Genomic DNA, 57,071 nt, shown 5'->3' with positions numbered 1-57,071 from the left:
CCGGAGCTGGATGTCTCCAGCATCAATACCGCCTACAGCACGCAGTTTGTTGTGCCCTACAAGATCACCGTGCCCGCCAGCAGCGAACGCATCACCCTGTCGCTGGGCTCGGTGAACCAGCCGGTGAGCCTGATCACGCGCAGCACGCCAGCAGTGGAAGAAGCGGCCTATCTGGTTGCCACCTTGGCAGCGCCGCCCGGCGTGTGGCCTGCGGGCCCGGTGGCGCTGTTCCGCGACACGGCCTTCGTCGGCAATGGCCAGCTGGATTTTGGCAATGCCACAGCGCTGGCGCGCGGCCTGTCGTTTGGCCGCGATGACAGGATCAGCGTGCGCGAGTTGCCCTCCGAGCAGGACACAGGCAGTGGCGGCTTTCTGGCCAGCAAGACAGCACGCAAGGTGCTGCACCGCTACGCCATCACCAACCGGCATGACCGCGCCGTGCAATTGCAGGTGCTGGAGGCCGCACCGGTATCGCGCAACGACAAGATCACGGTCGCCTCCACCTACCGGCCCGAGCCGCGCAGCCCGCGCTGGCAAGACCAGGCCGGCATGGTGGAATGGTGGCAGCCGCTGGCTGCCGGCGACACGGCAGAGTTCAGCGCACAGCATGACATTCGCTATCCGCAGGACGTGTCCATCCAGGAAGATCGATAACCGCCAGCGCGTGCAGGCTTATCATTGGCGCCATGAGCGATACGCCAATTTCCACGCCGCATGCCACCCTGGCTGAATCTGCAAGCCCGATGCCGGCCCCGCGCAAAGCCGGCTGGGCGTTCATGCTGCAGAATCCGCTGCATTGGATTGCCATGGGCTTTGGCTCCGGCCTCAGCCCCAAGGCACCGGGCACGGTGGGCACCTTGTGGGCCTGGGTGGCTTATCTGGTGCTGCAGCTGTGGCTGACACCGCAGGCCATCGGCATTCTGATTGCGGTCTCCATTCCACTGGGCTGGTGGGCCTGCACGGCCACGGCCAGGAACATGGGCATTGCCGATCCGGGCAGCATCGTCTGGGACGAGGTGGTCGCCTTCTGGATCATCCTGTGGCTGGTGATGCCAGTGGGCTTCTGGGGCCAGCTCATCGCATTTGCGCTGTTTCGCTACTTTGATGCAGCCAAGCCCCAACCCGTGCGCTGGGCCGACCGCTGCTTCAAGGGGTTTGGCTGGGGCGGCGGCTGGGGCATCATGTGGGACGATCTGGTGGCCGCGTTCTGTACGCTGCTGGTCATTGCACTGTGGAGGCATTTTGTATGAGTACCGCTGCCTTGCTATCCAAAGATGCGCTGCCAACACATGAATACGTTGCGCAGCTCGCCCATGCCCTGATGCACAAGGGCTGGCTGATGGCAACTGCCGAGAGCTGTACCGGGGGCCTGATCGCCGGCGCCTGCACCGAGCGGCCCGGCTCCAGCCAATGGCTCGATTGCGGCTTTGTCACCTACTCCAACCGCGCCAAATCAGCCATGCTGGATGTGCCCGCGGCCCTGATTGCCGCCCACGGTGCGGTCAGCGAGCCCGTGGCCCGCGCCATGGCCCAGGGTGCAGTCGCGCAATCGCAGGCCCAGGTGAGCGTGGCCGTGACCGGAGTTGCCGGGCCCGATGGTGGATCAGCCGCCAAACCCGTGGGTACGGTGTGGTTTGGCTGGCAGGTGGACGGCAGGCTGCACAGCGAAGCCATGCATTTTGAAGGCGATCGCCACAGCATCCGCCAGCAGACCGTGCAGCACGCATTGCGCCGCCTGCTCGCACTGGTGGAAGCAGCGGACGCACACGCCGGGTAAGTCTTGTCCCACACCACGGTTACGCTTTGACCGATGGAATCGGCCCCGCTGCGGCGCGACACTAAACCATGACCGCATGTATGCAACAATGCCATCCGGCATGATCGCACGCAGCGCTTACGAGGAGTTCCGCATGAAAAAACTTGCAATCACCATCGCATCTGTTGTTCTGGCCGTATCGGGGCTGAGCGCATGCTCCAGCAACCCTACCAATGCACAAATCGGTACCGGCGTAGGCGCCGTGGCTGGTGGTGTACTGGGTGACGCGGTATTTGGCTCCACCCTGGGCACCATTGGCGGCGCCGCAGCAGGTGCCTATTTCGGCAACCAGGTGGGTGACAACATGGATGGCAAACGCCGCCGCTAAACACACCATGCACAGACAACAAAGCCGGGCTTGCCCGGCTTTGTTGTCTTTACCGCGCTGCCCGCCCCGGAGCCGCGCATCAGTTTTGTGACAAGGACAGAAAAATTCCGATCAGGATGATCGCGCACAGCACCGCAAACGCAATCTTCACCCAGCTGTAGGGCTGCTCGCCCGCAATCTGCCCGGTGTAGCCATTGGCCACGATCTGGTAGCTTTTGGCGCCATAGGTATAGCTGACGAGCCACACCGGCACCAGCACATGCTTGAAGGTGCGTCCCTGGTAGGCGCGCTGCACCTGCAGATTGCGATAGGTGTCGCCCGGCACCTGCTGCGCGCACAGCGACTGCACCTGCTGGTCCATATCGCCTTCGTTCACATCGGCAGCCCGGCGCAGATCCACCTGGTAGCGCTCCACCGTCCAGCCGCGCACAAACTCGGGCGAATAGGGTTTCAGATCGGTGGTCGTGGGAAAGGGCTCTACCTTGTGCAGCAGTGCGGGGTGTACGCCCACGGTGCCAGCCACCAATTCGTCATCGAAGAAATGCTGCAGGCTGCCCGCCGCAGGCTCCCAGCGCACATGCTGCACCTGGCGGGTGCTGATGTTGCCATTGCTGTCGCGGTACTGCTCGGTCGTGTAGTAGTAGTAACCGGCGTCTGCACGCCACTCGGCCTGCACATGGGCGTCGAACGTCCAGTACGGCAGGTAGATGCCTTTGAGCGTATCGGTCAGCGCCGCGCTCTTGAGCTTGTTCGGCGCAAACCAGCGGCTGCCATACCACTTGCGGATCAAATCGCGCACCTGGCCGTCGCTGATCTTGAATGGCAGCAGGCTTTGCGGCGTGATGGCGTCGTTGCGCTCTTCATGCGCCTGGATCGCGGGAGAGCCGCAGAAGTCACAGCGCGCAGCCACCCGGCCATCGACGAAAACCGAGATCGCCCGGCAGTTCTGGCACTGGTATTCGCGCCGCGCCTCTCCCCAGCCTCGGCCTGTGGCGGGGTTGGCCAGCGCCGCAGCCAGGTCTTGCTCGACAATGTCGCCGCCCAGCTGCTTTTGCTGCTCCTCGCTCCAGGGCACCACGGTGCCGCAGTAGGGGCACTTGAGCGATTGCGCCTTGGCATTCCACTCCAGATTGCCACCGCACTCGGGGCAGACATGCTTGGCCACCATCGTGGTCGAGGGCGGCGCAAATGGATCGGGGGCGGGGGGAGATGAATTCACAGTCAAATTCAACTTCAGCGCATAGCTACCATGTGCTGTCAGCTATCAAAACCATTGCAAATACAACACAGCATTCACCAGCAAGCACTGGTGAATGCTGAACCTGGGTATGCAATTACCCTCGCAGGAATTCGTTCAGCGATTCCTGCGAAATACGCCAGGCGCTGCCGATCTTGCGGCCCTTGAGCGCGCCCGATTCCAGCTCGGCCACGACATCCTGCACCGCCACCCCCAGCGCCTGCGCGGCCTGCTCGGGCGTCAGCACCTGCACGCCGCCACCGGCAGCGGGGGCCTGCGCTGCCTGGGCAGCCTGCGCTGCAGCGGGCGAGAAGGGATCGGTGGCAACGCCGCCTGCGGGCTGTTGCATGCCCTTCATCATTTCCTGCGCCATGCCAAAGCCCATGGCCATGGTAGCGGGAATGGTGGCAGCCGCGGCGCCTTCACCACCATTGGCCATGGCCTGGCCCATCTGGTACTTCACATAGTCGTTCAGGTTGCCGATGGCGCTCATCGACGAGCGCTTGTCGATGGCCTCTTCCACTTCGGGCGGCACCGACACGTTCTCCAGCAGGAAGCTGGTGATCTCCAGGCCGTACTTTTCGGTGACCGCGGGGTTGATCAGCTGCAGCAGCGCATCGCCCAGCTCGGAATAACGCTGCGCCACATCGAGCACCGGCACCTGGGCCTTGGCCAGGGCTTCGCTGAAGATGCTGACGATGCGCGAGCGCATGGTGTCGGCAAACTCGTCGATACGGAAGTTCTGGTCGGTACCTGCCACTTCCTTGAGGAACTTCGCCGGATTCACGATGCGGAAATCATAGGTGCCGAAGGCGCGCATGCGCACCACGCCGAAATCCTTGTCACGCATCATCACAGGGTTGGAGGTACCCCATTTGTTGCCGGTGAAAAGGCGGGTGTTGATGTAGTAGACATCGCACTTGAAGGGCGAGTTGAAGCCGTACTTCCAGCCGCGCAGCGTAGAGAGGATCGGGATGTTCTGCGTCGTCAGCTGATGGCGGCCGGGGCCGAACAGATCGGCAAACTGGCCTTCGGAGACAAACTGCACCTGCTGCGACTCGCGCACGATCAGCTGCGCGCCGTTCTTGATTTCCTTGTCCTCATCAGGCCAGCGGTACGACAAGGTGTCGCGCGAATCATCGGTCCACTCGATGATCTCGATCAGTTGCTTGGTGATGATGTTCATGAGGTTCATGGATGATCCTTGCTCTGTGAAAAGGAGAAAACCGGCCCATTTTAGAACGTGTTTGGCATCCCGGGCCAACCGGTGGCCCCACCGGGGGCTGCTCGCCCGCCACGCACCCGGCAGGGTTGCAGGGGCCGCACGGCAACGGGGGTCGGACCGATCCTACCGAGGTGCCGAGGCACGGCCTACAGGCTGCCACATTTGTTAACTTCTATCATCGATTGGCAGAGAAAGCACGGGGCCCTCCCCCCACAACCCATAACACATGTGCCGGCTTTCCCGCTCTTGCCTGCACATCGCTCTGCACCGGAAGGAGAGAGCATGTCTACATCGATCCCCACTTTGAGTCGCCGCCACTGGCTGTCCATGATTGGAAAGGCTGCTGGCGGCGGTGTCATGTACCAGGCCATGTCGTCGCTGGGCTACGCGCAGGAATCCAATTATCGTGGCCCGCTGGAGCTGTCCAAGGCCAAGCGTGGCGGGTCGGTGGTCATCCTCGGCGCAGGCCTGGCGGGCATGACGGCCGCCTATGAGCTGCGCGCTGCTGGCTACCGCGTGCAGGTGCTGGAGTTTCAGGAGCGATCGGGTGGCCGCTGCTGGACAGTGCGTGGCGGCGACAGCTTTACCGAACTTGGCGGCGCCAAACAGACCTGCAGTTTTGCCAAAGGCAACTACATCAACCCGGGCCCCTGGCGCGTGCCCTACCACCACTATGCCGTGCTGGATTACTGCAAGAAGTTTGGCGTCAGGCTCGAACCCTTCATGCAGGTGAACTACAACGCCCTGGTGCACAACAGCAAGGCCTTTGGCGGCAAGCCGCAGAAGTTCCGCGAGGTGCAGGCCGATGCCTATGGCTATGTGGCCGAGCTGCTGGCCAAGGCCACCAACCAGGGTGCGCTGGACCAGGCGGTGACCACGGAGGACAAGGAAAAACTGCTGGAGAGCCTGCGCGGCTGGGGGGCGCTCGACAAGGATTTCCGCTACGTGGCAAGCCATTCAGTGAGCAACCACCGGGGCTTCCAGATCGAGCCCGCCGGCGGGCTGATGCCGGTAGCGCAGTATTCGACGCCCATCGAGATGAGCAGCCTGCTCCAATCGGGCCTGTGGAACAAGATCAACGACGGCCATCTGATGGAGTTCCAGACGGCGATCTTCGAGCCCGTGGGCGGCATGGATGCCATTGCCAAGGGTTTCGAGAAGGAAGTGGGCAGCCTCGTGCGCCACAACTGCAAGGTCACCCGCATCGAGCAGAACGACAAGGGCGTGACCGTCACCTTCAGCGACACCAGGAAGGGAGGTGCCGCGCAGCAGGTCAAGGCCGACTGGTGCGTGTGCACGATTCCTGCGTCCATCCTGGCGCAGATCGATATCCAGGTGGGAGACGCGATGAAGCAGGCCATCCAGTCGCTGCCCTACGGCGCCTCGTTCAAGGTGGGGCTGGAGTTCAAGCGCCGCTTCTGGGAAGAGGACGAGCGCATCTATGGCGGCATCAGCTACACCGACCTGCCCATTGGCCAGATCTCCTACCCGTCCACCAACTTCTTCAGCAAGGGCCCTGCCGTGTTGCTGGGCGGCTACCAGTATGAAAACGCCCATGCCTATGCATACACCGCCATGTCACCCGCCCAGCGCATTCAGGCGGCTGTGGAGCAAGGCGCCCAGCTGCATGCGCAGTACCCCAAGGAATTCCTGAGCGGCTTTACGGTGGGCTGGCACCGTGTTCCCTGGATCAACGGCTGCTTTGGCCTATGGACCGATGCCCTGCGCGAGCAGCATTACAGGAATCTGTGCGAGATCGATGGCCGCATCGTGCTGGCGGGCGAGCACTGCTCGTACATCCCGGCCTGGCAGGAGGGGGCGATTCTCTCGTCGCTCGACGCCGTCAAGCGCCTGCACGACAAGGCCCAGGCAACGGCCTGAGCCGCTGATCCCCCCGAAACAGCACCGATGACACCCACGAGGATTTCACCATGAAAACCCTTGCATTCCTTCTTGCCGCAGGCGCTGCAGCCTGCGGCCTTGCCTACGCCCAGAGCAACCACGCCCCCACAGCCGAAGAGGTGAAGGCGCAATCGTCTGCAAACGGCCCGTTTGGCGGTTTCTCCGACAACAAGATCACGTTTTCGCAGCAGGGCGGCGAGAAGATCTACCAATCGCTGTGCCAGGGCTGCCACATGGTCAACGGCCAGGGTGCACAGGGCGCAGGCTTCTACCCTGCGCTGGCCAAGAACCCCAAGCTGGCGGCGGGCGCCTATCCGGTGATCGTCGTATCGCGCGGCCTGCATGGCATGCCCTCGTTTGCCAACCGGCTGACCGACGAGCAGATTGCCGACGTGGTCAACTATGTCCGCACGCATTTTGGCAATGACTACAAGGACGCCGTCAAGCCGGAAGATGTGAAGCCGATGCGCCCCGACGCCGCATCCTTCAATGATTCGTGGGGTTGATCCCCTCTGTTGCAACCATCCTCAACCCCAAGGAGACCATGACCCATGCCACCTTCCCAACACACGCCCTTGCGCACCTGGATGGCCTTGGCCGCCGCTGCGGCAGCCATCAGCACCCTGGCGGGCTGCGCCAGCTCTTCAATGGGCGACGGCCGCTCGCAGTCCGTGGTGCGCCACGGCATTCCGGGCTCCAACTTCCCCATCTCGAATGCCGTGGAAATACCGCCGGGCGCAACAACGGTGTACCTGTCTGGTCAGGTTCCGCCCGTGGTCGACGCCTCCAAGCCCGCCAATGACCCTGCGGCCTATGGCGGCGACACGCGCGCCCAGACCATTGGCGTGCTGACCACCATCGACAAGCAGCTCAAGGCCATGGGCCTGACCATGAAGGATGTGGTGAAGATGCAGGTCTTCCTGGTGGCCGACCCGGCCAAGGGCAACAAGATGGACTTTACCGGCTTCATGCAGGGCTATACCCAGTTCTTTGGCACGGCCGAGCAGCCCAATCTGCCCTCGCGCTCCGCCTTCCAGATTGCCGCGCTGGCCAACCCGGCCTGGTACGTGGAGATTGAGGTGACAGCGGTACGCATGCCCAAATAGGCACGGGATCACGGCAAGCGCCAGGCAAGCGTTGGCGCATACAAAAAGAGGCATTGCGTGCGCAATGCCTCTTTTTTCATAGCAATACGCGCTTAATCATCAAGCGCCGCAGCACTTTTTATACTTTTTTCCGCTGCCGCAGCTGCAGGGATCGTTGCGGCCGGGCACATCGCCTTTGATGACGGTGGCCTGGCGCGGGCCCATGCTTTTCCAGATCTGGCGCAGGTCATACACCGCCCAGATGGCTTCGCCAAAGGTTTCCACCCGCTCCTGGCTGGTGCTGGCGGGGCCGTTTTCGTCATACATGCAGACGGTGGGCGTGCCGGTGTCGTCCTCGGTCAGCGCCACCACGGAGTCAAGCGCGTCATTGAGCCAGCGCGCAGCGTCCTTGTCGCGTGGCGCAGCCCATTCCTCCGCCCAGTTTTCCACCACGAACATGAAGCCCAGCGCCCAGACCTGGCCGAACGACGGAATGTCCTGGCCTTCCATCTCCTTGCGCTCTTCCTCGGGCAAGCTGGCAACGGCGCCGCGCATGTCCATGGCATCGGGCTGGAAGGTGTCGTCCTCTTCCAGGCTCTTCACATCGGTGTCGAGCTGGGCCACCACTTCGGCCCAGCGAATGCTCCACAACGCCAGAAAACGGTCCTGCTGGGCGCGGTCGGCAAAGGCAGGCAGCACCGGCAGGCTGCCGTCAGCATTGCGCTCCAGCATTTCGCCATCGCCCACCAGCATGGGCAAAAACTCTTCCTCGGGCACGGCGCGGCGGGTGCAGACCAGGGCCGTGAGCACGCCATCGACAAATTCCCACTGCGGAATCTCTTCGGCGCGCTCGCGCATGTCGTCGAGCATCTGGTCGATCTCGGCCAGTTGGTCGTCGTTCAGTCCGGCGGGAATCTGGGGCTTGGTCATGGTGGTTCTCTCTAATACGGGTACCGCCCGAGCGCACTGCCCCTATGATGGGGCCTGGATTCGTAACAACAGCGCAATGGCAGATGGCCGCCGGGCAAGGAAGGGCCTGCAGTGTAGCGCCGCTACCGGCACTTTGCTGCGGCCCGGTTTTTGCCAGGCAACCCGACGGCTCTGCGCACGACACGCCCCATGAACCAGCTCAACAAGATTTTCCCCGTTCGTTACACCGTCATGGTGCTGTGCATGTTTTTGCTGCTGCTGGGCGTTGCTGCCCTGGTGGTGGACGGCAACCCCTGGTGGTGGCTGGCGGTAGCGGCCGGCGCCGCGCTGACCTTGCTCGGTGTCCATGACCTGCAGCAGACGCGCCATGCCATTTTGCGCAACTACCCGGTCATCGGCCATATGCGCTTTTTCCTGGAGTTCATCCGCCCGGAGATGCGCCAGTATTTCATCGAAAGCGACACCGAGGCCCTGCCGTTTTCGCGCGCGCAGCGCTCGCTGGTGTACCAGCGCGCCAAGGGCGACCCCGACAACCGCCCCTTTGGCACGCTGATGGATGTGGGCGCACGCGGCTATGAGTGGGTCAACCACTCGATGGCGCCCACCCGGCTCGATGGCCACGACTTCCGCGTCTGGATCGGCGGCTCGCCCGATGCGCCGTCGCCATCGGTGTCGCCCTGCACCCAGCCCTACCATGCGAGCGTGTTCAATATCTCGGCCATGAGCTTTGGCGCGCTGTCGGCCAATGCGATTCTGGCGCTGAACAAGGGCGCCAAGGTGGGCGGCTTTGCCCATGACACGGGCGAAGGCTCGATCAGCCAGCACCACCGCGTACACGGCGGCGACCTGATCTGGGAGGTGGCATCGGGTTACTTTGGCTGCCGCAACGACGATGGCACGTTCAGCGAAGAAAAATTCATCGCCAACGCCACGCAGCCGCAGGTCAAGATGATCGAGCTCAAGCTGAGCCAGGGCGCCAAGCCCGGCCACGGCGGCGTGCTGCCCGGCGCCAAGGTCACGCCGGAGATCGCCGCAGCGCGCGGCGTTCCCGTGGGCGTGGACTGCATCTCGCCCGCCAAGCACAGCGCCTTCAGCACGCCCGAGGAGATGATGCACTTCATCGCCCGGCTGCGCACCCTCTCGGGCGGCAAGCCCACCGGCTTCAAGTTCTGCCTGGGCCATCCCTGGGAATGGTTTGGCATCGTCAAGGCCATGCTCAAGACCGGCATCACGCCCGATTTCATCGTGGTCGATGGTGCCGAAGGCGGTACCGGCGCAGCGCCTGTGGAGTTCACCGACCACGTCGGCGTGCCGCTGCAGGAAGGCCTGCTGCTGGTGCACAACACCTTGATTGGCGTCAATCTGCGCGACCGCATCAAGCTGGGCGCCGCAGGCAAGGTGATCACCGCGTTCGACATCACCCGCATGATGGCGCTGGGCGCCGACTGGTGCAACGCGGGCCGCGGCTTCATGATGGCGCTGGGCTGCATCCAGGCCCAGACCTGCCACACCGGCAACTGCCCGACCGGCGTGACCACGCAGGATGCCGTGCGCCAGCAGGCGCTGGTGGTGCCCGACAAGGCCACCCGCGTGGCCCAGTTCCACAAAAGCACGCTGCACGCGCTGCAGGAGCTGGTGCAGGCCGCCGGGCTGCACCATCCCAGCGAGCTGAACGCCCACCACATCGTGCGCCGCATCAGCGATACCGAAGTGCGTCTGCTGTCCAACCTGCTGCTGCAGGTGCGCCCCGGCGCCCTGCTGGAAGACCTGGCGCACCAGCATGATGTCTTCCGCACCTACTGGCCGCTGGCCAGCGCAGAGAGCTTTCAGCCCGTAACGGCCCCCCAGGTCAAGCCTTCTGCACCGCGCGATCACCACGCCATGGCGCCGCAATCGGCAGGCACAATCTGATAGCTTGTTCCAGGCAGCCCGGCCAACTTGGCGATAATGCGCGGTTTGTACTCTGTTTGCGGCGCGGGGAAACGGTTTCCTCGCGCCACCCATTCCGCTGCGCATGACTGACTCCCTCTCTTTGCCGCACGCTGCACCGCCCGCCCCTGCAGGCGCCGCCACTGGCGCAGACTATGCGCAGTTTCTGCAGCAGCACCTGCCCCAGCAAAGCTTCAACGTGGTGCGGTACGAGTTGCCGGGCGAATCGGTCTGGTTGAAGAAGGCCGGCCCGCCGATTGCCGCCTGGCGCTACCGGGCGCTTGCCGTTGCCGCGCGCGTGCTCGATGTACCCGTGCTGCAACCCGTCATCAACCCCGGTGGGCGCGAGGCCCTGGCCACCGAAGTGCGGCGCCTGCGCGACCTGCATGCCCGTGGCCTGCGCGTGCCGCAGGTACTGGCCAGCAACCCGGACGGCTTTCTGATGCGTCACCTGGGCAAGCCCGGCATGCCCAGCCCGTCGCTCAGCGACGAGATCGAAGCGGCTGCCCGCGCAGCGCCGCAGGAAACCCTGCCCCTGTGGCAGCAAGGCTTTGCCGCCATGCAGCTGGTGCACGCCAGGGGCACCTGCCTGAGCCAGGCCTTTGCCCGCAACATGGTGCGCTGCCCGGATGGCGTCATCGGCTACATCGATTTCGAGGACGACCCGCTGGCCACCCTGCCGCCCGCGCTGTGCATCGTCAAGGACGCGCTGTGCTACGCGCATTCCACTGCACTCTTTCTGCGCAATGCAGGCACGCTGGAGGCTGCACGCACGCAGTGGCACAGCTGGCTCGCGCAAGCCGATCCTGCCGTGCAGAGCGCCATGGATCGCACCGTGCAGCAGATGCGCTGGGTCGCCAGGCTGCCTGACAGCCGCAAACTCGGCCGCGACGTATTGCGGCTGCGCGCCATGCATGGTTTGCTTCAAAAATAAGAGCGATCTGCGCTTTCTGGATGGACAATAGGACTCTATTTGGCGCCCAAGCAGCGCACAACAAAAAGGCCCGCCGTTTGAATGGCGGGCCTTTTTGTCTGTGGGCAGCAGGTAAAGCCTCTGCCCCTTTTCGCTCTCGGTATCAGTGCATACCAGTGCACATCAATGGGTCGCGGCGCGAATCGGCTCGTCGTCCGGATCCACGGCATTGGGATCATTCAGCACGGCATTGAGCTTGGTGTAATCCAGCGCGTTCTCCCAGCGAGACACCACCACGGTAGCGACGGCGTTGCCGATGAAGTTGGTGAGCGAGCGGCATTCGGACATGAAACGGTCCACGCCCAGGATCAGCGCCATGCCAGCCACCGGCACTTCGGGCACCACGGCCAGTGTTGCGGCCAGCGTGATGAAGCCCGCGCCCGTCACCCCGGCGGCCCCCTTGGACGAGAGCATCGCCACCAGAAGCAGCGCCAGCTGGTGCCCCAGGGTGAGGTGTGTATCGGTAGCCTGTGCGATGAAGAGCGCGGCCAGCGTCATGTAGATGTTGGTGCCGTCCAGATTGAACGAGTAGCCGGTAGGCACCACGAGGCCCACCACCGATTTGCTGCAACCGGCCCGCTCCATCTTTTCCATCAGCGCAGGCAGGGCCGATTCGGACGACGAGGTACCCAGCACCAGCAGCAGCTCGGCCTTCAGGTAACGGATCAGCTTGAGCACCGAAAAGCCGCACAGGCGCGCCACAGCACCCAGAATGACCAGCACGAACAGCAGCGAGGTGATGTAGAACGTGGCCACCAGCTCTGCCAGGTTCAGCAGCGAGCCCAGGCCGAACTTGCCGATGGTGAAGGCCATGGCACCGAACGCACCGATGGGAGCAGCCTTCATCACGATATGCACGATCTTGAACACAGGCGTGGTCAGCGCCTCGAAGAACTGCAGCACCGGCTTGCCACGGTCACCCGCCATAGCCAGGCCAATGCCAAACAGCACTGCCACAAACAGCACCTGCAGAATGTTGTCGCCGACAAAGGGGCTGGCCAGGGTCTTGGGGATGATGTCCATCAAGAAACCGGTGACCGTCATGTCATGCGTCTTGGCCACATAGGAATTGACTTCCTTCTGGTCCAGATCGGCCACGTTGATGTGCATGCCCGAGCCCGGCTGCATGGTGTTGGCCACCACCAGGCCCACGATCAGCGCCAGCGTGGAGAAGAACAGGAAGTACGCCATGGCCTTGCCGAACACGCGGCCCACGGTGCTCAGGTGCGTCATGTTGGCGATGCCGGTGACGATGGTCAGAAAGATCACCGGAGCGATGATCATCTTCACCAGCTTGATGAAGGCGTCGCCCAGCGGCTTGAGCGACGCGCCATACTGGGGCTCGAAATACCCGAGCAGCACGCCCAGGATGATGGCAATAATCACCTGAAAGTACAGGCTGCGGTAGAACGGCGGGTGCGCCACGGGCGCGGCAGGCGTAGATGGGATCTGCATGGTGTCTCCGGGATTCATGCACCGGGGAGGTGCGCTGAGGCGGGTTTGTATCGCAGCCCATGCCAGCTGCCCATTACACATTAGTATTAGGCTGCGCCGCTCCCGAGCTATGGAAAAATGCGACCAAGGGAAAACACCTAGCTCCCGGCGACCGCCATTTCGCGTTTTGCCTTTCGCACCCATGCCTTTGCACCGACCCATCCACCCTGTCTGGACCTTGTGCGCCGTGCTGCTGACCACGGCAGGGGCGGCTACGCTGGCAGGGCGCTGGATGCTGCAGCACAGTCTGGCCGAAGAGAACCTGCTCGCCCACCGCCAGGTAAGCCTGTACGCCCAGGCGCTGACCCAGCGCATCGACCGCTACCGAGCCCTGCCCGATGTGCTGGCGCTGGATTCCGAACTGCGCGCCGCCCTGGTCTCGCCCCCAGCGGCGCAGGAGATACTGCAGCTCAACCAGAAGCTGGAGCGCGCCAATGGCGCCAGCCAGGCCTCCACACTCACCCTCATCAACCAGACCGGCATCGCGGTGGCCGCCAGCAACTGGCAGACCCCGCACAGCAATGTGGGCGAGAACTACAGCTTCCGCCCCTATGTGCAGCAGGCGCTGCAGCAGGACAAGGGCAGTTTCTACGGCATTGGCGTCACCACGGGCGAAGCGGGCTACTTTCTCTCGCGTGGCATCCACGATGCAGCAGACCGCATCGTGGGATTGATTGTCATCAAGATCGCCCTGCAGGAGCTGGAGCGTGAATGGATACAGACGCCCGACACCGTGTTTGCCACCGATGCCAACGGTGTCGTGTTTCTCTCCAGTGATCCGGCCTGGCGGTACCGGCTGCTCTACCCGCTCAGCCCCGCCGCGCAGCAGGCCATTGAACGCACCCAGCAATACGGCAGCGAAACCCTGCAGCCGCTGCAGATGCGCACCATGCAGCACCTGGACCAAGGCGGCGAACTGGTGCACTGGCAGACCCCGGCGCTGGGCGACAAACTGCTGCAGGCGGTGGACCTGCCTGAGACCCGTTGGCAGCTGCACATCGTCCACGACGTCAACAGCAGCCACGCGGCGGCCTGGTGGGCCGCCTCGGCAGCGGGCGGCGCGTGGCTGGCACTGGCGCTGCTGGTGCTGTATGTACGCCAGCGCCAGCGCCTGTCTGCCCTGCGCCAGCGCAGCCGGGAAGAGCTCGAAGCCCTGCTGCAGCAGCATGCGCAGGAGTTGCGCACCGCGCAGGACGGCATCGTGGCAGCCGCCAAACAGGCCGATGCGGGCAAAAGCCAGAGCCTGGAGCATCTGCCCCAGGGCGTGATCGTGGTCGATGCCGCGCTGCGCCTCGTGGCCTGGAACTCACGCTACCGCGAACTCTTCCGCCTGCCTGCAGGCATGCTGAAAGTGGGCATGCCGGTGGAAGAGCTCTACCGCTTCAACGCCCGACGCGGTCTGCTGGGCCACGGCCAGCAAAGCGGCAGCGAGCTGGACGATGCCATCGAGCGGCGCATGCAGTACCTGCGTAGCGGCTTGCCGCACGCCCGCGAGAGCGAAAAGGCCGACGGCACCGTGCTCGAAATACGCGGCAACCCCCTGCCGGGCGGCGGCTTTGTTACCAGCTACGCCGACATCACCAGCTACAAGAACGCCGCGCGCGAGCTGCGCTCGCTGGCCGACGCGCTGGAAAAGCGCATTGCCGACCGCACGCAAGACCTGGCCGAAGCCAAGCGCGAGGCCGAGCAGGCCAACCGCTCCAAATCGAAGTTCGTCGCCGCAGCGGTGCACGACCTGCTCCAGCCGCTCAACGCAGCGCGCGTGTTCGCATCCCTGCTGCGCCAGCATGTGCAGGATGGCGCAGCGCTCAAGATTGCCAGCCAGGTTGAAGGCGCGCTGGCCGCGCAGGACGATATCCTGGGCAGCCTGCTCGATCTCTCACGCATGGAATCGGGCCAGCTGGAAGTGCGCTGGGCCGATTTTGCCCTGCAGCCCCTGCTGCTGCAGCTGGGCAACAACCTGGGCGTGATTGCGCAGGAGCACGGCCTTGCGCTGCATGTGGTGGCCAGCCAGGCCACCGTGCACAGCGACCCGGTGCTGCTGCGGCGCATTGTGCAGAACCTCGTCTCCAACGCCATCCGCTACACCCGGCGCGGCAAGATCGTGCTGGGCTGCCGCCGCAGCGGCTCCCATGTGCGCATTGAAGTGCATGACCAGGGGCCGGGCATTCCCGAGAGCCTGCAGACCGAGATCTTCGAGGAATTTCGCCGCCTGGAAACCGGCCACCAGCACGACCGAGGTGCCGGCCTGGGCCTGGCCATCGTGCAGCGCCTGGGCAAGCTGCTGGGGCATGAGATCGGCCTGCGCTCGGAGCTGGGGCGCGGCAGCGTGTTCTGGGTCAGCGTTCCGCTCGCCCAGGCCGCCGCCAGCATGGCGCCTGTGGTGCAGACGCAGCAGCAGGAAGCGCTGCAGCAAGACGCACCACTGCAAGGCGCCAGCGCCTGGTGCATCGACGAAAGCGCCGAGGCCAGCGCAGCGCTGGCCGCACTGCTGCAGCGCTGGGGCTGCAGCGTTCCGCTGGCGGGCAATGCACAGGCTGCATTGGAAGCGTTGAAAATTGCTGCGCCGCAGCAAACACCGCAACAGGCGCCCCACTTGCTGCTGCTGGGCGCACACGCCGCTGCCGCCCCGGTGCAGGATCTGTACCAGCGGCTGTGCCAGGCCTGGGGCGGGCGACCGCAGACCATTCTGGTGGGCGATGAACACGATGCCGCACTGCGCCGCCTGGCTGCCGACCGTGGCTGGGGCTTTCTGCGCACCCCTGTACGCCCAGCCGCACTGCGCGCACTGGCCAGCCAGATGCTGCTGCGGCGGGGCGATGCCTCCGACACCAGCGATACAGCCGATACCCAAGCGCCTGCACAAAAACACTGAAAATACGTTGGCAGTTTGCACCCGCCAATGCCTGTATAACTCCACGACATACACCATGCCCCGCTTTGCCGCCAACCTGTCCTTGCTCTACAACGATGTGGATTTTCTGGACCGCTTTGCCGCCGCCGCCCGCGATGGATTCCGGGCCGTGGAGTTTCTCTTTCCGTATGCCTACGCGCCTGCGCAGCTGGCTGCGCTGCTGCAGGCGCATGGCCTGCAGCAGGTGCTGTTCAATGCGCCACCGGGCAACTGGGAGGCAGGTGAGCGCGGCATCGCATGCATTCCGGGGCGCGAGGCGGAGTTTCGCAACGGCATGGCCCAGGCCGTGAAATACGCCCTCACCCTGGGCTGCCCGCGCATCCATGTGATGGCCGGCCTCGTGCCGCAGGGCGCCGATGCATCCACGGTGCGCAACACCTACATCGCCAATGTGCGATACGCCGCAAGGCTGGCAGCGCGACTGGCAGCGCCGCACGGCATCCATATCCTTCTGGAGCCCATCAATGGCCGCGACATGCCCGGCTTCTTTCTGAACCGCCAGGACCAGGCCCACGCGCTGCTGGCCGAAATTGCCGAGCCCAACGTCAAGGTGCAGATGGACCTGTACCACTGCCAGATCGTTGAGGGCGACCTGGCAACAAAGATTCGCCAGTACCTGCCCACAGGCAACATCGCCCACTTCCAGATCGCGGGCGTTCCCGAGCGCCATGAGCCCGATGTGGGGGAGCTCAACTACAGCTACCTGTTCCAGCTGCTGGACAGCCTGGGCTGGGACGGCTGGATTGGCTGCGAATACCGCCCTGCGCGCGGCAACGCGCCGCATGGCACAAGCGACGGCCTGGGTTGGCTAAAGCCATGGCTGCAAGCCGACGTAAACTGAATCAGCCGCCTGCTACCCCAGGCTTTCAGGCTCCAGGCTCTTGACGAGCACGGCCGCCTGGGTGCGGCTGTGGCATTCGAGCTTTTTCAGGATGGCCGTCACATGCACCTTGACGGTGTGCTCGGTCACGCCCATCTCCTGCGCAATCTGCTTGTTGAGCAGGCCGTCAGCCACATAAAGCAATGTTTTGAACTGGTGGGGCGTTAGCTGGGCCAGGCGCATGGCCAGCTCGGCGTCGGCCTCGGAGCGCTCGGCGTGGATCGACGGAAACGCCGTATCCCCGTCGAGCACCGCGCTCAAGGCCTGGGTCAGCGCATCGGCTGGCGCGGATTTGGAGATGAAGCCCGATGCCCCGAACTGCTGCGCGCGGCGAATCACGCGCGGGTGGTCGTTCGACGAGATGACCACCACCGGCAGTTGCGGATGCTCACCGCGCACATGCAACAGCGCCGAAAAGCCGTGGGTGCCCGGCATGGTCAAATCCAGCAGCACCAGCTCGATCTGCGGGTGCTCGGCCAGCGCGGCGCTCAGCGTGCTGGCGCTGGAGGCTTCCAGAACCTCGAACGACGGAAAGCGGCTGCGGATCACCTGCACAACGGCAGCGCGCAGCAGGGGATGGTCGTCGGCAACAAGCAAGGCGGGCTGGGGCATGTGCATAGTCTGCCACGGCTGGCCCGCCCCGCTCAACCCGCCTCGTCAATCCAGCGATATCCTGGCCGCGTCGACGATGGATTTCCAATGCGCCGCATCGCGTTCGAGCACCGGCTTGAACTCCGCAGGCGTCGAGCCGACCGGAATCAGGCCCATGTCCACCAGGCGTTTGTTGACTTCGGGCAATTTCACGATCGCAGCCAGTTCATTGCCCAGCTTGTCCACAATCGGTTGCGGCGTGCTGGCGGGTAAAAAATAGCCAAACCAGCCATTGGCCTCAAAGCCGGGATAGCCAGATTCGCCCATGGTGGGCACCTGGGGCAAGGCGGGGTGGCGTTGTGCGCCAGTGACGGCAATGATGTTGACCTTGTCAGATTTGATGTGCGGGTAGGCCGCTGTGGCGTCGATGAAGGCCGACGCCAGCTGGCCACCCAGCATGGCGGCAGTCTCCGGGCCCGAGCCCTGGTAGGGCACATGCACCATGTCGATACCGGCCTTGAGCTTGAGCTGCTCGCCATGCAGGTGCGACGAGGTGGCGTTGCCGTACGAGCCGTAGTTGAGCTGGCCCGGCTCTGCCTTGGCCTTGGCCACGAACTGCTGCAGGCTGGTGATGCCGGAGCTGCGCGGCACAAACACCAGATCGGCCGATTTGGCGGTTTGCGAGACCGGCGTCAGGTCGCTCAGCCTGTAGGGCACCTTCTTGTACAGCGACGGAATCTGCACCAGCGCCGTGATGCCCAGCAGGACGGTGTAGCCATCGCCCGGCGCCTTGGCCACGATGTCGTTGCCCAGCATGCCGCTCGCACCTGGCTTGTTGTCCACAATCACCGGCTGGCCCCAGCGCTGGCTCAGCTGCGTGCCCATCAGGCGGGCGATGATGTCCGTGCCGCCCCCTGCCGGGTAGGGCACCACCAGCCGGATCGGCTTGCTCGGATAGGCATCGGCCGCGTAGGCGGCAGTGCCCCCGGCGGCCAGCGCCGCCAGCGCGGCAGAGCCCACGATGCTGGCAATACGGCTCAGAATACGGCCCGGGGCCGAACGACGGTGGTGCATGTCTAGTCTCCTGATCAATTTTTTTGGGTGACGGGCCTGCGCAGGCGCGCAATGTCTGAGGGGGCTACAGCCCCCTGGCGATGATTTCCTTCATGATTTCATCGCTGCCGCCGTAGATGCGGCCAATGCGCGCATCCGTCCAGGCGCGGCCCACCTGGTACTCGGTCATGTAGCCGTAGCCGCCGTGCAGCTGCAGAAATTCGTCCAGCAGCCGGTTCTGCAGCGCGGTGGCGTTGAGCTTGACCATGGCGGCGCGCTCGGGCGTGAGCTTGCGCTCCAGGTGCAGCGCGATGCAGTCGTCAACAAAGACGCGCAGCATCGTGGCCTGCGCCTTGGCCTCGGCGAGCTTGAAGCGGGTGTTCTGAAACTCGAACACCGCCTGGCCGAAAGCCTTGCGCTCGCGGGTGTAGTCAATGGTTTTTTGCAGAAAGGCCTCGATGGACATGGCCGCGCGCACGGCCACCACCAGCCGCTCCTGCGCCAGCTCGTGCATCAGGTACCTGAAGCCCTGGTTCTCCTCGCCCAGCAGGTGGTCCACCGGCACGCGCACATTGTCGAAAAACAGCTCGGAGGTGTCCTGCGCCATCAGGCCGATCTTCTCCAGCTTGCGGCCCTTGCTGAAGCCGGGCGTGCCTTCTTCGACGACGATCAGCGACACGCCCTTGGCGCCCAGCTCCGGCGCCGTCTTGCAGACGACGATGACGATCTCGGAGTTGATGCCGTTGGTGATGAAGGTCTTGGCGCCGTTGATGACGTAATGATCACCTTCCCGCTTGGCCGTGGTGCGCACCGATTTCAGGTCGCTGCCCGCACCGGGCTCGGTCATGGCGATGGCGCCGATCAGCTCGCCCGCCGCCATCTTGGGCAGCCAGCGGTCCTTCTGCACCTTGCTGCCGTAGGCATTGATGTAGGGCGCAACAATGTCCGAGTGCAGCGGAAAACCCAGGCCACTGGCGCCGGTGCGCGCAATCTCCTCGATCAGCACGGCTGCATGGCCGAAATCGCCTCCGCTGCCATAGGGCTCGGGCAGCATGGTGTTGAGCAGGCCTTCACGGCCCGCCTTGCGCCACACCTCCTTGGGGACGATGCCGTCGCGCTCCCACTGCGCATGGAAAGGGACGATCTCCTTTTCAAAGAAATGGTGAACCGCGTCGCGGAACTGCTCGTGGTCTTCGCGGAACACGGTGCGCTGGATCAGGTCTTGCATGGTGATGGATAAATCTTTTTTGATTGAAAATGCTTGCCAGCGCACGTCCAGCAAGCGCTGATAGCTATGTTTTTTGCGCCATGGCGCTGCGCACATCGTGGCCCGCATCGGCGGCTTGCCGAAAGCGCTCCTTGAGCACGCGGCGCAGCAGCTTGCCGGTCTCCAACCTGGGCAGGCTGTTCTCGAACACGAGGCGCTGCGGCCATTTCACCTTCGACAGCTGGCCCGCGGCCTGCGCCACAATCGCACCTGCCGTCTCGGCACTCGCCGCGAACCCGGGCTTGAGCACCACCACAGCCATCGGCTGCTCGCCGAAATCCTCGTGCGGCACGCCAACCACGGCCACTTCATCCACAGCTTCGTGCCGGGCGAGCGCGGTCTCGATTTCCTGTGGATAAATATTGACGCCGCCCGACAGGATCAGATCGGCGCGCCGGTCGCTCAGGAACAGAAAGCCCTCGGCATCCACGTAGCCGATATCGCCATAGGTGGCCCAGCCGCGCTCGTTGATGGCCTCGCGCGTCTTGGCCTCGTCGTTCAGGTACTGAAAAGGGCTGCCACCCGAGAAGTACACCCGCCCCACCTCGCCCACGCCCAGCTCCTGCCCGTCGTCACCCACGATGTGCAGCTGCCCGGTGATGGCGCGGCCCACCGAGCCCGGCCGGGCACGCCATTCCTCGGAGGTGATCAAGGTGGTGCCGCAGCCTTCGGAGCCAGCGTAGTACTCCAGCAGAATGTCGCCCCACCAGTCCAGAATGGCCTGCTTGACCGGCACCGGGCAGGGCGCCGCAGCATGGATGGCCACCCGGTGGCTGTCCAGCCGGTAGCGGGTCTTGATGGCATCAGGCAGCTTGAGCATGCGCCCCAGCATGGTGGGCACCCACTGGCTGTGCGTGACCTGGTAGCGCTCGATCAGCGCCAGCGCCTCCTGCGGGTCAAAACGCCCCATGATGACGGCAGCGCCGCCCACATCGAGCGTGCGCAGGCTGTAGCGCAGGGGCGCCGCATGGTAGAGCGGCGCGGGCGACAGATAGACCGCGCTGCTGTCAAAGCGCATGTTGCGCATCCACGCGGCCACTTCCGGGTCTGCCTGGCTGCGGTACTGCGCGCCCAGCAGCGGCTTTTTGATGCCCTTGGGCTTGCCCGTGGTGCCGCTGGAATACAGCAGATCGCGCCCGAGCGGTCGGCCGCTCAGGTCGATGGGCGCCGCGTTGGCCGCCTCCACGGCGCTGGCAAGCGCGGCCACGCCAGGGGTGTCTTCATCGACCGAATAGGCCACAACACCCAGCTCCTGCACCGCCTGCTGCGCGTTGGGCCAGGTCTTGCCAGACACAAGCAGCATCTGCGCCCCGCTGTCCTGAATGATGTAGGCCACCTCAGCGGGCGTGAGGTGCGTGCTGATGACGGCGGCGTACAGGCCCGCCTCGCGTGCAGCCAGCACCAGCTCGACGATCTCGCGCCGGTTCTCCAGCAACACGGCCACCGTGTCCTGCGCCTGCAGGCCCTGCGCGGCAAACCACTGCGCCAGGCGCCGCGCGCCGCGGGCAATGTCGCCAGCCGTATGGCGCTGGCCGCTGTCGGCCTGCGTCAGAACCACCCGCTCAGGCCGTGCATCGGCCCAGCTGAAAAAATGGTGCATATCCCTTGTCTCCGCGTATCACAAGCGATCGGAATGCGCAATCACCTGCGTTACAGATCGAATTTATTTCGAATCCGTTGTCTCACATTATTTATTTCCACGCACAGTATTCAGCAGTTTCACGCAAATCCAGCGCGGGTAAACACCAGTACATCTTCACTTTTATGAAACCTATTATTTAAATAATGATCCTCAAGTCTCATTAATCAAATGAACATTCCAGTCATCGTTGATGCCATCCGCAGCCCCATGGCAAGGGCCAAACCCGACGGCGCGCTGGCCGAGCTGCACCCGGTCGATCTACTCTCGCAGGTGCTGCAGCAGCTGATGGGCCGCAATGCCGCGCTGGACCCCGGTCAGGTCGATGATGTGATCTGCGGCTGCGTAAGCCAGGCGGGCGAGCAGGCGGGCACGCCCGGGCGCCTGGCCTGGCTGGCGGCGGGCCTGCCAACGCATGTACCCTCCACCACCATTGACCGCAAATGCGGCTCCAGCCAGCAGGCGGTGCACTTTGCGGCGCAGGCCATCATGTCGGGCACGCAGGACATCGTGATCGCCTGCGGCGTGGAATCGATGAGCCGCGTACCCATGGGCAGCTCGCGCATGGGCAAGAACACGACCGGCGCGCGGTTTGACGCGCGTTATGCACCCGGCCTGGTGGGCCAGGGCGTGTCTGCCGATCTGGTGGCGGCCAAATGGGGCCTCTCCCGCGCCGATCTGGACACCTACGCCGCGCGCTCGCACCAGCGCGCCCACGCGGCGCAAACCAGCGGCGGCTTTGCGCGCGAGATCGTCGGCATCACCACGCCTGCGGGCCTGGTGACTGCCGACGAAACCATCCGCGCCAGCACGACGGCGGAAAAGCTCGCCGGGCTCAAGGCCGTGTTCGAGAACGAGGAGCTCTCGGCACGCTTTCCGCAGATCCAGTGGTCCACCACGGCAGGCAATGCCTCGCAGATGACCGATGGCGCCAGCGCCATGCTGATCATGAGCGAGCAGCGCGCCCTGCAGCTGGGCTTGAAGCCCCGCGCCCGCTTTGTCGCCTTTGACGTGGTGGGCGACGACCCGCTACTGATGCTGACCGCGCCCATTCCCGCCACGCAGCGCGTGCTGGCCAAGGCCGGGATGAAACTGCAAGACATTCACCACTACGAAATCAACGAGGCCTTCGCCTCGGTGCCCCTGGCCTGGCAGAAGGAGCTGGGCGCCGATGGCGAGCGCCTCAACCCGCGTGGCGGCGCGATTGCACTGGGCCACCCGCTGGGCGCATCGGGCATCCGCCTCATGACGACGATGCTGCACGCGCTGGAAGACAGCGGCCAGCGCTACGGCCTGCAGTCGATGTGCGAGGCAGGCGGGATGGCCAATGCAACAGTGATTGAAATCACCCCCTAAGGCGCTGCGCGCCTTCCCCCTCTCTCTACGCGCTGCGCGCTACGGGAGGTGGACGACACCCTCGGTGCGGGGCGGCCCTTCCTCGGTGTCCGCATCTGGGCCGTGCGCGAATTAAGGCTGCGTACTGAACACTGAAAAAAGGATTTTTGAGATGCAATTGCAAAAAGGAATGACGGCCCTGGTGACGGGCGGCGTGTCGGGCCTGGGCGAGGCCAGCGCGGTGGCGCTGCTGGCGCGCGGGCTGAATGTGGTCGCCGTGGACCTGAACGAAGAGCGCGGCGCGGCGATGCAAAAGCAGTACGGCGGCCAGCTCCAGTTCGTCAAGGCCGACGTGGCCGATGGCGAGCAGATGCAGCAGGCCGTGGCAGCGGCCGAGGCGTTTGGCGAGTTTCGCGCACTGGTGCACTGCGCAGGCATTGGTGGCCCGGTGCGCCTGATCGAGAAAGACGGCAGCGCCGGATCGCTGGAAAAATACACCAACATCATCCGCATCAACCAGATCGGCACCTTCAACACCCTGCGCCTGTCGGCCGTGGCCATGGCGAAGAACGAGCCCATCGAGGGCGAGCGCGGTGCCTGCGTGCTGACAGCATCGGTCGCGGGCTACGAAGGCCAGATCGGCCAGATACCGTACGCATCGTCCAAGGCGGGCGTGATCGGCATGACCATCGTGGCCGCGCGCGATCTGGCTTCCAAGATGATCCGCGTCTGCACCATTGCGCCCGGCCTGTTCGATACGCCCATCCTCGCCAAGCTGCCCGAAAACGTGCGCCAGTCGCTTGCCGCATCGGTGCCCAACCCTGCACGCCTGGGCCGCCCGAACGAATACGCGCTCACGGCGCTGCACATTCTGGAGAACCCCATGCTCAACGGCGAAACCATTCGCCTCGATGGCGCCATCCGCATGCAGCCGCGCTGATTGCCCGCGCAGCCTCCGCCAACGGCGCCGCGCCGGGCTGCGTCCGGCTCTCCTTCGAATTTCGAAAGGCATTCCATGACATCTCCCCTGTTGGTTGAAGTGCGCGGCAACGTGCAGATCATGACCCTGAACCGCCCCGAGGCGCGCAATGCCGCCACGCTGGAAATGTCCGAGGCCATGGTGGCAGCGCTGGATGCGCTCGATGCCAACCCGGCGCTGTCGGTCGGCATCATCACTGGCGCCGGAGGCAGCTTTTGCGCAGGCATGGATCTCAAAGGCTTTCTGCAGGGCAAGCGCCCCAGCGTGCCGGGGCGCGGCTTTTGCGGCGTCACCATGCGCCCGCCCAGAAAACCCCTGATCGCCGCCGTCGAAGGCTATGCGCTTGCTGGCGGTTTTGAGGTGGTGCTTGCCTGCGACCTGATCGTTGCGGCGCGCAACGCCCAGTTTGGCTTGCCCGAGGTCAAGCGCGGTCTCGCCGCCACGGCTGGCGGCCTCATGCGGCTGCCCAAGCGCCTGCCCTACCACGTGGCGATGGAATGCATTCTGACCGGCGACATGCTCGGCGCCGAGCGCGCGGCGCAGCTGGGACTCGTCAACCGGCTGACGGAGGTGGGCGGCGCGCTCGATGCCGCACTGCAGCTGGCCGCCGCCGTGGCGGCCAACGGGCCGCTGTCCTTGATCGCCAGCAAGCAGGTGGCGAACGAATCGGCCGAATGGCGCCGCGATGAGATGTGGGAGCGGCAAGCCGTCATCACCACGCCGGTCTTTGAATCGCAGGACGCGCGCGAAGGCGCCGCAGCGTTTGCCGAAAAACGCAAACCGGTGTGGAAAGGCCTGTAGACATATCAACCAAACGGGCCGCCAGCGCACCAGCAGCTTGCGCATCAACTCTCAAAAGAAGAGCAAGCCCGGCACACAATCCCAAGGAGACAACCGCATGACCCGCGCCTCTATTCCCCGCCGCAACGCACTTGCCACCCTGGCGGCCAGCGCGCTGGCCCTGGGCACGGCGGCCTTCAGCCTGCCCGCCCTGGCAGATGGCAACTGGCCCTCGCGCACCATCACCCTCGTCATTCCCGGCGCTGCGGGTGGCTCCACCGACATACCTGCGCGCATGCTGGCGCAAAAGCTGGGCGAGCGGCTGGGCCAGCCGGTGATCGTGGACAACAAACCCGGCGCAGGCGGCAGCCTGGGCACGGGATTCGTGGCGCGCGCCCAGCCCGATGGCTATACCGTGCTGGTGGGCAATACGGGCAGCAACGCCATCAACTACACGGCCTACAAGAAGCTCAGCTACAAACCCGGCGATTTCGTGGCGCTGACGGACATGATCTATTTCTCGAACGTGCTGGTCGTGCCCGCCAAATCGCCCATCCAAACCCTGCCCGATCTGATTGCGGCAGCCAAGAAGGAGCCCGGCAAGCTCTCGTTCTCGTCTGCCGGCATGGGCCAGACCACGCATCTGATGGGCGAGCTGTTCAAGGAACGCACCGGCACCGATGTGGTACACGTGCCCTACAAGGGCTCGGCCCCCGGCACCATGGCCATCGTCACGGGCGAGACCCAGTTCATGTTCGACAACATGACCGCATCGCTCGCCCACATCAAGGATGGCAAGCTGCGCCCGCTGGCCGTGACCGGCGACCAGCGCGAGCCCGAACTGCCCGATGTGCCCACCATGACCGAGCTGGGCATGAAGGATTTCAACAAGGTTGGCTGGATGGGCTTTTTCGTGCCCGCCAAGACGCCACCCGATGTCGTCAAGAAGCTCACCGACAACCTGCAGGCCGTGCTGCACGACCCCGACATCCAGAAGCGCTACCGCGACCTGGGCGGCAACCCCGGCGGCAAGCCGCAGGCCGATTTTTCCAAGCAGGTGGCAGACGACCAGAAGACCTGGGGCGAGCTGATTCTGAGCCAGAAGCTGCAGCTCGACTGATTCCATTTCTCCATCATCCGTCGCGCACTCGAACGATTGAGCAGCGAAACGAAACCACCCTACATGACAAATCCACCCTTCTCCTTCTCCGGGCAGCATGTTTTCGTCGCAGGCGGCACCAGCGGCATCAACCTGGGCATTGCCCAGGCCTTTGCCCGCGCGGGCGCCCGGGTGAGCGTGATGAGCCGCTCCCCCGACAAGGTGCAGCAGGCAGAGGCCAGCCTGCAGGCGCTGGGCGCGCAGGCCCTGGGCATCAGCGCCGATGTGCGCGACGCCGCCGCCGTGCAGGCCGCGCTCACCCAGGCGCATGCGCAGTTCGGGCCCATCGATGTGCTGGTATCGGGCGCAGCAGGCAACTTCATTGCCCCGGCCAAGGATCTGTCGGCCAACGGCTTCAAGACGGTGGTCGATATCGATCTGAACGGCACCTTTCACGTGCTGCGCATGGCCTACCCGCTGCTGCGCAAACCCGGTGCCAGTGTCATCAGCATCTCGGCGCCCCAGGGCGTCAACCCCACCATGTACCAGGTGCATGCCTGCGCCGCCAAGGCCGGTATCGACATGATGACCCGCGTGCTGGCGCTGGAATGGGGCGAGGTGGGCGTGCGCGTCAACGCCATCTCCCCCGGCCCGATTGCCGATACCGAGGGCATGCGGCGCCTTGCGCCCTCGCCCGAAGCCCTGCAGCGCGCCACAGACACCGTGCCGCTGCAGCGCATGGGCAGCCTGGACGACGTGGCCCACATGGCGCTGTTCCTCTCGTCGCCGCTCGCCAGCTATGTGACGGGTGCGATCATTCCTGTGGACGGCGGTGCCGCACTGCGCGGCGGGCGCGACATGCGAGCCTCCTACGTGCCGCGCGCCGAAGCGTAACCGTCCATACAAAAATAGCTGCTGGCTTTTTATACAAAAGCGCCAGCAGCTATCAGAAACGGAGCAGTCTACAACCTACGGCAAGTCCTTGGACGGATCGGGCTCGCCTTCCGCGCGCGGCCCCACGGTGCCCAGGCGCGCACGCAGCGACTGCGGCTGGCCGGTAAGGATGGCCGCGTAGCTGGTGGTGTTGGAGAGCACTTTCTTCACGTAATCGCGCGTTTCGGAAAAGGGCACGTTCTCGGCCCAGATCGCGCCGTCCAGCACCGGGCCGTTGCGCCAGTTGCGCGGACGGCCGGGGCCTGCGTTGTAGCCCGCAGCCGCCATGGCCATCGAGCCGTCGAAATCATCGAGCGCCAGCTTCAGGTACGCCGTGCCCAGGGCGATATTGGTGTCGCGGTCGTTGATGCTCCCAGGGGTGAAATCGGTCATGCCGATCTTGCGTGCCGTCCAGCGGGCCGTGGCAGGCATGATCTGCATCAAGCCGGAGGCACCCACGCCCGAGCGCGCATCCATGATGAAGCGGCTCTCCTGCCGGATCAGGCCATAGACGTAGGCGGGATCGAGCCCGATCGCGCGCGAGCGGCTGACGACGGCGTCCTTGAAAGGCATGGGAAAGCGTTGGCCCACGTCAACCACCGACTTGGTGCGTTCGCTGGTGTTGATACAGCGGTCCCAGATCTGGCGCTGGCAGGCCAGCTCGGCGGCGGCGAGCAGTTCCTTGTCGCCCATGCCACCGTTTTCGTGCAGGTTGGTGGTGTAGTTCCACTCGCGCACGCCTTCGCTGCGCAGCCCCAGCTGAATGGCGTAGAGCGCGCGGGCGAGCCCCGGGTTGCTGCGCACCGCCTGGCGGGCAGGCTCGTCAATCGCCACCGGCGCGGCATTCACGCTGATCTTCTGGCCCAGGTCTTCCTGCGCCAGCTGCTCGTAAAAGCCTTGCGGGCCGGCAATGGTCTGCAGCAGCTCGCGTGCCTCGGTTGCCTGCGTATCGCTCACCTTGCCCGCCTGCAGCGCCTTGGCGCGCCAGTACACCCAGGTCGGGTCGCGCTGCTCTTCCCCGCTCATGGCTTCGATGCTCTTGCGCACCTGCTGCCACTGGCCAGCACGCAGCGCGGCGCGGGCCTTCCAGCTGAGCATGTCGTCATTGAGATGGCTGTCCTTGCCCACCTTGGCAAAGCTGGCCAGCGCATCGGGCGACAGGCGCGTGGCCTGGGTCTTGCCGATCACGCCCCAGATCCAGTCGCGCTTGTCCTGGCTCAGCAGCTCGCCCCAGCGGCTGTCCATCAGGTTGGCAGCGCCCTCGGGGTTGTCTGCCGCCATCTTGATGAGTGCCAAGGTGGCCAGCTCCTGCTGCTCCTTGGTCTGCAGCTTGGCCTTGGTAGCCAGGTATTTGGCGGGCGACTGCAGCATGGTGGAGAAGGTCTGCAACTGCACAGGCGCGGCAATCTCCACCGCAGCGCGCGCGGCGCGGGTGCGCCCGGTCTCCATGGCCAGGCGCGCGCGACGCCAGATGTCATCGGCCTGCAGCTTGCCTGCCGAATACATCTCGGAGGCGGCCAGGTTGCAGCCGTCTTCGGAATCGCGCTGCGCGTACCAGTTCGCCTTGACGGACTCGCCCAGCTGCTCGGTTTTTTTGCCCTTGGCCAGATCGATCACCGCCGCATAGCAGCGCAGCTCGCGGTCGTCGCCCATGCGGAAGGCCGGGTACAGCGCGTCGAAATTGCCCCAGTCGCGGCGCTGGCCCAGCAGGCGCAGCCAGTCGTTGCGCAGGCGGTCTTCCTGGTAGGTGCCAGCCCAGCGGGTGAGAAAGGCCTGCACCTCGTCCTGCGTGGCTTCCTGCAGGCGTGCGCGCAACTCCCAATAGGCGGCCCAGGGCTCCAGCACGTGGCCGCGTGTCGATGGCAGCAGCTGACTCAACTTGGTTTTGTCGCGTTTGCGGAAGGCCTGCTGCATATCAACAATCACATCGTCGCTCGCCATCTGGGAGGCCGTCTGCAGCGCAGCCTGTGCGGGCGGCGGTTGCACCTGCGTTGCGCCTTGCAGGATGGTTTGGGCAGACAACGGCAACGCACCGGCTGCCAACAGGGCCGCCATCAGCGGCGTGAACAGAACTTTCCAACGCATGGGCTCGAACTCTCGCAAGAAGGCGGCGCCAGCACTGGCCGGTAAATGGAAAACAGGCGCCGCGAAAGAATCACAAAATCATACACATCCGGGCTGGCCCGCAAAAGCGCAGGGGCCGCAGTTTTGGGGGCTTGCAGGCATTCAGAGCCGCCAAAACAACCCAGCAAATCTTAGATTTGCGGTTGAGACGAGGAGCCGGGCCGCGCCAGGCCGGGCCGCGTCAGGCCGGGCCACGTCAGGCGAAGCCGCAGCCACTACAGACGTACGACAAGGCTGGGCGCCCCCGGCTGGGCGCCCCCGACGAAGCAACGACGTATCAAGGGTTGTGTTGGCGGCTCTTACAAGCGCTTACCTCGATAGCCAACATGCATCAAGCAGACTGGTGTTTTTACTAGCTCGTTTTTCCTGGCGCGGGGCTGCCAGGTGTCAGAATGGAACGACCGCGAGAGTTTTTGGAGGGTTCCCCGCGATGGATAAAAAAGCCGTGCGTCAGGCGCTGATCGAAAAACGCCTGAATATGCCCAACCGCCTGGAGCGCGCCGAGCAGCTGCAGCAGGTGCTGCGTTTCTGGCTCACCGAGCGCGAAGACACCGTCATTGGTGCGTACTGGCCGATCAAGGGCGAGTTCGACCCGCTGCCCGCCCTGCACCGCTGGAAGGAAGACGGCGCGTTGATGGACGAGCCGCTGCTGCGCCGCATTGGCCTGCCCGTGGTCAACAAGCAGCACAAGACGCTCACCTTCCATGCCTGGTACCCGGGCTGCCCGATGGAGCTGGACGCCTACGACATTCCCAAGCCGCAGAACACCGAGCTGGTCGTGCCAACCTTGCTGTTCGTGCCCTGCGTGGGCTACGGGCCGGGCGGCTACCGCCTGGGTTACGGCGGCGGTTTTTACGACCGCACCCTGGCGGCGCTGGAGCCGCGGCCGTTCACCGTGGGCCTGGGCTTTACCGATGGCTTTGTCGACGATTTCGAGCCCGAGCCGCACGATCTGCCGCTCGACGCGATCCTGAACGACAATGGCGTCGTCTGGCCAGTGTGAGCTTCTGCGCCATGCATTGAAAATACCATAGCAGCCAACGCCCACCCTCGGTGCACTCTGGCTGCTTTTTGGGGAAAAGCCATACCTGCAGGAGCCTGGCTGCTCCTGCAGGCGCTTGCAAATTTAATTTCAAACAATATAATTACAAATGAAATTAAATTCACAACATCCCCATGAGCTTCGATTCCCGACTTGAGCGCATTCTGGCTGGCAAGCCGCAATCCTTGATAGACGCGGTCGCGTCCACCCGGCTCCTGAAGCACGCCGCAGCCCTGCTTGAGCAGCGCATGGACGCCGCACTGGCGCCGCTGGGTCTGCACATGCGCGAATACCTGGCGCTGTACCTCCTCTCGGACAGTGTGCACGAGCCCATCAGCCCCTCCACCCTCAGCATATCGCTGGACGCCACGCGCACCCAGGTCACCCGCCTGCTCGACAGCCTGGAAGCCAAGGCGCTGGCCGTGCGCACCGCCGACACGCAGGACCGCCGCGCGCTGCAGCTGGCGCTGACCGAACGCGGCACCCATCTGCTGGAGCAAGCCATACCGCTGGTGCAGGCCGTGCATCTGCAGACCTGGGCCGTGCTGGGCGAGGAAGGCACGGGTGCCATGCGCCAGCAATTGCGCAAGGTGCTCGCCGGCCTGGAAACCGGCATTGCCGATGATGCCCAGAAGAAAAAAGCCGCCAGCGCCCGATCCGCGCGCGCCAGCAAATCAAAAAAACTAGCACGCACCGACGATCCGGCAGCGCCATGACCGCCGGCCGCGGGCATGTCCGGGCACGCTGGATGCACCGGGCCGATGGAAGAGATTGGAGACCCTGGCGGCGTTGGGAAAAGCAGCGGCTGCTGATGCTGCTGCTTGGCGGCCTGGTGGGCATGGAGTTTCTCGAAAACGGCATGTTCGTCTTCGGCTCCAGCCACATTCTGGGCGGCATCGGCGCCGCGCCGCGCGAGTTTGCCCAGGTACAGGCCGCCTACGCCGTGGGCAGCATGCTGATGATTGCGCTGCAGCAGTGGCTCTCGCGCCACTTCGGCTACCGCAACTACCTGCTGCTGGCGCTGTTGCTGTTCGGCCTGGGCGATGTGGCCTCGGCCAGCGCCAATTCGCTGGCGCAGATCACCACCGCGCGCCTGGTGCAGGGCATGGGCGGCGGAGCCTTCTTCATCAGCACGCGGGTGCTGATTCCGATGATGTTTGGCGTGCAGCAACGCCCGCAGGCCACGCGCGTCTACATGCTGATGATCTTTGCCGTGGGTGCCATAGCACCGCTGGGCGCCGCCTGGCTGGTCGACAACTGGGGCTGGCGCTGGGTGTTCTGGAGCGTGCTGCCACTATCAACGCTGATGGCGCTGGGCGTATACGGCCTGCTGCCCGCCGCCCTGGGCAAAAGCGAGCGGCCCGTGCGCTGGAGCATCACGCCGCTCCTGCTCTTTGTACTGGCCATCGGCTGTGTGCAGTGGAGCTTTTCGGAGGCGCGCTACGCCCTGTTCGACCGCCCCGAGCACCTGGCGCTGCTGGTACTCGCCGGCGTGCTGCTGCTGGGCCTGTTCGGTCTGCACCAGTGGCGGCACGACGAGCCGCTTTTGCACCTGCGCGACCTCACCAGCCCCGGCTTTCTGGCGGGCCTAGCGCTCTACGCGGTGTACTACTTCGTCGTCAACTTCAGCAACTACCTGTTTCCCCAGTATGCCGAGCGGGGCCTGGGCATTCCGCTGCTCACCACCGGCTGGCTCAACAGCTTCTCGGCGCTCACCAGCCTGGTGGTAGCGGTGGTCTACATCCGCTACAGCGCCGCCATTGCCAACAAGCGCGCATTGATGATGGCCGGGTGCCTGACCATGGCCGCCGCCGCGTGGTGGATGAGCCGCCTGCCGCCGGATGCGCCCGCCGCCGCGCTGTATGGCGCCCTCGCCATCAAGGGCTGCTTTGGCGTGCTGATGGTGCTGCCCGTGGCGGCGCTCACCTGGCGCGCGCTCGACGCCCGGCACTTTGCCAAGGGTTACCAGAGCAAGAACATCCTGCGCCAGATGACCGCCTCGCTGGCATCGGCCATGGCCGCTGTTGCGCTGCAGGACAGCAAGTTTGCCCAGTACTCCGACCTTGCCAGCCGCATCACGCCCGGCAACAGCACGGCGCAGCAGTGGCTGGACACCACGGCCAGCACCCTGCAGCACCACGGCATGGTGGCCCAGCAGGCCCGCCACGCAGCGCTGGAGATGCTGGCGCAGATGGTGGATCACCAGGCCTTCTTCATGGCCTGCCAGCAGCTGTACCAGTGGCTGGCGGTGGTCGCGGCCGTCACGGCCGCTCTCGTCGTGGTGCAGCGGAAGTTGCGTTGAAGGGCGGCTGCGGTATAGGCGGCTGCGGTATAAATCGGGTTCCCCTCACTTCTTTGCGCCCCGACCATGCTGCAGCTCTACATCGGCAACAAAAACTACTCCTCCTGGTCCATGCGCGCCTGGGTGCTGCTGCGCCAGGCGGGCATTCCCTTTGACGAGCAATACGTGCGCTTCGACAGTTTCGACAGCCAGTCCGAATTCAAGCGCACCATGGCCACCGTCAGCCCCACGGGCACCGTGCCGCTGCTGCGCGATGGTGACGTCACCGTCTGGGACAGCCTGGCCATTGCCGAATACGTGGCCGAGCAGTTTCCAGACAAGGCGCTGTGGCCCAAGGACAAGGCAGCCCGCGCCGCAGCCCGCAGCATCTGCGCCGAAATGCACGGCGGCTTCACCGCCCTGCGCGGCGCCTGCCCGATGAACATCGAGGCCGATCTGGCCGAGGTGGGCAAGATCGTCTGGCGCGACAACGCTGGCGTGCGCAAGAACGTGGAGCGCCTGTGCAGCATGTGGAGCCACCTGCTGGCCCAGCACGGCGGCCCCCTGCTGTTTGACCAGTTCAGCGTTGCCGACGCCTATTTCGCGCCCGTCTGCATGCGCCTGAAAACCTACCAGCTGCCCGTGCCCGGCGAGATCGCCGCCTACGTCGAACGCGTGCACCAATTGCCCGGCGTCAAGGCCTGGATCGACGGCGCCCTGGCAGAGAAGGACTTTGTCCCGATGGACGAGCCCTACCGCGCCGAGCGTTGAAGGCGTTGAAGCCGTTAAAGGTGTTCAATAAAATAGCTGCCAGCGCTTATCTGCAAAGCGCTGGCAGCTATCAACATTTAAGTAACCGTTGAACGTTCCCCTTTTCTTGCCGCGAAGCGTGCAGACAAAGGGGACGGGTGCAGAACGCCCCGGATTCCGGCTGCGAACTCAGATGCCTTTGGACGTGGGATGCTCGAACGCATCGCGCGTCTCCGCATTCAGCGGGTAGTTGATGTTGATGCCCTTGGGCGCGATGGGCGACATGAACCACTTGTTGTAGAGCTTTTCCATCTCGCCGGACTTCATCATGCCCGCCACCGTATCGTCCACCAGCTTCTTGAAGGCTGGGTCGTCGTTGCGCAGCATCAGCGCCTGGTTTTCGGTGCGCAGGCTCTCGCCGACGATCTCGTAGTTCTGCGGATCGCGTGCGTTGGCAATCTGGCCTGCCAGCAGAATATCGTCCAGCACAAAGGCCTGGGCCTTGCCGCCCTGCACCAGCAGGAAGGAATCGGTATGGTCCTTGCCCGGCACATTGGTGATCTCCAGGTTGCTGGCCTTGTCGGCCTGGCGCAACAAGCGGAACGAGGTCGTGCCCGTGGTGGTGGCCACCGCCTTGCCCTGCAGATCGGCAATGCCCTTGATGCCCGAATCCTTCTTGACCAGCATGCGCACGTTGTAGCGGAAGATATCCGGCGAGAACGCCACCAGCTTCTGGCGCTCCACCAGATTGGTGGTGGAGCCGCATTCCAGATCGACCGTGCCGTTCTGCACCAGCGGAATGCGGTTGCCCGAGGTCACAGCCTGGTAACCCACCTTGAGGTCGGTCAAGCCCAGCTTGGCCTTGACCGCGTCCAGAATCTTGTAGCAGATGTCCATGCTGTAGCCCACGGGCTTCAAATTCGCATCCAGGTACGAAAAGCCGAACGACGACTCGCGGTACCCCAGGGTGATGGCTCCGGTGCTCTTGATCTTGTCCAGCGTGGGCGCGCTCTGCGCCATGGCACCGGCAGCGGCGCATACCATTGCGGCGGCCATCGCCAGGCGTGCCACGGTGTAATTGATTTGCGTCATCGACTTTCCTTTCGCGCCCTCTTGGCGCCTCAATGCCCTATGGCGTTACAACAGAACCAATGTTCCTATTTTTTATAAATTGGATCATATGTTCCATGAACGACAATGGCTACCCGTGATTTCCCTCAACCACCAACAAAGCCAATCCACCATGGGCGTGATCGACCAGCTGCGCGACCGTTTTGCATCCCTGAGCCCCTCGCTGCAGCAAGTGGCCCGCTACGTGCTCGACCACCCAGGCGACGTGGTGACCCAATCGATGCGTACCGTGGGCCAGCACGCCCAGGTGCCACCCACCACCCTGGTGCGCTTTGCCCAGACCTGCGGATTTGCGGGCTGGAACGAGTTCAAGCAGGCCTTGACGGGCGACATGGGCTTGAGCAGCGACTCCGCCAACCAGTACGGCGACAAGGCGCGCAGCCTGATCGGCCGCTCCCGCGACAAGCAGCTCACCGCCGAAATGTTTGCCATGCAGCGCAGCAACCTGGACACCACCGAGCAGCACAGCGCCCCGCGCCTCGCCAGCGCCGCCCGCCTGCTGGAAAAAGCCGCCCAGGTGCATGTGATGGGCATGCGCGCCTGCTTTCCCGTCGCGTTCTCCCTGGTCTATGTGTACCGCCTGTTCCGCCAGTCGGTGCATCTGCTCGAAGGCATGGGCGGCGTTCGTGAAATGCAGCTGCGAGCCGTGGACAAGGGCGATGTGCTGGTGGCCATCAGCTTTGCGCCGTACTCGCAGGAAACCGTGCAGGCCGTGGAGCTGGCGCGCGCGCGCGGCTGCAAGGTGCTTGCGCTGACCGACAGCCTGGCGTCGCCCCTGTCGCTGGCCGCCGACGAAACCCTGCTGTTTGCCGTCAACAGCCCGTCGTTCTTCCCCTCGGTCACTGCCGCGCAGGCCCTGGCCGAATCGCTGCTGGAAGTGCTGGTGAGCCGCGCCGGGCCAGAGGCCGTCGCCCGCATCGAAGCTGCCGAGGGCGAGCTGCACGACAGCGGTGTGTATGTGCAGGCGCCCCGCAGGTAAACTTGCCCGGATGAAAATCTACATGGTGGGTGGCGCTGTGCGCGACCGTTTGCTGGGCCAGCCCGTGAACGACCACGACTGGGTGGTGGTGGGCACGACGCCCGAGGCAATGCAGGCCCAGGGCTTTGTGACCGTGGGCAAGGACTTTCCGGTGTTTCTGCACCCGCAGACCCACGAGGAATACGCGCTGGCGCGCACCGAACGCAAATCGGGCCGCGGCTACCACGGCTTTTCGATTGCCGCATCGCCCGACGTGACGCTGGAAGAAGACCTGGCGCGGCGCGACCTCACGATCAACGCCATGGCGGCCCCCGCAGACTGGACGGGCAGCGAAGCCATATTTGATCCATATCACGGCCAGCAGGACCTGCAGGCCAAGGTGCTGCGCCATGTGACGGATGCCTTCCGCGAAGATCCGGTGCGCATTCTGCGCCTGGCACGCTTTGCCGCGCGTTTTCATGATTTCTCCGTCGCCCCCGAAACCCTGGCACTGATGCGCGAGATGGTGGCAGAGGGCGAAGTGGACGCCCTTGTGCCCGAGCGCGTCTGGCAGGAGCTGGCACGCGGCCTGATGGAAGCGCAGCCCTCGCGCATGTTCGAGGTGCTGCGCCACTGCGGCGCCCTCGCCCGCCTGCTGCCCGAGCTGGACCGCCTGTGGGGCGTACCCCAGCGGGCCGACTACCACCCCGAGGTGGACACCGGCGTGCATGTGATGATGGTGCTGGACCGCGCCGCCCAACTGAATGCCCCGCTGGCCGTGCGCTGGGCCTGCATTGCACACGACTTGGGCAAAGGCACGACCCCGGCAGACATATTGCCGCGCCACATCGGCCACGAAGAGCGCAGTGTGGAACTGGCCCGCGCCGTACAGCAGCGCCTGCGCGTACCCAGCGAATGCGCCGAGCTCGCCCTGCTGGTGGCGGCCGAACACGGCAACATCCACCGCAGCCCGGGCATCGCCCCCGCTGCCGTGGTGCGGCTGCTGGAGCGCTGTGACGCCTTTCGCAAACCCGCGCGCTTTGCCGACGCGCTGCTTGCCTGCCAGTGCGATGCCCAGGGGCGGCTCGGGCTGCAAGACCAACCCTACCCGCAGCGCGAACAACTGCTGCGCCTGCTGGCCGTGGCGCAAGCCGTCAGCACCAAGGAGGTGGCAGGGCGCGCCGCCCAGCTTGGCCGAAAAGGCGCCGAGATTGGAGCGATGGTGCACGAGGCACGCTGCCATGCAGTGGCGCAGGAGATGAAGGCAGAGCAGTAATGGCTTTTGGAAATTTACTGACGCACACGCTGTATGTGCGCATTGCACCCGATGCCGTCCTGATCCGCAGCAGCAACAGCGACGCCATATGGAGCGATGAGGCTTTGCTTGCCTTGCGTGCAGGCCCACAACCCAGTGTTTTGGCCGCTGGTGCCGCCGCGCGGCTGGCAGTGGCACAAACCCCGGGGGCCACTCTGAGCGAGCCTTTTGGCCACCCCCGCTGCCTGATCAGCGATTACGCAGCAGCGGAGGCCTTTCTGAAACATGCACTGCTGTCCTATCTCAAGCTCAAGCGCGTCAATCGCTGGTTGGCGCCATCGCCACACATGTTGCTGCATCCTTGCCCTTCGCCCGCCCAGGCCGTTGGAGCCCTGACCGGTGTAGAGCACCGCGCCTTGCGAGAGCTGGGCCAGCGCTGCGGGGCCCGCAGTGTGGAGCTGATTGCATCCGCCGCCTTGAGCGAGGCACAGATTCTGGCACTGATGCAACGCGGGCCTGCTCGTGGCTAGTGCCACCTAACACTTCACGCAGGCGGAGGCGCCACCGAATGCAGCAGCACCGGCACATCGCCGTCTCCGTTGACGCTTTCGAGCTGCACGCCAAAGCCCCACAGCCGCGCCGCGTGCTTGAGCACCTCCTGCACATCATCGGCCAGCGGCCGCCCCTGGTACTGCGTGTGGCGCAGCGTGAGGCAACGGTCGCCGCGCAGGTTCACGTTCCACACCTGGATATTGGGCTCGCGCGCGCCCAGGTCGTACTGCTGCGACAGCGTCTGGCGCAGCGAGCGGTAGCCGTCTTCGTTGTGGATGGCGCTGACCAGCAGCTCTCGCTCGCTGGCGTCGTCATGGATGGCGAAGAGGCGCATGTCGCGCATCAGTCGGGGGCTGAGGTACTGGCCGATGAAGCTCTCGTCCTTGTAGTTCTGCATGGCGTGGTGCAGTGCAGGCAGCCACGGCGTTCCCGCCAGATCGGGGAACCAGCGCCGGTCTTCGTCGGTCGGGTGTTCGCAGATGCGCTGGATGTCGCGGTACATCGCAAAACCCAGCGCATAGGGATTGATACCACTGTAGGCGCGGTGCCCGGCAGGCGGCTGGTAGATCACGTTGGTGTGCGACGACAGCCACTCGATCATCACGCCGTCGGTGAGCCACCCCTCGTCGTACAGCGTATTGAGCAGCGTGTAGTGCCAGAAGGTGGCCCAGCCCTCGTTCATCACCTGGGTCTGGCGCTGCGGATAGAAGTACTGCGCAATCTTGCGCACGATGCGCACCACCTCGCGCTGCCAGGGCTCCAGCAGCGGGGCGTTCTTTTCGATGAAGTACAGCAGATTCTCTTCCGGCTCCTTGGGAAAACGCTCGTGGTGCTGCGCGGGGCTGTTCTTGTCCGGGCGCGCAGGCAGGGTGCGCCACAGCTCGTTGATCTGCTGCTGGGCGTAGGCCTCGCGCTGCTCGCGCTCGGCGCGCTCGCGCGCCAGGGTCTTCTTGGAGGGACGGCGGTAGCGGTCCACCCCCAGGTTGGCCAGGGCGTGGCATGAATCCAGCCACTGCTCCACGGTATCGAGCCCGTGCTTTTCCTCGCACTGGGCGATGAAGTCGCGGGCATAGAGCAGGTAATCGATGATGCTGCCCGCATCCGTCCACATGCCAAACAGGTAGTTGCCCTTGAAGAAACTGTTGTGCCCGTACGCCGCATGGGCAATCACCAGGGCCTGCATGGCCGTGGTGTTCTCCTCCATCAAGTAGCTGATGCAGGGGTTGGAGTTGATGACGATCTCGTACGCCAGCCCCATGTGGCCACGGCGGTAGCGCCGCTCGGTTGCCAGAAACTCCTTGCCATAGCTCCAGTGGCGGTAGCCCACGGGCATGCCCACGCTGGCGTAGGCGTCCATCATCTGCTCGGCCGAGATCACCTCCAGCTGGTTGGGGTAGGTGTCGAGGCCGTAGCGCTCTGCCGTAGCGGCAATGGCTGCGTGGTAGCGCTCGATCAGCTCGAACGTCCAGTCGCTGGGGTCAGGCAGGGGCTGCCCCGGGCGCTTGCCCGCTGGCCGAGGCGTGGCAGGCACATCGCGCTGTGCCCGGTCGCCAGCAATTGCCAGTTTCCATGGGTGTGCACCCTTGCGCCGCGCCAGCACCGGGTATTGAGCAGGGTTCATGCGAGAAGGGTTCATACCGTCACCCCCTCCTTCTTGAACAGATCACGAAATACGGGGTAAATATCGCCCGGCTCCGACACCTTGCGCATGGCGAAGTGCGGGAACAGCGGCAAGAGCTGGCTGTACTCTTCCCACAGGCTCTGCTCCTCCTGCACCACCTGCACATACGCAAAGTAGCGCACCAGCGGCAGAATCTTCTCGGCCAACAGGTTGCGGCAGTTGCCGCCATCGTCGCCAAAGTTGTCGCCATCGCTGGCCTGGGCCACGTAGATGTTCCAGTCGGCCACGGGGTAGCGCGTGCGGATGATCTGGTCGAGCAGCACCAGCGCGCTGCTGACCACGGTGCCGCCGCTTTCGGTGGAATGGAAGAACTCGTCCTCGCCCACCTCGGCAGCCTGCGTGTGGTGGCGGATGAAGACGATGTCGATCTTCTCGTAGTGGCGCGTGAGAAACAGGTACAGAAGGATGAAGAAGCGCTTGGCCAGATCCTTGCGCGCCTGGTCCATCGAGCCCGACACGTCCATCACGCAGAACATCACCGCCTGGCTGCTGGGCTCGGGCACCTTGGTGCGGCTGCGAAAGCGCAGGTCCAGCGGATCGAGAAACGCTACCTTGCCCATGCGCGCCTGCAGCCCGGCGATGCGCTGCTGCAGCTCGGCCACGGCCTCGCTCGTGCCATCATCCTGCGCCAGCAGAGCCGCCAGCTCATCTTCAAGCGCCTTGAGCTCGCGGTGCGGCGCCTTGGTGAGGGCAATGCGCCGACCCAGCGCGCCGCGCATGGTGCGCAGCACCGCCAGATTGTGCGGCGTACCGTCGTGGCTGTAGCCGGCGCGGCGCGTCTTGTACTGCAGCGTGCTGGCAATGTGGGTGCGCAGCAGGCGCGGCAGAGCCAGGTCTTCAAAGAACAGTTCCATGAACTCTTCCTTGGTCAGGGTGAAGGTGAAGTCGTCTTCGCCCTCCCCGCTGTCGCTGGCCTGCGAGCCCTGGCCGCCGCCTCCCCCCTGGGGCCGGGCAATGCGGTCGCCCCGCACATGCTCGGTATTGCCCGGGTGCACGGTATCGCGCACGCCGCCTGGGCCGTGGTGAAAGACGGGTTCGCGGATGTCCTTGCGCGGGATGGTGATGTTCTCGGCCTGCTCGATGTGGCGAATGTCGCGCTTGGAGACAGCGCGGCGCACCGCCTCGGCGATCTGCTCCTTGTAGCGGCGCACAAAGCGCTCGCGGTTGCCCACCGACTTGTTCTTGCCTGCGAGCCTGCGGTCGATGATTTGCAATGCCATCTATGCCCCCCATGCATGGTCGGCCCGGCGCGTTCGGTACCGGCGCGCCGTTCCCGCTGCCTCAGCTGCTCTTGCGCACGCGCAGGTACCACTCGCACAGCAGGCGCACCTGCTTGGGCGTGTAGCCTTTGGCTTCCATGCGGGTGACAAAGTCTTCGTGCTTGCGCGCATCCTCGGCACTGGCCTTGGCGTTGAAGCTGATGACGGGCAGCAGCTCCTCGGTGTTGGAGAACATCTTCTTCTCGATCACCAGGCGCAGCTTTTCGTAGCTGGTCCAGCTCGGGTTCTTGCCCTGGTTGTTGGCACGCGCGCGCAGCACGAAGTTGACGATCTCATTGCGGAAATCCTTCGCATTGGCGATGCCCGCGGGCTTTTCCACCTTCTCCAGCTCGGCGTTGAGCGCATTGCGGTCGAACACCTCGCCGGTGTCGGTGTCGCGGTACTCGCTGTCCTGGATCCAGTAGTCGGCGTAGGTGACGTAGCGGTCAAAGATATTCTGGCCGTACTCGCTGTAGCTTTCCAGATAGGCGGTCTGGATTTCCTTGCCGATGAACTCGGCGTAGTGCGGCGACAGGTATTCCTTGATGTAGCTGGTGTAGCGGGTCTCCAGCTCGGCAGGGAACTGCTCGCGCTCGATCTGCTGCTCCAGCACATACATCAGATGCACCGGGTTGGCCGCCACCTCGGTACTGTCGTAGTTGAACACCTTGGACAGAATCTTGAAGGCAAAGCGTGTGGAGATACCCGACATGCCCTCGTCCACCCCTGCGTAGTCACGGTACTCCTGGTAGCTCTTGGCGCGCGGGTCGGTGTCCTTGAGGCTCTCGCCGTCGTAGACCTGCATCTTGCTGAAGATGCTGGAGTTCTCGGGCTCCTTCAGCCGCGTGAGCACCGCAAACTGCGCCATCATCTTGAGCGTGCCGGGCGCGCAGATGGCGCTGGCCAGCGAGGATTCGCGGATGAGCTTTTCGTAGATGCGCACTTCCTCCGACACGCGCAGGCAATACGGCACCTTGACGATGTAGACACGGTCAAGAAAAGCCTCGTTGTTGCGGTTGTTGCGGAAAGCCTTCCACTCGCTCTCGTTGCTGTGGGCCAGCACCAGGCCATCAAAGGGAATGGCGCCAAAGCCTTCGGTGCCCTTGTAATTACTCTCCTGGGTGGCCGTGAGCAGCGGATGCAGCACCTTGATGGGCGCCTTGAACATCTCGACGAACTCCAGCAGGCCCTGGTTGGCCAGGCACAGACCGCCCGAGTAGCTGTAGGCATCGGTGTCGTCCTGGGCAAAGTTCTCCAGCTTGCGAATGTCGACCTTGCCCACAAGGCTCGATATATCCTGGTTGTTCTCGTCGCCCGGCTCGGTCTTGGCAATGGCCACCTGCCGCGAAATGCTGGGGTAGCGTTTGACGACACGGAACTGGCGGATATCGCCGCCGTATTCCTCCAGGCGCTTGACGGCCCAGGGCGAGAGCACATGGCTCAGGCAGCGGCGCGGAATGCCAAACTGCTCCTCAAGCACCGGGCCATCCTCCATCGGATCGAACAGACCCAGCGGCGATTCGTTCACGGGCGAGCCCTTGAGCGCGTAGAACGGCACCTTCTGCATCAGGTACTTCAGGCGCTCGGCGATGGAGCTCTTGCCGCCCCCCACGGGGCCCAGCAGGTAGAGAATCTGCTTGCGCTCTTCCAGGCCCTGGGCGGCGTGGCGGAAGAAGCTCACCACCTGCTCGATGGAGTCTTCCATGCCGTAGAACTCTGCAAACGCAGGGTAACGGCGGATCACCTTGTTGGCGAACAGGCGCGAGAGGTGCGGATCATTGCGGGTATCTATCATCTCCGGCTCGCCGATGGCGGCCAGCATGCGGTGCGCAGCCCCCTCGTAGACCATGGGGTCGCGCTGGCACAGAACAAGAAACTCGTCGAGCGACATTTCCTCTTCGCGCAGGCGCACATAGCGGGCGGCAGAGTTGCTGATGACATCCATACGACCTCCGTGGCGGCACCAAAGGGGCTGACCATGCCGCAAAGTTGCTAGGGACCCTCTGCAAAACTCCCTGCCGTGGTCTGACCACGGTCTCGGGCGATCCGCATCCATCTCATCTGGAGAGGGTTTTGCAGAGCCTCCCTAGGCATTCGTTATCGTGACTTGGTTGTAGCACCTTACACGAGCTTTGACCAGTCCACCTGTCCTACACACGGATGTCCGCAATGGGGGCAGTATTTCTGATTCCAGCGCCACCACCCGCTTTGGGCCTGAAAAAGACGCCCGCACCCCTTCGGATTCGTGCGCGCCAATACCCCTCCAATACCCCTCCAATCCCCCGCCAAGGCGCGCCACTCCTGCGTTGGGCGGCGCTCCTCCACCGTCATCAAAGCGTTATGCAACTGTCATGAAGCTGCCATTTTGTGGCCGGATACTCGGTGCGCGTCACAGAGAACATTGCCCCGGTTGTTGGGGCCTCTGTGGACTTTCCAATACACCACAAATCCCACGGAGTTACCGTTATGAGCGCAGTGTTGACATCGCGTCGTCGTCTCTTGCAACTATTGGGCGGTGCGCCCCTGCTGCCGCTCTCCGGCTCGCTGTCGGCAGCCGGTCTGCTGACCGCCTGCGGCGGCGGTGGCGATGACGACACGCCCTCCGCGCCATTCAAGTCTGTCAGCTTCGTCAGCATGGCGGCGCCTACCCTGGCGGTGCCTGCTGCCATGGCCACCACCACCACCAACGCGGCGATGAGCATCCTCTACGCCGACAACAGCACCCGCGAAGTCAAGCTGGCCTACCAGCCGTTCTTCGTGACCGGCGACATGGTCTCCGACGGCAAGGGCGGCAAGATCCTGGCGGGCGGCTATGTGGACATCAACAACAAGCCCATCACCGACACCACGGTGGCTGGCAGCGAACGCCAGTTCTTCTCCGACTCGCCAGATGGCACCTCCCTGTTGACCGTGCCTGATGCCAAGGTCGATGGCGTCAAGGGCAAGCCCGTGTTCGCCGTGGTGCAGTTCGAATACACCACCTGGGCGCAGGATGGCAAGACCGACATGTATGGCAAGCTGCCATCGCCCATCGCCGTGCTGACGCTCGATCAGGACCAGGACAGCGGCAAGCTGAGCCTGGTGAAGTACCACAACGTGGACACCTCCAAGGTACACGGCCTGTGGATCACCTGCGGCGCGAGCCTTTCGCCCTGGGGCACTCATCTCTCCAGCGAAGAATATGAGCCCGATGCGTTCACGGCCGCCAGCAACGCGCAATTCAAGGCCTACAGCAAGAACCTGTATGGCGACGAAACCAAGGCCAACCCCTACCACTACGGCCACATGCCCGAGGTGACGGTAAACAAGGACGGCACCGCTTCGATCAAGAAGCACTTCTGCATGGGCCGCATCTCGCACGAGCTCGTGCAGGTGATGCCCGACGCGCGCACCGCACTGATGGGCGACGATGCCACCAACAGCGCCTACTTCGTGTTCGTGGCCGACAAGGCCAAGGACCTGTCCTCCGGCTCGCTGTACGCCGCCAAGGTGGGCGCTGGCTTCTCCATCGACCCCGCCTCCGGCAGCGCTGCAGGCCTCACCTGGATCAAGCTCGGCTCGGCCACCAGCGCTGAAATCGAAAACCTGGCAAACACGCTCAAGCCCACCGACATTATGTCTGTGGCGAGCAAGGACCCGCAAGACGCCAGCTTCACCAAGATCGTTGCCAACGGCAAGACCGAGTGGATCAAGATCAACCCCGGCATGGACAAGGCCGCCGCCTTCCTCGAAACCCACCGCTACGCCGCCTACAAGGGCGCCAGCATGGGCTTCACCAAGATGGAAGGCACCACCGTCAACGCCAAGGACAAGATCGCCTACTCTGCGCTGCAGAACTGCGAAAAATCCATGGTGGCAGGTGATGCCGCCAACGTGCCAGGCAACGGCGTCTCCATCCCCAAAACCTTGAAGGCCGGTGCCGTGATGGCGCTGAACCTGCGCGGCGGCCAGAAGGACACCAGTGGCGCTGCCATCGACAGCGAGTGGATGCCCATCGACACCAAGGCCCTGCTGGCTGGCGAAGACATTGCCGCCGACGCGCTGGGCAACACCGGCAACCCCAACAAGATCTGCAACCCCGACAACCTCAAGTTCTCGGAGAAGATGCGCACCCTCTTCATCGGTGAAGACAGCGGCCAGCACGTGAACAACTTCCTGTGGGCCTACAACGTCGACACCAAGCAGCTCTCGCGCATCATGTCGATCCCTGCGGGCGGCGAATCCACCGGCCTGCATGCGGTGGACGAGATCAACGGCTGGACCTACATCATGAGCAACTTCCAGCACGCTGGTGACTGGGGCGCCATCCACAACGTGGTCAAGGAAAAGCTCGATCCGCTGATCAAGGCCAACTACAAGAACAAGTTCGGTGCCGCCGTGGGCTACCTGACCGGCGCGCCACAAGGCATCAAGCTGTAACCCCACGATCTGCCAGCCGCGCTGGAACGCCAAAAGGGCCATCTTCGGATGGCCCTTTTTCCTTTTGATCGGGATGGGGTGAAAGCCGTTGGCTCGCGCCCTGTGCACCGGCGGTGCGACCGCCGAAAGCGCGTCACACCACCGACTGCACCCAGCGCACGATATCGCCCGGCGGCAGAGCGCCCGAGATGCGCTGCACCTCATCGCCACCCTTGAACACCACCATGGTCGGAATGCTGCGGATGTTGAACGGCTGGGCCACATGCGGGTAGGCTTCGGTATCGAGCTTGGCAAAGCGCACATAGGGCTCCAGCTGCTTGGCGGCTTGGGCAAAGCCGGGTGCCATCTGGCGGCAGGGCCCGCACCAGGGCGCCCAGAAATCCACTACAACCGGAATCTGGTTGCGCCCCACCTGCCGGGCAAAGCTCTCCGCATCAAGCTGCACCGGCTCGCCGATAAAAAGCGGCTGGTGGCAGCTGCCGCAATCGAGGTGCGCGCTCAGCTGCGCACGCTGAACGCGGTTGGTGGTATGGCAATGGGGGCACACAATGTGCAGGCTGTCTTCAGGCATCGGCTGTTCTCCTTGGCCTGCATCGTACGGGCAGGCTGCAGCCTTGCAACTGAAGGCGATTGCCGTATTTTCAAGCCGCGCCGCGTCAGGCCAGGGTCAGCAGCACGGGCTGGTGGTCCGACAGCTGCGTGGCGCCGTCGCTGCGCCAGCCCTGCACATGGCTGCGCAGGCTGTCGCTGACCAGTGCAAAATCGCAGGCCACCGGCGCCGGGCCCCAGGTGCGGTCGAACACGCAGAAGGTGGCAGGCTGCGGCGCATCGCCCTGCAGCACCTGCCAGCTGTTGTGCAGAGGAGCCGCCCCAGGCGCTACCAGGGCTGCATATTCGGCATCAAGCGGGCCCATGTTGAAATCACCGCACAGCACGGCGTGTGGTGTGTGTACCGGTGTGGTGTAGGGCGTGGCAGCAGGCGCGCTGCCGGGCGGCTCGCCGCACTGCGCCAGCGCCTCGGCATGGATGCCTTGCAGCGCCCGCACCTGCGCCATGCGCTGCGTGGCGCTGTGGTATTCGAGGTGCGTCGTCATCACCCGCACCAGGCCCAGGTGCGGATCGCGCACCGTCACCACCAGGCAGCCGCGCGGCATGCTCACCACGCCAGCTTCTGCCAGCCAGGGCAGCCTGTGCTGGGCCACCTCGGCCACCGCCAGGCGCGTGGCCACCAGATTGCCAAAGCTGCGGCGCTGGCCCTGCGCATCAAAGCCATCGGTGGTCGCGGCAAAAAACAGCTGCCAGCCGGGCAGCAAAGCCTGGATCTGCGCCACTTGATCGCCCGGCCCTCCTGCCAGGGCAGGGTGGCCTACTGCCACCTCCTGCAGGCACAGCACGTCGATATCGCCCATGCCCTGCGCGTGGCGTGTGATGCGCGCCGGGTCGGCAACGCCATCGAGCCCGCAGCACCATTGCACGTTCCAGGTCAGTATCTGCATGCGCCCCAATACCTCGTCGAATGAAGACCAGGCGCCCATCCGTCAAGCGCCAAATGCTATAAAAATATGTGAAAGCAACCGTACTACACGGCGTCGGCAGGCGCGCGCAGCTGGAACACATTGCCCTCGCAGTCCATGGCGTTGCAGGCCACAAAGCCGGGGCCCTGCCATTCGTCGTCAAACACCTGGCCGCCAAGCTGGGCGGCCAAGGCGCGGGCTGATGCCATGGAATCCACGGTGGCGAAAAATTTCAGCGCCACATTCTCACGCTTGGCAGGCGGCGTGGACACATGCACCTGTGCGGCAATCGCCGCAGGAATGGCGTGGATCAACAGCTGCAGGTGCGCCGATTGCAGCACCACGATCTCATCCCTGCGGTGCAGCTCGCGCATACCAAGGATTTGCGCGTAAAACTGCGCCAACAGGTCAAGGTTCTTGGCGTAGATCAGCACGCCAGCTGCTGCAGGTCCGGACATTGGTTGCTCCCAGTAAGATGCGTTGACTGTAACCGGCTATTTGATGCCTGCGCGCATGAAGCTCTGCACAAACTGCCGCTGGAACAGGATGAACCCCACCAAGAGCGGCGCCGAAGTCATCAAGGTGGCGGCGGTGATGGTAGACCAGTCCACGCCCTGCTCCACACTGGAGAACACCTGCAGCCCCACGGTCAGCGGGCGCGACTCCACGCTGTTGGTAATGATCAGCGGCCAGAGAAAGTTGTTCCAGTGAAAGCTGACGGACACCAGCGCAAACGCCGTATACACCGGCTTGGCCAGCGGCACATACACGCGCCACAGAATCTGCAGGGTGCTTGCGCCTTCCACGCGCGCGGCTTCGTCCAGTTCCTTGGGGATCCCCATGAAGGTCTGCCGCAGCAAAAAGATGGCAAAGGCCGAAGCGAAGTACGGCAGGCCGATGGCAAACAAGGTATCGACGAGACCCAGCCGCGCCATGGTCTGGTAGTTCTCCACCAGCAGGATGTCGGGCATGATCATCAGCTGCACCAGCACCAGTGCAAAGGCAATGTTCTTGCCGCGGAACTGGTAGCGCGCAAAGGCGAATGCCGCCAGGGTGGAGAGCACCAGTTGCGCGGCCAGGATGATGGCGACGAGCAAGGTGGTGTTCAGAAAGTAGCGCGCAAAAGGCGCCGCTTCCCAGGCGTTGCGAAAGTTCTGCAAGGTCCAGGGGGCGGTCAGATCAAACCGGATGGCGTAGTCGCTGGGGTGGAAGGCCGTCCAGAACGCATAAGCTAGCGGCAGTATCCACAGCAGGGCCAGCAGCCAGGCGGCCAGGGTGTCAAACCAGGTATGGCGGTAGATCACGGCAGGTGCGGCGTTCATTTGTAATGCACCTTTTTGTCGAGCACGAAAAACTGGAACAGCGCCACACTCGCCAGCACCACGACCAGCACCACGGTGATGGCCGCCGCATAGGCGGTATCCCAGAACTTGAAACCCACCTCGTACAGATGGTAGAGCAGCAAGGTGGTGGCGTTGTCCGGGCCGCCGCGCGTCAGGATGAAGACATGGTCCACCAGCCGGAAGGCGTTGATGACCGCGTTGACCAGCACGAACAAGGTGGTGGGCATCAGCAGCGGCCACTGTACGCGGCGGAAGAAATACCAGCGGGATGCGCCTTCGATGGCGGCCGCCTCCTTCAGGCTGGGGTTGAGCGTTTGCAGCGCGGCCAGGTAGAAGATCATGAAAAAGCCCGCTTCCTTCCACACCGCCACCAGGGTGACTGCGCCCAGCGCCGTGGACGGACTGCCCAGCCAGTTGTGCGACGGCAGGCCCAGCGCCGTGGTGACCTGCTCCAGCAGGCCGTACTGCGGCGTGTAGAAGAACAGCCAGATGTTGGCCACCGCAATCATCGGCAGCACCGTGGGCGTGAAATACGCCATGCGGATGAAGGTGCGGCCCGCGATGCGCTCGTTCACCCACACCGCCATCAAGAGCGCCAGGCCGATGGACGCCGGAATGGTGGCCGCCGCAAACCACAGATTGTTGCGCACCGCCTGCCAGAACACCGGGTCATCAGCCATGGTTTCATAGTTTTCCAGCCCCACCCACACGGCAGCGCGCGCGCCTTTGGGGGTGGAATAGAAACTGTCGATGAAGGTGGCTACCGCCGGCCAGTGGGTGAAGGTGACCAGCAGCACCAGCGCAGGCAGAAGCAGCAGCCAGGCATGGATGCTGCGCTGGCCCGAGCCTGCGGCGGAGGAGGAAGAGAAAGAGGCACTCATTCCAATCGATTTCTTTTTATGCGTGGTGAAGCTATCGCACCGCGCGGGCATGCAGACAAACGCTGAAGCGGCAATGGCGCATCAGGGCCTGTGCGCACCCCCCTACGGTCATCACTGGTAGCTGCGCAGGATGCGGTCCGCTTCCTTTTGCGCTTCCTTCATGGCCTGCGCCGAAGTCTTGGTGCCGTTGAGCGCGGCCTGCACGGCATCGTTCAGCGCCTTGGTCACGCGCTGGTTGTCATGCGTCGAGAACTCGGCCACCGACACAGGCAGCTGGTCGCGCGCCACCAGCGCCTGCGGGAACTCCTGGCCGTATTTCTTGAGGGCTGGCGTTTCGTACGCGGCAGGCGACACGGCCACGTAGCCGCTGTCCATGCTCCACTGCGCGGCGCGCTCGGGCTGGGTCACCCACTTGGCAAATTCGAACGCGGCCTGCTGCTGCTCCTTGGGCGCCTTCTTGAAGATGTAGAAATTGCCGCCGCCGGTAGGCGAGCCGCCCTTGCGCACATTGCCTGCGATCTGGCCCACGCCGAATTCGAACTTGGCGTTGGCCTTCAGGTTGGTCAGGTTGCCGGTGGTGGTAATGATGATGGCGGCCTTCTTTTCCATGAAGTCCTTGGGGGTGGTGCCCCACTCGACCACGCCCTTGGGGTGCACGCCTTCCTTGGTCAGGTTGACCCAGAAATCCAGCGCCTCGATGACCTTGGGGTTGTCGAAGGTGATCTTGGTACCCGCCTCGTTGGCCAGCAGCACGTCGTTGGGGGTGGTCAGGGTCTGCAGCATCCAGTAGGCAAAGCCGGTAGATGGAATCTGGATGCCGTACTGCGTGACGTTGCCATTGGCATCTTTCTTGGTGAGCTTTTTGGCAGCCTCGTTCAGCTCCTTCCAGGTGGCAGGCGCCTTGTTCGGGTCCAGGCCCGCTTCCTTGAAGGCGTCCTTGTTGTAGTACATCACCACCGTCGAGCGCTGGAAAGGCACGCCCCAGGTCTTGCCGCCGGTCTGGCTGTTGGCCATGAAGGCCGGGTAGAAGCCCTTGAGCCAGGCCTTGTCGGCGTCGGTCTTCACAAAGTCGTCAATCGGCGCAATGGCGTCTTCGTCGATCAGCGTGAACATGTCGGTGGACAGCAGCACCGAGGTGGCAGGCGCCTTGCCCGATTTGTTGGCCGTGAGCGCCTTGACGATGGTTTCCTGGTAGGTGCCCGCATAGATCGGCGTGATCTTGTACTGGGGGTGTGCCTTGTTGAAATCCGCCGCATAGCCGTCGATTACCTTGGTGATCGGGCCGCCCACGGCCACCGGGTAGTAGAACGGCACTTCCAGCGGATCGGCAGCGTGGGCAACCGTGGCGGTCAGGCCCAGCATGGCAGCGCTGGTGGCGAGAATGGTCTTCAAGAACGTATGGCGTTGCACGGGATCACTCCTGTTATCGGCAAAAAAGCAAAGGGCGAAAGACCAAAAGGTCAGAAAAAAGGGAACAGAAGGCAGGGCAGTCTCACTGCATGCGCCGGCCTTCGGCGTCAAAAAAGTGCATGTCTTCCACCTGCCAGGCCAGGGGCATGGCCTGCCCGGTATTGGTGTGGTGCTGGCCCGGCGCGCGCACGGTGATCTGCTCGCTGCCGATGGCGCAGCGCAGCACCACATCGGCGCCCAGGTATTCCTGCCCGGCAAGCTGTGCGCTCACGCCGCCCTGCCCCAGCGCCACGGCTTCGGGCCGCAGGCCCAGCCAGGCAGCGCCCAGCGGCGCGGCCAGGCGCACGTCGCTGCCGGCAATGGCACCGTCGTCGAGCTTGAGCAGGTTCATGGCAGGCGTGCCGATGAAGCGCGCTGCGAACGTGGTGGCGGGCCGCGCATACATGTCGCGCGGCGCAGCGCATTGCTCCACCCGGCCCTGGTGCAGCAGCACCACCTGGTCAGCCATGCTCATGGCTTCGGCCTGGTCGTGCGTGACATAGACCACCGTCAGACCCAGGCGCTGCTGCAGTTCGCGCAGCTCGGCGCGCATCTCCTGGCGCAGTTGTGCATCCAGGTTCGAGAGCGGCTCGTCCATCAGGCACACATGGGCTTGCGCCACCAGCGCCCGCCCGAGCGCCACGCGCTGCTGCTGGCCGCCCGAGAGCTGACCGGGCCTGCGGTCGAGCAGGTGCGACAGGCCCAGCAGATCAGCCGCGTCCTTGAGGCGCTTGTCGGCTTCGGCCTTGGGCACCTTGCGCACCGACAGGCCAAAGCCGATGTTCTCGGCCACGCTCAGATGGGGGAACAGCGCATAGTTCTGGAAGACCATGGCAATGCCGCGCTGCGCTGGCGGCAGATGGGTGACGTCCTTGCCGCCGATCAACACCTTGCCGGAGGTTGCGCTCTCCAGCCCCGCAATGATGCGCAAGGTGGTGGATTTGCCGCAGCCCGATGGCCCTAGCAGCACGCAGAAGCTGCCCGGCGCGATCTTCAGATCCACGGAATGCAAGGCCGTGGTGTTGCCCCAGGACTTGGCAACCTGCGTTAACTCAATGGATGACATCGCCCCAGTGTATGAAGGTACGATGACAATTTGTTTACAAACTTTCCCGCATATCCGTGTGATATCAAGGCGCAGGCATTCTCAGCCGCCTTTCGCATGCGTCACGAATATGACAGTTTCAAGCCGAAGGGCAGCCACTACAGGTACCTGGCAATGCCCGCCGCCAGCATGCTCAGCAACACCGTGGTGGCAATCGGCAGCCAAATCTTTTTCCCAAAGACCGTGATCTCGAAATCGCCCGGAAGACGCCCGAGGCCGATCTTGCGCAGCAGCGCAGAAAAGCCGTTGAGCAGCAACAGCGCAAGAAAGACGACGATCAACCAGCGGAACATGGCTGCCAGTGTAGAACTTTCGCAGCCTTAAGAACGTATTTACGATCTCTATGCAGCCGCGTACACCTGCTCGCCAGCCACCCAGGTGGCACCGACACGCAGCGTGCCAATGTCTGCCGCAGGCACGCTGAAGATGTCGCCGCTCAGCACGGCAAAGCTCGCTTCAAAGCCCGGGGCGATCTGGCCGAGTTGCCCGTCAAAGGGCGAGAGGCTGGCTGCGCGGGCGGTGTAGAGCAGCACGGCCTGCGGCACGGTCAGCGCCTGGCTGTCCACGATGGGCGCGCCGTTGTAGGCGCGGCGCTGCACGGCTGCCTGGATGGAGACGAAGACATTGTCCGGATCAGCCCAGGTGGTGGCCGGTGCATCGGACGACAGCGCCACGTGCGCAATCTGCTGGTAGAAGGTTTTGAGCGCGTAGGACTGCTCAAACTCCGCATCGACCAGGTTCTCGGTATAGGCGTCGTACTCGGCAAACATGAAGATGATCTGCGTGGCCACGCCCCATTGCATGGGCATGGCGTTCATCTGCGCAATCTGCGCGGGCTTGAGCAAGGTGGCGTGCTCCAGCCGCACCGACGGGATGCCGCCAGGCAGCCAGGGCTGCTTGTCGGCAAAGAAATCGATCACCAGTTGCAGCGCGGCATCGCCCATGGCGTGCACGGCCATTTGCGCGCCGTTGGCCCGCGACCATTCGTAGGCCTGCTCCAGCGCCGCGCTGGTGAGCAGCGACATGCCAAACAGGCTGCCGGTTTGGCTGCCAGTATGTTTGTAGGCGCAACTGCACCAGGCGGTCTTGCCAGAGATGGAGCCATCGGCAAACAGTTTGATGCCTGCAATCTTGACGCGCCCCTCCTTTTGCGCGGCCTGCAGGCCTGCCAGCAGATCGCCCTTGCAGGGCTCCCACGAAAAATACAGCGCCGCCTGCTGCCGAAAGCCTGCCTGCGCTGCATCGCGGTACACATCGAGGTGGTGAAACGGCTGGGTGAAGGCCATCATGTCGGTCACGGCGACGATGCCGCGTTCGCTGAAGCGCTGCGAGGTGCGCGCCAGGCTGCCCACGGCCTGCGCGTAATCCTGCACGGCCTTGGCGCGCTGCACCACGCTGTTGGCGGCCAGCTCGGTCAGCACGCCGTTGGGCGTGCCGTCTGCGTCGCGGCCAAAGTGGCCGCCAATGGGATCGGGAGTCTCCCGGCCAATGCCTGCCAGCTGCAATGCCCGGGTGTTGCAGATGCCCGAGTGGCAGTCGGAGCGCCCCACATAGACCGGTTGCGTGGTGGAGACTTGATCGAGGTCATGCCGCGTAGGCGTGCGCCCTTCCTTCAGCTTGGATTCGTCATAGCCCCAGCCTTCGATCCAGTCGTTCGGGCCCATGCCCGCCTTGGGGTGTTTGCGGAGCGCGGCAATCAGGCCCGGAATGTCTTCGACCAAGGGTACGGTGCAGGGCACCGCATCCACAATCTGCGACAGGAACGTGGGGTGGGTGTGCACATCGATGAAGCCCGGCACGACAGTCTTGCCCTGCAGATCGACCTGCAAGTCTGCGGCGGGCTGCTGGACATCGCCTGCATGACCCACCCAGGTGATCTTGCCGCCTCTGGCGGTAAAGGCGGAGACAAACTCGGTTTCGCTGCGCCCGGTGAAGACTTTGGCATTGGTGAACAGGCAGGAAGGCATGGCGGAGGCGGTGATCCAGAAAGGTGCAAAAAAGCGGACAAGGTACTCAAGCAACCATTGTCCGCGAATCCACCACCCGATAACCGGTTTACCGCTGCACGCCCCAGCGCCTGACGGTGACCCGCTCCAGCTGGTGAAAGCCCAGCGTTTCCACCAGAAGACCAATGATGATGACCAGCGCCAGCCCGGCGAACACCTGGTCGGTGTAAAGCTCGTTGCGGCTTTGGAAGATGTACCAGCCCAGGCCCCCCTTGCCCGATGAGGCGCCGAACACCAGCTCTGCCGCGATCAGGGTGCGCCAGGCAAAGGCCCAGCCAATCTTGAGCCCCGACAGGATGGAAGGCAGCGCCGCAGGCACCAGAATCTGCAGCACGTAGCGCACACCGCGCAGGCCATAGTTGCGGCCCGCCATGCGCAAGGTGTCGGGCACGGACTGAAAGCCCGCGTAGGTGGCCAGCGCCAGCGGCCAGAGCACCGAATGCACCAGCACCACCAGCAGGCTGCCTTGCCCCAGGCCAAACCACAGCAGCGCCAGCGGCAGCAGGGCAATGGCGGGCAGCGGGTTGAACATGCTGGTCAGGGTGGTTAGCAGATCACGCCCCCACTGGCTGGAGACGGCCAGCACCGTGAGCAGCAGCGCCCCCGCCACACCCAGCACATAGCCTTGCACCAGAATGCCGAGCGACACCGCCGCCTTGGCCAGCAGCTCGCCATTGGCCAGATCGCGCACCAGGGTGGCGGCGGTCTGGGTGAAGGTGGGCAGCAGCAGATCGTTGTCCTGCCAGCGGGCGGCTACCTCCCATACCAGCGCCAGCACGGCCAGGATGATGGCCTTGCGCAGCAGCGGGTGCTGCAACAGCCTTGTCGCCAGCGGCAGCGCGCGCGCCTGGATGTCGGCGGGCGCAGCAGGCAGCGCATATTCGGCTTCGGGCCGGATGGGCGGCTGCTGCGGGCCGCTGCCGGATGCAGAGGAAGGTGCGCCGCCGGAAGGGGTGATTGTGGCAATCGTGACGGATGTCATGGGATACCTTTCATGCCGCGCGGCGCAGGCCGCCGCCCTGGGTATGGGGGATGTCTTTAGCCACCGGCCCAGGGCTGGCGGGCGCATCGTCGTCCGCATGGATAGCCAGCTCTTCGTCAAACAGCAGCCGGTGAATGCGCTGGTGCGCGGCCTGGAAGGCGGCGCTGCCGCTGCTGGCCAGATCAAAGCTGTGGGCGTTGATCTCGGCGCGCAGGCGCCCGGGGTGCGGCGAGAGGATGGCGATGCGGTTGCCCACCACCAACGCCTCTTCGATCGAGTGGGTGACGAACACCAGGGTGAAGCGCAGCTCGTCCCACAGCGCCAGCAGCTCCTCCTGCATGCGGCGGCGCGTCAGCGCGTCGAGCGCGGCAAAGGGCTCATCCATCAGCAGCACCTGCGGGTGCATGGCCAGTGCGCGCGCAATGGCCACGCGCTGCTTCATGCCGCCAGAGAGCTGGTGCGGGTGCACATCGGCAAAGCGGGTCAGGCCCACCTTGTCCAGGTACCAGTCGGCACGCTCGAGGGCCTCCTTCCGGCTGGCGCGGCGCGAGGCGAGCAGCGGAAACATCACGTTCTCGCGCACGGTCTTCCACGGCGGCAACTGGTCAAACTCCTGAAACACCATGACCCGGTCCGGCCCCGGGCCGTGCACCGGCGCGCCGCCCAGGCGAATGGCGCCCTCGCTCACCGGCACAAACCCCGCCATGGCCTTGAGCAAGGTGGATTTGCCACAGCCCGAGGCGCCCAGCAGCACAAAACGGTCGGCCCCGTGTACGCCAAAGCTCACCTGGTGCGTGGCCCGCACCACGCGCTCGCGGGTGGCGTAGTCGATGCTGACCCGGTCCACCTCCAGCAGGGCGCCGTTGTGCGGCAACTCCCTGACCGCCTGTGGATAAGTTTGTGCAGAAGCCGAGAGGCGCCCCGCCAGCTCCGCCTCTGCCTGGCTGGCAAAAGGCTCGGCCGCGCTACGCAGCCAGGCAGAGGGCCCCAGGGCCACATCGCTATCCTGCCCGCCTGCATCACGCCCCAAACCACCCAGATTTCCCAAAGCAAAATTCCGCCACATATCTGTTCTCCATCATGCTGTGCGCCGCAAGCAGCGCACCCAACCGGCGTAGCCCATCTGCGAGACAGCGAGGGAGCGCCGCCGCGCACCGAGGCTGTCGTCCTCCTGCCCGTTTTGCGCAAGCAAAGCGAGAGCGGAGGTGCTCCGATCAGCTCCCTCCGGCAATGCGTGGGTCGTCAAAGAAATAATCCTTGGCGGCTTCCGGCCGGGTCTTGATGACGCCGACCTTGTACAGAAACTGGCCCAGGCCCACCGTGTTCTGTGGCTGGATGGTGAACTGCACCAGCGGATTCTTCAAAATCTGCAGCACCAGGGCCTTGTCCACCTTGCCGCCACCGCCGCTCTTCAAGAAGATGTCGGCCGCCTTGTCCGGGTTGGCCTTGATGAACTGGGCCGATTCGTCGAGCGCATCGACAAACGCGCGGTAGGTCTTGGGGCTCTCCTGGCGGAACTTCTCGGTCGCGTACAGCACCGTGGACGAAGCGGGGCCGCCCAGCACGTCGTAACTGTTCAGTACGATGCGGGCATTGGGGTTACCCGCCAGCTCCAGCTCCTGGAAGGGTGGGTTGCCAAAGTGCGCGCTGATCTCGGTGCCGCCCTTGATGATGGCAGCCGCTGCATCCGGGTGCGGCAGGGCTACCTGCAACTTGTCGAGCCGCTGGTATTCCTTGTCGCCCCACAGCTTGGCCGATGCGTACTGCAGTACGCGCGACTGCACCGAGACACCCACCGCCGGTGTAGCGATGCGGTCCTTGTCGGTGAAATCGGCAATCGTCTTGACGGCCGGGTTGTTGCTGACCAGGTAATACGGAAAGTTGCCCAGCGAGGCCACGCCCTTGACGTTCTGCTTGCCCTTGGTGCGATCCCACAGCGTAAAGAGCGGCGCAACCCCTGCCCCCGCAATATCGACGTTGCCGGACAGCAGCGCGTCGTTGACCGCAGGCCCGCCCGAGAACTGCAGGTAGTTGACCTTGATGTCCACACCCTGGGCCTTGCCGTGCTTCTCGATCAGCTGCTGGTCTTGCGCCACATTGAGCAGCAGGTAGACGATGCCGTACTGCTGGGCAATGCGCAACTGGCCTTCAGCCGCCTGCGCCACACCCGTGCCCAGCCCCCACAGCAGGGCCGTGGCAGCCAGCACGGCAGCCGCGTTCTTGCGGGCGCCGCGCAAGGCACGACGGCGGCTGGCGGCAGTGGATGGCTGCGCGCTGTTTGCTATGGTTTTTAAATGTTCTTGCTTCGATTGGCGGGCAACAGGCGCCCATTGGTTGTTGAATTTCATGGCTTAAAAACGATGCGAAGGGTGAATGGCCCCGGCGGGCGCACCTTGCGAAGTGCGTGGAGGCGCGTGAAGGTGCGTGCCTGGGGCAGGGCGTCAATCGCCGCGAAGATGCAGGAGGTGAAAGCCGTTGATGGGCCGCAATGGCCGCGCTTTCCATCCGGCATCAACACGCGGCAGCCATGCACATCGACATCAAAAACAGGAGCTGCCCGCGCTTGCCAGATGCGCGCGATAGGTGGTTTCCGTTCAAATGGTTCATACCGGCACATCGCCTTCGATGGTGGTGCGGTAGAGCTTGCGGCGCTGCCCCTCGGGCACGCCGGTGGCCAGGTGCAGCACGGCGCGGTTGTCCCAGAACAGCAGATCGTGCGGCTGCCAGTGGTGGCGGTACACAAACTGCGGCTGCGTGCTGTGCGCAAACAGCTCGGCCAGCAGCGCGTCGGACCGGGCCTGCGGCAGCCCGACGATGCGGGTGGTGAAATGCTCGCTGACAAAAAGCGCCTTGCGACCGGTTTCGGGGTGCGTGCGCACCACCGGATGAATGGCAGGCTTGACCTCGGCCACCTGCTCGTCGCTCAACTTGGGGCGGAACGGGTTGCGCGCGCGCAGCTCTTCATACTTGAGCAGATAGCTGTGCTCGGCGAGCAGCCCCGTCAGCTGCTGCTTGAGCGTATACGGCAGCGCATCATAGGCCGCCACCTGGTCGGCAAACAAGGTATCGCCACCCACCTCGGGCAGCTCCTGCGCGTGCAGGAGCGAGCCCAAGGCCGGCTTGGGCTTGTACGACAGATCGGAGTGCCAGTACGCCCCAGCATCCCCCAGGCCTGTGGGCTGGCCACCTTCGATGATGTTGGAGACAACCAGAATCTCGTCATGCTGATCGAGCTTGAAATTGCGCAGCACATGGCGCTGCAGCGGGCCAAAGCGGCGGCTGAATGCAATGTGCTCGGCCGGGGTGATGCGCTGGTTGCGGTACACCACCACGCTGTGCTGCAGGTGGGCCTCGTGCAGACGGGCGAAATCGTCGCTGCTGAGTGGTTGGGCCAGATCCAGCCCCACCACCTCCACACCCAGGCGACTGCTGGCGCCATCGGGCTGGCTGATGGGGCGCACCTCAAACGCGGGGCCGGCAGCACGCGCTGGCGCCTGGCGCACGGCCGATTCCGGCACCGGGCGGCGGAAGGAGAACGGATGTGCGGTCAGGGCATCGAACAGGGCAGACATGGCAGCTTCCTCAAAGGCTGTGGCGAATCAATCGCGGTCATGCCACTGTAAAAGCCGCTCCATAAAAGCAAAACGAATAAAAATGGCTATCTTTATGCAAATTTTGCAGAAGGCGGCCCTACCCCGTGTGCCCCGTCATCGCCCTTTCATGTTGGGCCGCCATACTGAAGACTGCCGGTGCGCAATGAGCCATTCTGTACGGCACCAGACGCCCGCTTCGCCTGCTCCGCGTGCGGCTCTGGCGCGGTATGTCAGGGCTCTGCACCGGCAGCCAGCATGGGCTTAGAGCCGCTTGTATGTTTACAGGTGTCGGGGTGAGGGACCAGAGCCGCTATCGGCTGTTGGCGCAGACCGACCGTGTTAGACCCCTCTCAACCC

Annotated in this window: 50 protein-coding genes (1 of these 50 running past the window's edge); 24 read left to right on the top strand and 26 right to left on the bottom strand. The window is 64.2% G+C overall.

Annotation, left to right across the window (positions count from 1 at the left end; all coding sequences use genetic code 11):
- From HNP33_RS03525 to HNP33_RS03510, 4 genes are all read left to right on the top strand, one after another.
- Positions 1–654, top strand: the 3' end of a protein-coding gene (locus tag HNP33_RS03525) for a DUF4139 domain-containing protein (protein WP_233464340.1). 1,005 nt of this gene lie to the left of the window's left edge; only the last 654 of its 1,659 coding nucleotides appear in the window; the start codon falls outside the window, past its left edge; it ends in the stop codon at positions 652–654.
- 89 nt (positions 655–743) lie between these two features.
- Positions 744–1,250 (top strand): phosphatidylglycerophosphatase A, encoded by a 507-nt coding sequence (locus HNP33_RS03520; protein ID WP_233464370.1) that lies wholly within the window; start codon positions 744–746, stop codon positions 1,248–1,250.
- Complete coding sequence (locus HNP33_RS03515) at positions 1,247–1,777, top strand: CinA family protein (protein WP_184705347.1); 531 nt, start codon at positions 1,247–1,249, stop codon at positions 1,775–1,777. The genes HNP33_RS03520 and HNP33_RS03515 overlap by 4 nt, the downstream gene beginning before the upstream one ends.
- 133 nt (positions 1,778–1,910) lie before the next feature.
- Positions 1,911–2,144, top strand: a complete 234-nt coding sequence (locus tag HNP33_RS03510; RefSeq protein ID WP_184705345.1) for a glycine zipper domain-containing protein — start codon at positions 1,911–1,913, stop codon at positions 2,142–2,144.
- A 79-nt stretch (positions 2,145–2,223) separates the two neighbouring features.
- Here the strand turns inward: HNP33_RS03510 and HNP33_RS03505 are convergent, their stop codons facing one another.
- Positions 2,224–3,312: a TFIIB-type zinc ribbon-containing protein gene (locus HNP33_RS03505; RefSeq protein ID WP_184705712.1), complete on the bottom strand. Its 1,089-nt coding sequence runs from the start codon at positions 3,310–3,312 to the stop codon at positions 2,224–2,226.
- A 166-nt stretch (positions 3,313–3,478) separates the two neighbouring features.
- A complete protein-coding gene (locus tag HNP33_RS03500; RefSeq protein ID WP_184705343.1) occupies positions 3,479–4,576 on the bottom strand; it encodes an SPFH and helix-turn-helix domain-containing protein in 1,098 nt (365 codons plus the stop codon).
- 312 nt (positions 4,577–4,888) lie between these two features.
- Between HNP33_RS03500 and HNP33_RS03495 the strand changes: the two genes are divergently transcribed.
- From HNP33_RS03495 to HNP33_RS03485, 3 genes are read left to right on the top strand one after another with little or no spacing between them, the layout of a single operon-like run.
- Positions 4,889–6,487: a flavin monoamine oxidase family protein gene (locus tag HNP33_RS03495; protein ID WP_221451978.1), complete on the top strand. Its 1,599-nt coding sequence runs from the start codon at positions 4,889–4,891 to the stop codon at positions 6,485–6,487.
- A gap of 50 nt (positions 6,488–6,537) precedes the next feature.
- The gene (locus HNP33_RS03490) at positions 6,538–7,014 is read left to right on the top strand and encodes a c-type cytochrome (protein ID WP_184705341.1); all 477 of its coding nucleotides are present in this window, start codon (positions 6,538–6,540) and stop codon (positions 7,012–7,014) included.
- A 45-nt stretch (positions 7,015–7,059) separates the two neighbouring features.
- Positions 7,060–7,614, top strand: coding sequence for a RidA family protein (locus HNP33_RS03485; RefSeq protein WP_233464339.1), 555 nt, complete (start codon positions 7,060–7,062; stop codon positions 7,612–7,614).
- A 99-nt stretch (positions 7,615–7,713) separates the two neighbouring features.
- On the opposite strand, the gene HNP33_RS03480 is transcribed toward HNP33_RS03485, so the two are convergent.
- Positions 7,714–8,523 carry a UPF0149 family protein gene (locus tag HNP33_RS03480; RefSeq protein ID WP_184705339.1) on the bottom strand — a complete coding sequence of 270 codons (810 nt, stop codon included), beginning with the start codon at positions 8,521–8,523 and terminating at the stop codon, positions 7,714–7,716.
- Between the two features lie 189 nt (positions 8,524–8,712).
- Between HNP33_RS03480 and HNP33_RS03475 the strand changes: the two genes are divergently transcribed.
- Together HNP33_RS03475 and HNP33_RS03470 are read left to right on the top strand one after the other, a co-directional pair.
- Positions 8,713–10,434 (top strand): FMN-binding glutamate synthase family protein, encoded by a 1,722-nt coding sequence (locus HNP33_RS03475; protein WP_184705336.1) that lies wholly within the window; start codon positions 8,713–8,715, stop codon positions 10,432–10,434.
- 103 nt (positions 10,435–10,537) lie between these two features.
- Positions 10,538–11,386 (top strand): RIO1 family regulatory kinase/ATPase, encoded by an 849-nt coding sequence (locus HNP33_RS03470; protein WP_184705334.1) that lies wholly within the window; start codon positions 10,538–10,540, stop codon positions 11,384–11,386.
- Between the two features lie 162 nt (positions 11,387–11,548).
- Here the strand turns inward: HNP33_RS03470 and HNP33_RS03465 are convergent, their stop codons facing one another.
- Positions 11,549–12,880, bottom strand: coding sequence for a dicarboxylate/amino acid:cation symporter (locus tag HNP33_RS03465; protein ID WP_184705332.1), 1,332 nt, complete (start codon positions 12,878–12,880; stop codon positions 11,549–11,551).
- Between the two features lie 181 nt (positions 12,881–13,061).
- On the opposite strand from HNP33_RS03465, the gene HNP33_RS03460 reads away from it, so the two are divergent.
- Both HNP33_RS03460 and otnI read left to right on the top strand, forming a co-directional pair.
- A complete protein-coding gene (locus HNP33_RS03460) occupies positions 13,062–15,794 on the top strand; it encodes a PAS-domain containing protein (protein ID WP_184705330.1) in 2,733 nt (910 codons plus the stop codon).
- A gap of 55 nt (positions 15,795–15,849) precedes the next feature.
- On the top strand, positions 15,850–16,674 hold the full coding sequence (gene otnI, locus HNP33_RS03455) for a 2-oxo-tetronate isomerase (protein WP_184705328.1): 825 nt from the start codon (positions 15,850–15,852) through the stop codon (positions 16,672–16,674).
- A gap of 12 nt (positions 16,675–16,686) precedes the next feature.
- Here the strand turns inward: otnI and HNP33_RS03450 are convergent, their stop codons facing one another.
- From HNP33_RS03450 to HNP33_RS03435, 4 genes are all read right to left on the bottom strand, one after another.
- The gene (locus HNP33_RS03450) at positions 16,687–17,325 is read right to left on the bottom strand and encodes a response regulator (RefSeq protein WP_184705326.1); all 639 of its coding nucleotides are present in this window, start codon (positions 17,323–17,325) and stop codon (positions 16,687–16,689) included.
- 45 nt (positions 17,326–17,370) lie between these two features.
- Positions 17,371–18,378 carry a tripartite tricarboxylate transporter substrate binding protein gene (locus HNP33_RS03445; RefSeq protein WP_184705324.1) on the bottom strand — a complete coding sequence of 336 codons (1,008 nt, stop codon included), beginning with the start codon at positions 18,376–18,378 and terminating at the stop codon, positions 17,371–17,373.
- 64 nt (positions 18,379–18,442) lie between these two features.
- Entirely contained in the window at positions 18,443–19,585 is a 1,143-nt protein-coding gene (locus HNP33_RS03440) for an acyl-CoA dehydrogenase family protein (protein WP_184705323.1), read from the bottom strand.
- Between the two features lie 64 nt (positions 19,586–19,649).
- The gene (locus tag HNP33_RS03435) at positions 19,650–21,224 is read right to left on the bottom strand and encodes an AMP-binding protein (protein WP_184705321.1); all 1,575 of its coding nucleotides are present in this window, start codon (positions 21,222–21,224) and stop codon (positions 19,650–19,652) included.
- Positions 21,225–21,434: 210 nt separating this feature from the next.
- Here HNP33_RS03435 and HNP33_RS03430 point away from each other — a divergent pair, with 210 nt between their 5' ends.
- From HNP33_RS03430 to HNP33_RS03410, 5 genes are all read left to right on the top strand, one after another.
- Positions 21,435–22,619: a thiolase family protein gene (locus HNP33_RS03430; RefSeq protein ID WP_184705319.1), complete on the top strand. Its 1,185-nt coding sequence runs from the start codon at positions 21,435–21,437 to the stop codon at positions 22,617–22,619.
- Between the two features lie 151 nt (positions 22,620–22,770).
- On the top strand, positions 22,771–23,538 hold the full coding sequence (locus HNP33_RS03425) for an SDR family NAD(P)-dependent oxidoreductase (protein ID WP_184705317.1): 768 nt from the start codon (positions 22,771–22,773) through the stop codon (positions 23,536–23,538).
- 75 nt (positions 23,539–23,613) lie between these two features.
- Positions 23,614–24,378: a crotonase/enoyl-CoA hydratase family protein gene (locus HNP33_RS03420; protein ID WP_184705315.1), complete on the top strand. Its 765-nt coding sequence runs from the start codon at positions 23,614–23,616 to the stop codon at positions 24,376–24,378.
- Positions 24,379–24,475: 97 nt separating this feature from the next.
- Positions 24,476–25,477, top strand: coding sequence for a Bug family tripartite tricarboxylate transporter substrate binding protein (locus HNP33_RS03415; RefSeq protein WP_184705313.1), 1,002 nt, complete (start codon positions 24,476–24,478; stop codon positions 25,475–25,477).
- A 63-nt stretch (positions 25,478–25,540) separates the two neighbouring features.
- Entirely contained in the window at positions 25,541–26,350 is an 810-nt protein-coding gene (locus HNP33_RS03410; protein ID WP_184705311.1) for an SDR family oxidoreductase, read from the top strand.
- A 75-nt stretch (positions 26,351–26,425) separates the two neighbouring features.
- Here HNP33_RS03410 and HNP33_RS03405 read toward each other — a convergent pair whose 3' ends face one another.
- Positions 26,426–28,474: a lytic transglycosylase domain-containing protein gene (locus HNP33_RS03405; RefSeq protein ID WP_184705309.1), complete on the bottom strand. Its 2,049-nt coding sequence runs from the start codon at positions 28,472–28,474 to the stop codon at positions 26,426–26,428.
- A gap of 469 nt (positions 28,475–28,943) precedes the next feature.
- On the opposite strand from HNP33_RS03405, the gene HNP33_RS03400 reads away from it, so the two are divergent.
- From HNP33_RS03400 to HNP33_RS03385, 4 genes are all read left to right on the top strand, one after another.
- On the top strand, positions 28,944–29,516 hold the full coding sequence (locus tag HNP33_RS03400; protein ID WP_184705307.1) for a 5-formyltetrahydrofolate cyclo-ligase: 573 nt from the start codon (positions 28,944–28,946) through the stop codon (positions 29,514–29,516).
- Between the two features lie 173 nt (positions 29,517–29,689).
- Positions 29,690–30,271 carry a MarR family winged helix-turn-helix transcriptional regulator gene (locus HNP33_RS03395; protein ID WP_184705305.1) on the top strand — a complete coding sequence of 194 codons (582 nt, stop codon included), beginning with the start codon at positions 29,690–29,692 and terminating at the stop codon, positions 30,269–30,271.
- Entirely contained in the window at positions 30,268–31,857 is a 1,590-nt protein-coding gene (locus HNP33_RS03390) for an MFS transporter (RefSeq protein ID WP_233464338.1), read from the top strand. Before HNP33_RS03395 ends, HNP33_RS03390 begins: the two co-directional genes overlap by 4 nt.
- A 66-nt stretch (positions 31,858–31,923) precedes the next feature.
- Positions 31,924–32,607, top strand: a complete 684-nt coding sequence (locus HNP33_RS03385) for a glutathione S-transferase family protein (RefSeq protein WP_184705303.1) — start codon at positions 31,924–31,926, stop codon at positions 32,605–32,607.
- Positions 32,608–32,775: 168 nt separating this feature from the next.
- On the opposite strand, the gene HNP33_RS03380 is transcribed toward HNP33_RS03385, so the two are convergent.
- A complete protein-coding gene (locus tag HNP33_RS03380; RefSeq protein ID WP_184705301.1) occupies positions 32,776–33,678 on the bottom strand; it encodes an amino acid ABC transporter substrate-binding protein in 903 nt (300 codons plus the stop codon).
- A 151-nt stretch (positions 33,679–33,829) separates the two neighbouring features.
- On the opposite strand from HNP33_RS03380, the gene HNP33_RS03375 reads away from it, so the two are divergent.
- Genes HNP33_RS03375 through HNP33_RS03365 form a run of 3 tightly spaced genes read left to right on the top strand, consistent with a single transcriptional unit; the run spans position 33,830 to position 36,460 of the window.
- Positions 33,830–34,696: a MurR/RpiR family transcriptional regulator gene (locus tag HNP33_RS03375; RefSeq protein WP_184705704.1), complete on the top strand. Its 867-nt coding sequence runs from the start codon at positions 33,830–33,832 to the stop codon at positions 34,694–34,696.
- A 10-nt stretch (positions 34,697–34,706) separates the two neighbouring features.
- Positions 34,707–35,951 carry a multifunctional CCA addition/repair protein gene (locus tag HNP33_RS03370; protein WP_184705299.1) on the top strand — a complete coding sequence of 415 codons (1,245 nt, stop codon included), beginning with the start codon at positions 34,707–34,709 and terminating at the stop codon, positions 35,949–35,951.
- Positions 35,951–36,460 carry a rod shape-determining protein gene (locus HNP33_RS03365; protein ID WP_184705297.1) on the top strand — a complete coding sequence of 170 codons (510 nt, stop codon included), beginning with the start codon at positions 35,951–35,953 and terminating at the stop codon, positions 36,458–36,460. Before HNP33_RS03370 ends, HNP33_RS03365 begins: the two co-directional genes overlap by 1 nt.
- A gap of 14 nt (positions 36,461–36,474) precedes the next feature.
- Here HNP33_RS03365 and HNP33_RS03360 read toward each other — a convergent pair whose 3' ends face one another.
- The 3 genes from HNP33_RS03360 to HNP33_RS03350 all read right to left on the bottom strand — a co-directional run bounded on the left by HNP33_RS03360 (position 36,475) and on the right by HNP33_RS03350 (position 41,367).
- Positions 36,475–38,103, bottom strand: a complete 1,629-nt coding sequence (locus HNP33_RS03360; RefSeq protein WP_184705702.1) for a SpoVR family protein — start codon at positions 38,101–38,103, stop codon at positions 36,475–36,477.
- Positions 38,104–38,114: 11 nt separating this feature from the next.
- Positions 38,115–39,383: a YeaH/YhbH family protein gene (locus tag HNP33_RS03355; RefSeq protein WP_184705295.1), complete on the bottom strand. Its 1,269-nt coding sequence runs from the start codon at positions 39,381–39,383 to the stop codon at positions 38,115–38,117.
- Positions 39,384–39,444: 61 nt separating this feature from the next.
- On the bottom strand, positions 39,445–41,367 hold the full coding sequence (locus HNP33_RS03350) for a PrkA family serine protein kinase (RefSeq protein WP_184705293.1): 1,923 nt from the start codon (positions 41,365–41,367) through the stop codon (positions 39,445–39,447).
- 521 nt (positions 41,368–41,888) lie between these two features.
- Here HNP33_RS03350 and HNP33_RS03345 point away from each other — a divergent pair.
- Complete coding sequence (locus tag HNP33_RS03345; RefSeq protein WP_184705291.1) at positions 41,889–43,841, top strand: PhoX family protein; 1,953 nt, start codon at positions 41,889–41,891, stop codon at positions 43,839–43,841.
- A gap of 133 nt (positions 43,842–43,974) precedes the next feature.
- Here HNP33_RS03345 and trxC read toward each other — a convergent pair whose 3' ends face one another.
- The 13 genes from trxC to HNP33_RS03280 all read right to left on the bottom strand — a co-directional run bounded on the left by trxC (position 43,975) and on the right by HNP33_RS03280 (position 56,693).
- Entirely contained in the window at positions 43,975–44,412 is a 438-nt protein-coding gene (gene trxC / locus HNP33_RS03340) for a thioredoxin TrxC (protein ID WP_184705289.1), read from the bottom strand.
- Between the two features lie 85 nt (positions 44,413–44,497).
- Positions 44,498–45,376, bottom strand: coding sequence for an endonuclease/exonuclease/phosphatase family protein (locus tag HNP33_RS03335; protein WP_233464337.1), 879 nt, complete (start codon positions 45,374–45,376; stop codon positions 44,498–44,500).
- Positions 45,377–45,420: 44 nt separating this feature from the next.
- The gene (locus tag HNP33_RS03330; protein ID WP_184705287.1) at positions 45,421–45,813 is read right to left on the bottom strand and encodes a VOC family protein; all 393 of its coding nucleotides are present in this window, start codon (positions 45,811–45,813) and stop codon (positions 45,421–45,423) included.
- Between the two features lie 36 nt (positions 45,814–45,849).
- Positions 45,850–46,677 carry a carbohydrate ABC transporter permease gene (locus HNP33_RS03325; RefSeq protein WP_184705285.1) on the bottom strand — a complete coding sequence of 276 codons (828 nt, stop codon included), beginning with the start codon at positions 46,675–46,677 and terminating at the stop codon, positions 45,850–45,852.
- Positions 46,674–47,579 carry a carbohydrate ABC transporter permease gene (locus HNP33_RS03320; protein ID WP_184705283.1) on the bottom strand — a complete coding sequence of 302 codons (906 nt, stop codon included), beginning with the start codon at positions 47,577–47,579 and terminating at the stop codon, positions 46,674–46,676. The genes HNP33_RS03325 and HNP33_RS03320 overlap by 4 nt, the downstream gene beginning before the upstream one ends.
- A gap of 111 nt (positions 47,580–47,690) precedes the next feature.
- Positions 47,691–48,989, bottom strand: coding sequence for an ABC transporter substrate-binding protein (locus HNP33_RS03315; protein WP_184705281.1), 1,299 nt, complete (start codon positions 48,987–48,989; stop codon positions 47,691–47,693).
- An 82-nt stretch (positions 48,990–49,071) separates the two neighbouring features.
- A complete protein-coding gene (locus tag HNP33_RS03310; protein WP_184705279.1) occupies positions 49,072–50,094 on the bottom strand; it encodes an ABC transporter ATP-binding protein in 1,023 nt (340 codons plus the stop codon).
- Positions 50,095–50,231: 137 nt separating this feature from the next.
- Positions 50,232–50,426, bottom strand: a complete 195-nt coding sequence (locus HNP33_RS03305; RefSeq protein WP_184705277.1) for a DUF2905 domain-containing protein — start codon at positions 50,424–50,426, stop codon at positions 50,232–50,234.
- Positions 50,427–50,474: 48 nt separating this feature from the next.
- A complete protein-coding gene (locus tag HNP33_RS03300) occupies positions 50,475–52,100 on the bottom strand; it encodes an amidohydrolase (protein ID WP_184705275.1) in 1,626 nt (541 codons plus the stop codon).
- An 88-nt stretch (positions 52,101–52,188) separates the two neighbouring features.
- Positions 52,189–53,121: an ABC transporter permease gene (locus HNP33_RS03295; RefSeq protein WP_184705273.1), complete on the bottom strand. Its 933-nt coding sequence runs from the start codon at positions 53,119–53,121 to the stop codon at positions 52,189–52,191.
- 10 nt (positions 53,122–53,131) lie between these two features.
- Positions 53,132–54,187, bottom strand: a complete 1,056-nt coding sequence (locus HNP33_RS03290; RefSeq protein WP_184705271.1) for an ABC transporter ATP-binding protein — start codon at positions 54,185–54,187, stop codon at positions 53,132–53,134.
- Positions 54,188–54,335: 148 nt separating this feature from the next.
- Complete coding sequence (locus HNP33_RS03285) at positions 54,336–55,469, bottom strand: ABC transporter substrate-binding protein (RefSeq protein WP_233464331.1); 1,134 nt, start codon at positions 55,467–55,469, stop codon at positions 54,336–54,338.
- A gap of 255 nt (positions 55,470–55,724) precedes the next feature.
- A complete protein-coding gene (locus HNP33_RS03280) occupies positions 55,725–56,693 on the bottom strand; it encodes a TauD/TfdA dioxygenase family protein (RefSeq protein ID WP_184705269.1) in 969 nt (322 codons plus the stop codon).
- Positions 56,694–57,071: the final 378 nt, after the last annotated feature.

This window comes from Comamonas odontotermitis (assembly GCF_014207855.1).
Lineage (GTDB): Bacteria > Pseudomonadota > Gammaproteobacteria > Burkholderiales > Burkholderiaceae_C > Comamonas > Comamonas odontotermitis_A.
The sequence above is the reverse complement of the archived record's forward strand: the minus strand, read 5'-3'. Positions and strand labels throughout refer to the sequence as shown.

Coding starts and splice junctions, on each gene's coding strand:
- HNP33_RS03375 (WP_184705704.1), top strand. CDS start 33,830: ATGGGCGTGATCGACCAGCTGCGCGACCGTTTTGCATCCCTGAGCCCC.
- HNP33_RS03370 (WP_184705299.1), top strand. CDS start 34,707: ATGAAAATCTACATGGTGGGTGGCGCTGTGCGCGACCGTTTGCTGGGC.
- HNP33_RS03415 (WP_184705313.1), top strand. CDS start 24,476: ATGACCCGCGCCTCTATTCCCCGCCGCAACGCACTTGCCACCCTGGCG.
- HNP33_RS03450 (WP_184705326.1), bottom strand. CDS start 17,325: ATGCCCCAGCCCGCCTTGCTTGTTGCCGACGACCATCCCCTGCTGCGC.
- HNP33_RS03390 (WP_233464338.1), top strand. CDS start 30,268: ATGACCGCCGGCCGCGGGCATGTCCGGGCACGCTGGATGCACCGGGCC.
- HNP33_RS03295 (WP_184705273.1), bottom strand. CDS start 53,121: ATGACATCCGTCACGATTGCCACAATCACCCCTTCCGGCGGCGCACCT.
- HNP33_RS03510 (WP_184705345.1), top strand. CDS start 1,911: ATGAAAAAACTTGCAATCACCATCGCATCTGTTGTTCTGGCCGTATCG.
- HNP33_RS03325 (WP_184705285.1), bottom strand. CDS start 46,677: ATGAACGCCGCACCTGCCGTGATCTACCGCCATACCTGGTTTGACACC.
- HNP33_RS03335 (WP_233464337.1), bottom strand. CDS start 45,376: ATGGGCGCCTGGTCTTCATTCGACGAGGTATTGGGGCGCATGCAGATA.
- HNP33_RS03420 (WP_184705315.1), top strand. CDS start 23,614: ATGACATCTCCCCTGTTGGTTGAAGTGCGCGGCAACGTGCAGATCATG.
- HNP33_RS03385 (WP_184705303.1), top strand. CDS start 31,924: ATGCTGCAGCTCTACATCGGCAACAAAAACTACTCCTCCTGGTCCATG.
- HNP33_RS03280 (WP_184705269.1), bottom strand. CDS start 56,693: ATGTCTGCCCTGTTCGATGCCCTGACCGCACATCCGTTCTCCTTCCGC.
- HNP33_RS03290 (WP_184705271.1), bottom strand. CDS start 54,187: ATGTGGCGGAATTTTGCTTTGGGAAATCTGGGTGGTTTGGGGCGTGAT.
- HNP33_RS03485 (WP_233464339.1), top strand. CDS start 7,060: ATGCCACCTTCCCAACACACGCCCTTGCGCACCTGGATGGCCTTGGCC.
- HNP33_RS03410 (WP_184705311.1), top strand. CDS start 25,541: ATGACAAATCCACCCTTCTCCTTCTCCGGGCAGCATGTTTTCGTCGCA.
- HNP33_RS03480 (WP_184705339.1), bottom strand. CDS start 8,523: ATGACCAAGCCCCAGATTCCCGCCGGACTGAACGACGACCAACTGGCC.
- HNP33_RS03520 (WP_233464370.1), top strand. CDS start 744: ATGCCGGCCCCGCGCAAAGCCGGCTGGGCGTTCATGCTGCAGAATCCG.
- HNP33_RS03515 (WP_184705347.1), top strand. CDS start 1,247: ATGAGTACCGCTGCCTTGCTATCCAAAGATGCGCTGCCAACACATGAA.
- HNP33_RS03360 (WP_184705702.1), bottom strand. CDS start 38,103: ATGAACCCTGCTCAATACCCGGTGCTGGCGCGGCGCAAGGGTGCACAC.
- HNP33_RS03460 (WP_184705330.1), top strand. CDS start 13,062: ATGCCTTTGCACCGACCCATCCACCCTGTCTGGACCTTGTGCGCCGTG.
- HNP33_RS03320 (WP_184705283.1), bottom strand. CDS start 47,579: ATGAGTGCCTCTTTCTCTTCCTCCTCCGCCGCAGGCTCGGGCCAGCGC.
- HNP33_RS03355 (WP_184705295.1), bottom strand. CDS start 39,383: ATGGCATTGCAAATCATCGACCGCAGGCTCGCAGGCAAGAACAAGTCG.
- HNP33_RS03395 (WP_184705305.1), top strand. CDS start 29,690: ATGAGCTTCGATTCCCGACTTGAGCGCATTCTGGCTGGCAAGCCGCAA.
- HNP33_RS03305 (WP_184705277.1), bottom strand. CDS start 50,426: ATGTTCCGCTGGTTGATCGTCGTCTTTCTTGCGCTGTTGCTGCTCAAC.
- HNP33_RS03330 (WP_184705287.1), bottom strand. CDS start 45,813: ATGTCCGGACCTGCAGCAGCTGGCGTGCTGATCTACGCCAAGAACCTT.
- HNP33_RS03465 (WP_184705332.1), bottom strand. CDS start 12,880: ATGCAGATCCCATCTACGCCTGCCGCGCCCGTGGCGCACCCGCCGTTC.
- trxC (WP_184705289.1), bottom strand. CDS start 44,412: ATGCCTGAAGACAGCCTGCACATTGTGTGCCCCCATTGCCATACCACC.
- HNP33_RS03445 (WP_184705324.1), bottom strand. CDS start 18,378: ATGCACCACCGTCGTTCGGCCCCGGGCCGTATTCTGAGCCGTATTGCC.
- HNP33_RS03435 (WP_184705321.1), bottom strand. CDS start 21,224: ATGCACCATTTTTTCAGCTGGGCCGATGCACGGCCTGAGCGGGTGGTT.
- HNP33_RS03300 (WP_184705275.1), bottom strand. CDS start 52,100: ATGCCTTCCTGCCTGTTCACCAATGCCAAAGTCTTCACCGGGCGCAGC.
- HNP33_RS03365 (WP_184705297.1), top strand. CDS start 35,951: ATGGCTTTTGGAAATTTACTGACGCACACGCTGTATGTGCGCATTGCA.
- HNP33_RS03505 (WP_184705712.1), bottom strand. CDS start 3,312: ATGGTGGCCAAGCATGTCTGCCCCGAGTGCGGTGGCAATCTGGAGTGG.
- HNP33_RS03350 (WP_184705293.1), bottom strand. CDS start 41,367: ATGGATGTCATCAGCAACTCTGCCGCCCGCTATGTGCGCCTGCGCGAA.
- HNP33_RS03475 (WP_184705336.1), top strand. CDS start 8,713: ATGAACCAGCTCAACAAGATTTTCCCCGTTCGTTACACCGTCATGGTG.
- HNP33_RS03430 (WP_184705319.1), top strand. CDS start 21,435: ATGAACATTCCAGTCATCGTTGATGCCATCCGCAGCCCCATGGCAAGG.
- HNP33_RS03425 (WP_184705317.1), top strand. CDS start 22,771: ATGCAATTGCAAAAAGGAATGACGGCCCTGGTGACGGGCGGCGTGTCG.
- HNP33_RS03495 (WP_221451978.1), top strand. CDS start 4,889: ATGTCTACATCGATCCCCACTTTGAGTCGCCGCCACTGGCTGTCCATG.
- HNP33_RS03400 (WP_184705307.1), top strand. CDS start 28,944: ATGGATAAAAAAGCCGTGCGTCAGGCGCTGATCGAAAAACGCCTGAAT.
- HNP33_RS03380 (WP_184705301.1), bottom strand. CDS start 33,678: ATGACGCAAATCAATTACACCGTGGCACGCCTGGCGATGGCCGCCGCA.
- HNP33_RS03285 (WP_233464331.1), bottom strand. CDS start 55,469: ATGAAATTCAACAACCAATGGGCGCCTGTTGCCCGCCAATCGAAGCAA.
- HNP33_RS03440 (WP_184705323.1), bottom strand. CDS start 19,585: ATGCAAGACCTGATCCAGCGCACCGTGTTCCGCGAAGACCACGAGCAG.
- HNP33_RS03470 (WP_184705334.1), top strand. CDS start 10,538: ATGACTGACTCCCTCTCTTTGCCGCACGCTGCACCGCCCGCCCCTGCA.
- HNP33_RS03310 (WP_184705279.1), bottom strand. CDS start 50,094: ATGTCATCCATTGAGTTAACGCAGGTTGCCAAGTCCTGGGGCAACACC.
- HNP33_RS03405 (WP_184705309.1), bottom strand. CDS start 28,474: ATGCGTTGGAAAGTTCTGTTCACGCCGCTGATGGCGGCCCTGTTGGCA.
- HNP33_RS03490 (WP_184705341.1), top strand. CDS start 6,538: ATGAAAACCCTTGCATTCCTTCTTGCCGCAGGCGCTGCAGCCTGCGGC.
- otnI (WP_184705328.1), top strand. CDS start 15,850: ATGCCCCGCTTTGCCGCCAACCTGTCCTTGCTCTACAACGATGTGGAT.
- HNP33_RS03500 (WP_184705343.1), bottom strand. CDS start 4,576: ATGAACCTCATGAACATCATCACCAAGCAACTGATCGAGATCATCGAG.
- HNP33_RS03345 (WP_184705291.1), top strand. CDS start 41,889: ATGAGCGCAGTGTTGACATCGCGTCGTCGTCTCTTGCAACTATTGGGC.